The sequence below is a fragment of the Pantoea sp. GbtcB22 genome (assembly GCF_019091025.1).
GTDB classification, from domain to species: domain Bacteria; phylum Pseudomonadota; class Gammaproteobacteria; order Enterobacterales; family Enterobacteriaceae; genus Pantoea; species Pantoea leporis.
Genome location: NZ_JAGXKB010000006.1, coordinates 230,109 through 276,731 on the forward strand (window position 1 = coordinate 230,109; position 46,623 = coordinate 276,731).

43 protein-coding genes (1 of these 43 cut by a window edge) are annotated in these 46,623 nt (G+C 55.9%); 33 read left to right on the forward strand and 10 right to left on the reverse strand.

Annotated features, from left to right (window positions below; translation table 11 throughout):
• The 9 genes from KVT28_RS18745 to KVT28_RS18785 form a co-directional block, all read left to right on the forward strand.
• A protein-coding gene (locus tag KVT28_RS18745) for a class I adenylate cyclase (protein WP_101763758.1) crosses the window boundary here: on the forward strand, positions 1 to 2,089 show its 3' portion. Its footprint begins 473 nt before the window's first position; 2,089 of the gene's 2,562 nt are visible here — the last part of the coding sequence; the start codon falls outside the window, past its left edge; its stop codon occupies positions 2,087 to 2,089.
• Positions 2,090 to 2,223: 134 nt separating this feature from the next.
• A complete protein-coding gene (locus KVT28_RS18750) occupies positions 2,224 to 2,427 on the forward strand; it encodes a lipoprotein (RefSeq protein WP_101763757.1) in 204 nt (67 codons plus the stop codon).
• Positions 2,428 to 2,456: 29 nt separating this feature from the next.
• The gene (dapF, locus tag KVT28_RS18755) at positions 2,457 to 3,281 is read left to right on the forward strand and encodes a diaminopimelate epimerase (RefSeq protein WP_101763930.1); all 825 of its coding nucleotides are present in this window, start codon (positions 2,457 to 2,459) and stop codon (positions 3,279 to 3,281) included.
• Positions 3,278 to 3,982, forward strand: coding sequence for a DUF484 domain-containing protein (locus KVT28_RS18760; protein WP_101763756.1), 705 nt, complete (start codon positions 3,278 to 3,280; stop codon positions 3,980 to 3,982). Before dapF ends, KVT28_RS18760 begins: the two co-directional genes overlap by 4 nt.
• Positions 3,979 to 4,887 carry a tyrosine recombinase XerC gene (gene xerC / locus KVT28_RS18765; RefSeq protein ID WP_217549640.1) on the forward strand — a complete coding sequence of 303 codons (909 nt, stop codon included), beginning with the start codon at positions 3,979 to 3,981 and terminating at the stop codon, positions 4,885 to 4,887. Before KVT28_RS18760 ends, xerC begins: the two co-directional genes overlap by 4 nt.
• Entirely contained in the window at positions 4,887 to 5,603 is a 717-nt protein-coding gene (yigB, locus tag KVT28_RS18770) for a 5-amino-6-(5-phospho-D-ribitylamino)uracil phosphatase YigB (RefSeq protein WP_217549642.1), read from the forward strand. Before xerC ends, yigB begins: the two co-directional genes overlap by 1 nt.
• A gap of 76 nt (positions 5,604 to 5,679) precedes the next feature.
• Positions 5,680 to 7,842: a DNA helicase II gene (uvrD, locus tag KVT28_RS18775; protein ID WP_101763753.1), complete on the forward strand. Its 2,163-nt coding sequence runs from the start codon at positions 5,680 to 5,682 to the stop codon at positions 7,840 to 7,842.
• A 310-nt stretch (positions 7,843 to 8,152) separates the two neighbouring features.
• Positions 8,153 to 9,106 carry a magnesium/cobalt transporter CorA gene (corA, locus tag KVT28_RS18780; RefSeq protein ID WP_008105777.1) on the forward strand — a complete coding sequence of 318 codons (954 nt, stop codon included), beginning with the start codon at positions 8,153 to 8,155 and terminating at the stop codon, positions 9,104 to 9,106.
• Positions 9,107 to 9,251: 145 nt separating this feature from the next.
• Entirely contained in the window at positions 9,252 to 10,304 is a 1,053-nt protein-coding gene (locus tag KVT28_RS18785; RefSeq protein WP_217549644.1) for an AbrB family transcriptional regulator, read from the forward strand.
• Here the strand turns inward: KVT28_RS18785 and rarD are convergent.
• On the reverse strand, positions 10,275 to 11,174 hold the full coding sequence (rarD, locus tag KVT28_RS18790; protein WP_192236906.1) for an EamA family transporter RarD: 900 nt from the start codon (positions 11,172 to 11,174) through the stop codon (positions 10,275 to 10,277). The two genes, KVT28_RS18785 and rarD, sit on opposite strands and share 30 nt — an antisense overlap.
• A gap of 22 nt (positions 11,175 to 11,196) precedes the next feature.
• Positions 11,197 to 11,667 (reverse strand): thioesterase family protein, encoded by a 471-nt coding sequence (locus KVT28_RS18795; RefSeq protein WP_217549646.1) that lies wholly within the window; start codon positions 11,665 to 11,667, stop codon positions 11,197 to 11,199.
• A gap of 165 nt (positions 11,668 to 11,832) precedes the next feature.
• On the opposite strand from KVT28_RS18795, the gene pldA reads away from it, so the two are divergent.
• The 3 genes from pldA to rhtC are packed head-to-tail and all read left to right on the forward strand — an operon-like array spanning position 11,833 to position 15,197.
• Positions 11,833 to 12,711, forward strand: a complete 879-nt coding sequence (pldA, locus tag KVT28_RS18800; RefSeq protein ID WP_101763749.1) for a phospholipase A — start codon at positions 11,833 to 11,835, stop codon at positions 12,709 to 12,711.
• A gap of 23 nt (positions 12,712 to 12,734) precedes the next feature.
• Positions 12,735 to 14,561, forward strand: a complete 1,827-nt coding sequence (recQ, locus tag KVT28_RS18805; RefSeq protein WP_101763748.1) for an ATP-dependent DNA helicase RecQ — start codon at positions 12,735 to 12,737, stop codon at positions 14,559 to 14,561.
• A 12-nt stretch (positions 14,562 to 14,573) separates the two neighbouring features.
• Complete coding sequence (rhtC, locus tag KVT28_RS18810; RefSeq protein WP_110867926.1) at positions 14,574 to 15,197, forward strand: threonine export protein RhtC; 624 nt, start codon at positions 14,574 to 14,576, stop codon at positions 15,195 to 15,197.
• Positions 15,198 to 15,334: 137 nt separating this feature from the next.
• On the opposite strand, the gene rhtB is transcribed toward rhtC, so the two are convergent.
• Positions 15,335 to 15,958, reverse strand: coding sequence for a homoserine/homoserine lactone efflux protein (rhtB, locus tag KVT28_RS18815; RefSeq protein WP_217549648.1), 624 nt, complete (start codon positions 15,956 to 15,958; stop codon positions 15,335 to 15,337).
• Between the two features lie 104 nt (positions 15,959 to 16,062).
• Here rhtB and pldB point away from each other — a divergent pair, with 104 nt between their 5' ends.
• Positions 16,063 to 17,055, forward strand: coding sequence for a lysophospholipase L2 (pldB, locus tag KVT28_RS18820; RefSeq protein WP_101763745.1), 993 nt, complete (start codon positions 16,063 to 16,065; stop codon positions 17,053 to 17,055).
• Positions 17,056 to 17,092: 37 nt separating this feature from the next.
• Positions 17,093 to 17,893: a sugar/pyridoxal phosphate phosphatase YigL gene (gene yigL, locus KVT28_RS18825; RefSeq protein WP_101763744.1), complete on the forward strand. Its 801-nt coding sequence runs from the start codon at positions 17,093 to 17,095 to the stop codon at positions 17,891 to 17,893.
• Positions 17,894 to 17,926: 33 nt separating this feature from the next.
• On the opposite strand, the gene glpT is transcribed toward yigL, so the two are convergent.
• Positions 17,927 to 19,267, reverse strand: a complete 1,341-nt coding sequence (glpT, locus tag KVT28_RS18830) for a glycerol-3-phosphate transporter (protein ID WP_101763743.1) — start codon at positions 19,265 to 19,267, stop codon at positions 17,927 to 17,929.
• Positions 19,268 to 19,603: 336 nt separating this feature from the next.
• On the opposite strand from glpT, the gene KVT28_RS18835 reads away from it, so the two are divergent.
• The gene (locus KVT28_RS18835; RefSeq protein WP_101763742.1) at positions 19,604 to 20,467 is read left to right on the forward strand and encodes a carboxylate/amino acid/amine transporter; all 864 of its coding nucleotides are present in this window, start codon (positions 19,604 to 19,606) and stop codon (positions 20,465 to 20,467) included.
• Between the two features lie 133 nt (positions 20,468 to 20,600).
• Here KVT28_RS18835 and KVT28_RS18840 read toward each other — a convergent pair whose 3' ends face one another.
• Together KVT28_RS18840 and metR are read right to left on the reverse strand one after the other, a co-directional pair.
• A complete protein-coding gene (locus KVT28_RS18840) occupies positions 20,601 to 21,080 on the reverse strand; it encodes a DUF1456 family protein (RefSeq protein WP_101763741.1) in 480 nt (159 codons plus the stop codon).
• A gap of 93 nt (positions 21,081 to 21,173) precedes the next feature.
• On the reverse strand, positions 21,174 to 22,106 hold the full coding sequence (gene metR, locus KVT28_RS18845; protein WP_110867932.1) for an HTH-type transcriptional regulator MetR: 933 nt from the start codon (positions 22,104 to 22,106) through the stop codon (positions 21,174 to 21,176).
• Between the two features lie 135 nt (positions 22,107 to 22,241).
• On the opposite strand from metR, the gene metE reads away from it, so the two are divergent.
• A complete protein-coding gene (gene metE, locus KVT28_RS18850; protein WP_217549650.1) occupies positions 22,242 to 24,512 on the forward strand; it encodes a 5-methyltetrahydropteroyltriglutamate--homocysteine S-methyltransferase in 2,271 nt (756 codons plus the stop codon).
• A 38-nt stretch (positions 24,513 to 24,550) separates the two neighbouring features.
• On the opposite strand, the gene KVT28_RS18855 is transcribed toward metE, so the two are convergent.
• Complete coding sequence (locus KVT28_RS18855; protein WP_137384919.1) at positions 24,551 to 25,387, reverse strand: dienelactone hydrolase family protein; 837 nt, start codon at positions 25,385 to 25,387, stop codon at positions 24,551 to 24,553.
• Positions 25,388 to 25,688: 301 nt separating this feature from the next.
• Between KVT28_RS18855 and udp the strand changes: the two genes are divergently transcribed.
• The 10 genes from udp to tatD all read left to right on the forward strand — a co-directional run bounded on the left by udp (position 25,689) and on the right by tatD (position 35,137).
• Positions 25,689 to 26,450 (forward strand): uridine phosphorylase, encoded by a 762-nt coding sequence (udp, locus tag KVT28_RS18860; protein WP_008105797.1) that lies wholly within the window; start codon positions 25,689 to 25,691, stop codon positions 26,448 to 26,450.
• Between the two features lie 99 nt (positions 26,451 to 26,549).
• Entirely contained in the window at positions 26,550 to 27,821 is a 1,272-nt protein-coding gene (locus KVT28_RS18865; RefSeq protein ID WP_101763929.1) for a tetratricopeptide repeat protein, read from the forward strand.
• A gap of 201 nt (positions 27,822 to 28,022) precedes the next feature.
• Positions 28,023 to 29,534, forward strand: a complete 1,512-nt coding sequence (rmuC, locus tag KVT28_RS18870) for a DNA recombination protein RmuC (RefSeq protein ID WP_217549652.1) — start codon at positions 28,023 to 28,025, stop codon at positions 29,532 to 29,534.
• 75 nt (positions 29,535 to 29,609) lie between these two features.
• Positions 29,610 to 30,368 (forward strand): bifunctional demethylmenaquinone methyltransferase/2-methoxy-6-polyprenyl-1,4-benzoquinol methylase UbiE, encoded by a 759-nt coding sequence (gene ubiE / locus KVT28_RS18875; RefSeq protein WP_008105805.1) that lies wholly within the window; start codon positions 29,610 to 29,612, stop codon positions 30,366 to 30,368.
• A gap of 6 nt (positions 30,369 to 30,374) precedes the next feature.
• A complete protein-coding gene (locus KVT28_RS18880) occupies positions 30,375 to 30,980 on the forward strand; it encodes an SCP2 domain-containing protein (protein WP_101763735.1) in 606 nt (201 codons plus the stop codon).
• Positions 30,977 to 32,614: a ubiquinone biosynthesis regulatory protein kinase UbiB gene (ubiB, locus tag KVT28_RS18885; protein WP_101763734.1), complete on the forward strand. Its 1,638-nt coding sequence runs from the start codon at positions 30,977 to 30,979 to the stop codon at positions 32,612 to 32,614. The genes KVT28_RS18880 and ubiB overlap by 4 nt, the downstream gene beginning before the upstream one ends.
• Before the next feature lie 110 nt (positions 32,615 to 32,724).
• Positions 32,725 to 32,979: a Sec-independent protein translocase subunit TatA gene (tatA, locus tag KVT28_RS18890; protein ID WP_008105810.1), complete on the forward strand. Its 255-nt coding sequence runs from the start codon at positions 32,725 to 32,727 to the stop codon at positions 32,977 to 32,979.
• A gap of 2 nt (positions 32,980 to 32,981) precedes the next feature.
• Complete coding sequence (gene tatB / locus KVT28_RS18895; protein WP_217549654.1) at positions 32,982 to 33,509, forward strand: Sec-independent protein translocase protein TatB; 528 nt, start codon at positions 32,982 to 32,984, stop codon at positions 33,507 to 33,509.
• 2 nt (positions 33,510 to 33,511) lie between these two features.
• Positions 33,512 to 34,270, forward strand: a complete 759-nt coding sequence (gene tatC, locus KVT28_RS18900; protein WP_101763732.1) for a Sec-independent protein translocase subunit TatC — start codon at positions 33,512 to 33,514, stop codon at positions 34,268 to 34,270.
• An 84-nt stretch (positions 34,271 to 34,354) separates the two neighbouring features.
• Positions 34,355 to 35,137, forward strand: a complete 783-nt coding sequence (gene tatD, locus KVT28_RS18905) for a 3'-5' ssDNA/RNA exonuclease TatD (protein ID WP_137384920.1) — start codon at positions 34,355 to 34,357, stop codon at positions 35,135 to 35,137.
• Here tatD and rfaH read toward each other — a convergent pair.
• Positions 35,134 to 35,622: a transcription/translation regulatory transformer protein RfaH gene (gene rfaH / locus KVT28_RS18910; protein ID WP_101763730.1), complete on the reverse strand. Its 489-nt coding sequence runs from the start codon at positions 35,620 to 35,622 to the stop codon at positions 35,134 to 35,136. The genes tatD and rfaH overlap by 4 nt on opposite strands.
• 209 nt (positions 35,623 to 35,831) lie before the next feature.
• On the opposite strand from rfaH, the gene pepE reads away from it, so the two are divergent.
• From pepE to fre, 3 genes are all read left to right on the forward strand, one after another.
• Complete coding sequence (pepE, locus tag KVT28_RS18915; protein WP_210080991.1) at positions 35,832 to 36,563, forward strand: dipeptidase PepE; 732 nt, start codon at positions 35,832 to 35,834, stop codon at positions 36,561 to 36,563.
• Between the two features lie 73 nt (positions 36,564 to 36,636).
• Positions 36,637 to 38,121 (forward strand): 4-hydroxy-3-polyprenylbenzoate decarboxylase, encoded by a 1,485-nt coding sequence (gene ubiD / locus KVT28_RS18920; protein ID WP_101763728.1) that lies wholly within the window; start codon positions 36,637 to 36,639, stop codon positions 38,119 to 38,121.
• Positions 38,122 to 38,160: 39 nt separating this feature from the next.
• On the forward strand, positions 38,161 to 38,862 hold the full coding sequence (fre, locus tag KVT28_RS18925) for an NAD(P)H-flavin reductase (RefSeq protein ID WP_101763727.1): 702 nt from the start codon (positions 38,161 to 38,163) through the stop codon (positions 38,860 to 38,862).
• 117 nt (positions 38,863 to 38,979) lie between these two features.
• On the opposite strand, the gene fadA is transcribed toward fre, so the two are convergent.
• Together fadA and fadB are read right to left on the reverse strand one after the other, a co-directional pair.
• On the reverse strand, positions 38,980 to 40,143 hold the full coding sequence (gene fadA, locus KVT28_RS18930; protein WP_101763726.1) for an acetyl-CoA C-acyltransferase FadA: 1,164 nt from the start codon (positions 40,141 to 40,143) through the stop codon (positions 38,980 to 38,982).
• A 10-nt stretch (positions 40,144 to 40,153) separates the two neighbouring features.
• Positions 40,154 to 42,337, reverse strand: coding sequence for a fatty acid oxidation complex subunit alpha FadB (fadB, locus tag KVT28_RS18935; protein WP_217549656.1), 2,184 nt, complete (start codon positions 42,335 to 42,337; stop codon positions 40,154 to 40,156).
• 186 nt (positions 42,338 to 42,523) lie between these two features.
• Here fadB and pepQ point away from each other — a divergent pair, with 186 nt between their 5' ends.
• From pepQ to hemG, 4 genes are read left to right on the forward strand one after another with little or no spacing between them, the layout of a single operon-like run.
• Positions 42,524 to 43,855 carry a Xaa-Pro dipeptidase gene (gene pepQ / locus KVT28_RS18940; RefSeq protein WP_101763928.1) on the forward strand — a complete coding sequence of 444 codons (1,332 nt, stop codon included), beginning with the start codon at positions 42,524 to 42,526 and terminating at the stop codon, positions 43,853 to 43,855.
• On the forward strand, positions 43,855 to 44,472 hold the full coding sequence (locus KVT28_RS18945; RefSeq protein ID WP_217549658.1) for an IMPACT family protein: 618 nt from the start codon (positions 43,855 to 43,857) through the stop codon (positions 44,470 to 44,472). The genes pepQ and KVT28_RS18945 overlap by 1 nt, the downstream gene beginning before the upstream one ends.
• Before the next feature lie 27 nt (positions 44,473 to 44,499).
• Positions 44,500 to 45,951, forward strand: coding sequence for a Trk system potassium transporter TrkH (gene trkH / locus KVT28_RS18950; protein ID WP_101763723.1), 1,452 nt, complete (start codon positions 44,500 to 44,502; stop codon positions 45,949 to 45,951).
• A gap of 17 nt (positions 45,952 to 45,968) precedes the next feature.
• Positions 45,969 to 46,505 carry a menaquinone-dependent protoporphyrinogen IX dehydrogenase gene (gene hemG, locus KVT28_RS18955; protein ID WP_217549660.1) on the forward strand — a complete coding sequence of 179 codons (537 nt, stop codon included), beginning with the start codon at positions 45,969 to 45,971 and terminating at the stop codon, positions 46,503 to 46,505.
• The last annotated feature ends 118 nt before the right edge of the window (positions 46,506 to 46,623 follow it).

The following is a 46,623-nucleotide window of genomic DNA, read 5'->3' on the forward strand; positions in this document are numbered from 1 at the left end:
GAACCGTTTCCGCCATAACGAAAGCGGTAGCCTCGGCGGTGAAGACTGCGGTTCTACCCAACATATTTTGCTGCTGGATGAGTTCTACCGTACCGCCGTGCGTATGGCGGGTAAACGCATCCTATGGAATATGGTGCCTGGCGAAGAGGAGCACCATTACGACGATTACGTCATGTCGCTCTATTCACAAGGCGTACTGACGCCGAATGAGTGGCTGGATCTCGGCGGCCTTGGCACGCTGTCAGCGGAAGAGTATTTCGGTGCCAGCTTGTGGCAGCTGTATAAAAGTATCGACTCGCCGTATAAAGCGGTGCTGAAAACCCTGCTGCTGGAAGCCTACAGCTGGGAATATCCCGACACGCAGCTCTTGTCGATGGACATCAAGCAGCGGCTGCACGACGGCGAAATTGTCTCCTTCGGTCTCGATCCTTACTGCATGATGCTGGAGCGCGTGACGCGCTATCTCACCAGCGTTGATGACATGGCGCGCCTCGATTTAGTGCGTCGATGTTTCTATTTAAAAGTGTGTGAAAAGCTCTCGAGCGAAGATCACCATCATCAGCGCACCGGCTGGCGGCGCGAGATCTTATCGCAGCTGGTTAAAGAATGGGGCTGGGATGAAGAGAAGTTAGCGGTACTGGATAACCGCGCGCAGTGGAAAATCGAACGGGTACGCGAAGCGCACAACGAGCTGCTGGATGCGATGATGCAGAGCTATCGCAACCTGATTCGCTTTGCGCGTCGCAACAATTTAAGCGTCAGCGCCAGCCCGCAGGATATCGGCGTGCTGACGCGTAAACTGTATGCCGCGTTCGAGGCGCTGCCGGGTAAAGTCACTTTAGTGAACCCGCAGATTTCGCCCGATCTCTCGGAAGAGAATCTTACCTTTATTCATGTCCCGGCGGGCCGCGCTAATCGCGCCGGTTGGTATCTGTATAACCAATCGCCAGACATGAGTTCCATCATCAGCCATCAGCCGCTGGAATATAATCGCTATCTGAACAAGCTGGTGGCGTGGGCGTGGTTTAACGGTTTGCTGACCAGTAAAACGCGTCTGCATATGAAGGGCAACGATCTGTGCGATCTGCCGCGTCTGCAGGAACTGGTTAACGATGTGTCGAGCCACTTCCCGCTGCGCGTGCCAGCACCGACGCCGAAAGCGCTCTACAGCCCGTGCGAAATTCGTCACTTAGCGATTATCGTTAACCTGGAACACGATCCTACCTCCGCATTCCGCAATCAGGTGGTGCATTTTGATTTCCGTAAGCTGGATGTGTTCAGCTTCGGTCAGCAGCAGCAATGTTTGATTGGCAGCATCGATCTGCTCTATCGCAACTCGTGGAATGAAGTGCGTACGCTGCACTTCAATGGTGAGCAGGCGATGATTGAGGCGCTGAAAACAATTCTCGGCAAAATGCATCAGGATGCTGCGCCGCCGGATACGGTGGAAGTATTCTGCTACAGCCAGCATCTGCGCGGTTTAATTCGTACTCGCGTGCAGCAGCTGGTTTCGGAATGCATTGAGCTGCGTCTGTCGAGCACGCGTCAGGAACCGGGCCGCTTTAAAGCGTTACGCATGGCGGGCCAAACCTGGGGCTTGTTCTTCGAACGCATGAGCGTGTCGGTGCAGAAGCTGGAAAACGCCGTGGAATTTTATGGCGCGATTTCTAACAACAAGCTGCATGGCTTGTCGATTAAAGTAGAATCGAACCAGACGCCGCTGCCACCGGTGGTGAACGGCTACGCCAGCGAAGGCATTATTCAGTTCTTCTTTGAAGATACTAATGACGATCGCGGCTTCAACATCTATATCCTCGACGAAACCAATCGCGTTGAGGTTTATCACCATTGCGAAGGCAGTAAAGAGGAGCTGGTGCGCGACGTGAGTCGATTCTATTCCTCGTCGCATGACCGTTTTACTTACGGCTCCAGCTTTATCAACTTTAACCTGCCGCAGTTCTACCAGATTGTGAACACTGGCGAACGTTTCCAGGTGATTCCTTTCCGCAGCCAAACGCTGACGCAGCTCTGCGCCACCCAGCCTGACAACGACAACGGCGACTTCCAGCCGCGCTATCAAATGCATTGATCCCGCCCGCGTTCGCGCGGCGGGATGCGCTGTTACTCTGACCTGCCGCAGGAAATGCGGCTATTTCCTGTTGCTTTTACAACGTCAACTGCGATGATAAGCAACCATGGCTTTAGGACAGAAGAGCAGACAGAATGATACGAGTGATGAGTCAGCTGGGTATGGCGCTGGCACTGGTCAGCCTGGTAGGCTGTGGCCTAAAAGGACCGCTGTATTTCCCGCCGAAAGATCAGCCAAACAAGCCGAAACAGCAGGTCACCGCGCAGCAGCAAAAAGCGGCTCAGGATGCTGATGTCGGTGGTTTGGTCACCAGCAAGCCTGGTTCGCAGGCCAACTAAACTCTATGAGTAATCCGGCGGAGCAGAAAATGCAGTTCTCAAAAATGCACGGTCTCGGCAACGACTTTATGGTTGTGGATGCTGTGACGCAAAACGTCTTTTTTTCGCCGGAACTGATTCGCCGCCTGGCGGACAGAAATCAGGGGATCGGTTTTGATCAGCTACTGATCGTTGAACCGCCTTACGATCCGGATCTCGATTTCCATTACCGCATTTTCAACGCCGATGGCAGCGAAGTCGCGCAGTGCGGCAACGGTGCACGCTGCTTTGCCCGCTTTGTGCGTCTGAAAGGTTTGACCAATAAAAGCGACATTCGTGTCAGCACGCAAACCGGCCGCATGGTGCTCAGCGTTACCAATGATGAGCTGGTGCGCGTCAATATGGGTCAACCCAACTTCGAACCGCAAAGCGTGCCGCTCCGCGCGAATAAAGCAGAGAACCTTTATTTGCAGCGGGTGGCCGAGCAAACTGTGATGTTTGGTGCGGTATCGATGGGCAATCCGCACTGCGTGATTCAGGTAGAAAGCGTGAAAACCGCGCCGGTGGAAACGCTGGGCCCAGAGCTGGAAAGCCACGAGCGATTCCCGGAGCGCGTCAATGTCGGCTTTATGGAAGTGGTCAATCGTGAACACATCCGTCTGCGCGTGTATGAACGTGGCGCAGGCGAAACCCAGGCATGCGGCAGCGGCGCCTGCGCGGCGGTCGCCTGCGGTGTTCAGCAGGGCATTCTGGCGGAAAATGTCCGCGTCGATTTGCCGGGCGGCACGCTGCACATTGCCTGGAAAGGGGAAGGGCAACCGCTGTTTATGACCGGTCCAGCCACACACGTCTACGATGGGTTTATTCATCTATGAAAAATGTCGAAGAGCAAACCGAAAGCGAGGTTTTGCTGGACGATCAATCGGTAAGCGCATTTCTGCGTCAAAACCCCGATTTTTTTATTCGCAATGCGCGCCAGGTTGAACAGATGATGGTGCCGCATCCGGTACGCGGCAGTGTTTCGCTGGTGGAGTGGCATATGGCGCGGCAGCGCAACCACATCCAGCAGTTAGAAGAGGAGATCACGCTGCTAATGGAGCAGGCTACCGCCAACCATCAGCTGTTTGATCGCCTGCTGGCGCTACAAGGTCATCTCGCCGCCGCCGACAGCTTGCAAGAGATGCTAACGCGTCTGCACCGCTGGGCGCGCGAACTGGGTCTGGCCGGCGCACACGTACGCGTGTTCAATGACAAGTGGCACATCGGCGCACCCTCTGATTTCACCCAGCTCGGCTTGTCACGTCAGGCATTCGAACCGCTGCGCATTCAGCGCTTCGGCAATGAACATCACTATCTCGGCAGCCTGAACGGTCCGGAATTGCTACTGCTGTTGCCGCAGGCCAAAGCGATTGGCTCGGTAGCGATGTCGCTAATGGGCGAACGCGGCGAGCTGGGCATATTAATGTTCACCAGCCGCGATAATCAGCATTATCAGGCGGGCATGGGTACGCTGCTGCTGCAGCATCTGGCGCAAATGTTGCCGGATCTGCTGTCACGCTGGATTGAACGCGCATGAGTCACGTCAGTCCGCTGCTGCCGGCCGTGGATGACTTTCTGCGTTATCTCAAGGTCGAACGCCAGCTGAGTCCGCTGACGCAAAAGAATTACCAACGGCAATTGCAGGCGATTATAGCAATGGCCGATGAGATGAAGCTGACGAGCTGGTCGCAGCTGGAACCGGCGCAGGTGCGCAGCCTGGCGGCACGCAGCCGGCGGGGCGGTTTAGGCGCCAGCAGTCTGGCGCTGCGCATGTCGGCGCTGCGCAGTTTTCTCGACTGGCAAGTGCATCAGGGCATGCTGAGCGCCAATCCTGCCAAAGGCATCGCCACGCCGCGTAATGCGCGCCATCTGCCGAAAAACATGGATGTCGACGAAGTTAACCAACTGCTGGAGATCGATCTCAACGATCCGCTGGCGGTACGCGACCGCGCGATGCTGGAAACCATGTACGGCGGCGGTTTGCGTCTGTCTGAGCTGGTGAATATGGATTGTCGCCACATGGATTTGGAGGCAGGTGAAGTGCGGGTGCTGGGTAAAGGCAGCAAAGAGCGCCGCGTACCGATTGGCGGCACGGCGGTTACCTGGATTCAGCACTGGTTACCGCTGCGTGCTAGCTTTGCGCCGCAGGATGATGCGGTGTTTGTCTCCAGCCGCGGCAGCCGGATTTCGACGCGCAACGTGCAGAAGCGTTTTGCCGAATGGGGCATCAAGCAAGGCGTTGCCAGCCATATTCATCCGCATAAACTGCGCCACTCTTTTGCCACGCATTTGCTGGAATCGAGCGGCGATCTGCGCGCGGTACAGGAACTGCTCGGTCACGCCAATCTGGCGACCACGCAAATCTACACCCATCTGGATTTCCAGCATCTGGCGACGGTTTACGATGCGGCCCATCCGCGTGCCAAACGAGGAAAGTCTTAATGAAGTTTTATCGTCCGCTCGGCCCGATCAAAGCAATCACCTTTGATCTCGACGACACGCTGTATGACAACCATCCCGTCATTCGCAAAACCACTGCCGAATCGCACGCTGCGCTGCAGGCGTATCATCCGGCGCTGCGAGAATTCACCCCGGCGGATTATCAGACGCTGCGCAATGAGTTGCTGGCGCGCGAGCCGGAAATTTATCACGATGTGTCTGAATGGCGTCGTCGCTCGGTGGAGCTGGCGCTGCTCAATGTCGGCTTATCCAAAGCGGAAGCCACCGCCGGTGCCAGCGACGTGATGAGCGTCTTCCATCAGTGGCGTAGTGAAGTTGATATGCCTGAAGAGACGCATCAAACGCTGACGTGGCTGGGCGAGCGTGTGCCGCTGGTGGCGATCACCAACGGCAATGCCTGTCCTGAAAAGCTCGGTATTAATCATCACTTCCAGTTCGCGCTGCGTGCCGGTCCGCACGGTCGCGCCAAGCCGTGGCAGGATATGTATCATCTGGCCGCTGAGCGTTTGAACATCGCACCGCAGCACATTCTGCACGTCGGCGACGATCTCACCACTGATGTGGCCGGTTCGCTGCGTGCCGGCATGCAAGCCTGCTGGATCAATTTGCGTGAAGGCAATCTGATGAAGATTGACGATGCGCGTTTGCTGCCGCATGTTGAAATTGATCGGTTGGCATCTCTGACCTCGCTGCTATAATCCACACATGTAAATATATACAGCTCTATCCGCAGCAGTGTGGATTTGAGTTCATTTTCTTTCGCGAACGGTGCTTATGGACGTTTCTGATCTGCTTGACGGCTTGAATGACAAACAGCGCGAGGCGGTCGCCGCACCGCGCAGCAACCTGCTGGTGCTGGCCGGAGCAGGCAGTGGCAAAACCCGTGTGCTGGTGCATCGCATCGCCTGGCTGCTGTCGGTAGAGAACTGCTCGCCGTATTCAATTATGGCGGTGACCTTTACCAACAAAGCGGCGGCGGAAATGCGCCATCGTATCGATCAGCTGATCGGCACCAGCCAGGGCGGCATGTGGATTGGTACTTTCCACGGCCTGGCGCACCGTTTACTGCGCGCGCATCACCTTGATGCCGGCTTGCCGCAGGATTTCCAGATCCTCGACAGCGACGATCAGCTGCGTCTGCTGAAGCGCCTGATCAAAGCGATGAACCTTGATGAGAAACAGTGGCCTGCGCGTCAGGGCATGTGGTACATCAACGGCAAAAAAGATGAAGGCCTGAGGCCAAAACACATCGAAAGCTACGGCAATCCGGTTGAGCAAACCTGGCTGCGCATCTATCAGGCGTATCAGGAAGCCTGCGATCGCGCCGGATTAGTGGATTTCGCCGAGCTGCTGCTGCGCGCCCACGAACTCTGGCTTAACAAGCCGCATATCCTGAACCATTACCGTGAGCGTTTCAGCAACGTGCTGGTGGATGAGTTCCAGGATACCAACAATATTCAGTACGCATGGATTCGCATGCTGGCGGGTGATAGCGGCCGCGTGATTATTGTTGGCGATGACGATCAGTCGATTTACGGCTGGCGCGGTGCGCAGGTGGAGAACATCCAGCGCTTCCTGCAGGATTTTCCCGGCGCGGAAACCATTCGCCTGGAGCAGAACTATCGCTCGACCAACAACATTCTGAAAGCGGCGAACACGCTGATCGCCAACAACAATGGCCGCCTCGGTAAAGAGCTGTGGACCGACGGCAGCGATGGCGAAAAGATCTCACTCTACTGCGCATTCAACGAGCTGGATGAAGCGCGCTTTGTGGTCAATCGCATCAAAAGCTGGCACGAGAACGGCAATGCGCTGCAGGATTGCGCCATTCTCTACCGCAGCAACGCCCAATCGCGCGTGCTGGAAGAGGCGCTGCTGCAAGGCAGCATGCCGTATCGCATTTATGGCGGCATGCGCTTCTTCGAGCGTCAGGAGATTAAAGATGCGCTGGCCTATCTGCGTTTAATGGCCAATCGCAATGACGATGCAGCCTTTGAGCGTGTGGTGAACACGCCGGTGCGCGGCGTCGGCGATCGTACCCTCGATGTGGTGCGCCAGACCGCGCGCGATCAGCAACTCACCTTGTGGCAGGCTACGCGCGAGCTGTTGCAGAACAAAGCCTTAGCCGGACGCGCCGCGTCGGCGTTACAACGCTTCTGCGAGTTGGTCGATTCACTGGCCAGCGAAACCGCCGAGATGCCGCTGCATGTGCAAACCGATCGCGTAATTAAAGACTCCGGTTTATGGGTGATGTACGAGCAGGAGAAGGGCGAGAAAGGCCAGGCGCGTATAGAAAACCTTGAGGAACTGGTCACGGCAACGCGCCAGTTCAGCTATCAGGACGAAGACGAAGATTTGATGCCGCTGCAGGCGTTCTTGTCACATGCGGCGCTGGAAGCGGGTGAAGGTCAGGCCGACAAATGGCAGGATGCGGTGCAGCTGATGACCATGCACTCGGCGAAAGGGCTGGAGTTCAGCCAGGTATTTATCGTTGGCATGGAAGAGGGCATGTTCCCGAGCCAGATGTCGCTGGATGAAGGCGGTCGTCTGGAAGAGGAGCGCCGTCTGGCTTACGTTGGCGTGACGCGTGCCATGGTCAAGCTGACGCTCACCTATGCCGAAAGCCGTCGTCTTTATGGTAAGGAAGTGTATCACCGTCCATCACGCTTCATCGGCGAGCTACCGGAAGAGTGCGTGGAAGAGGTGCGTTTGCGCGCCAGCGTCAGCCGTCCGGTGAGCCATCAGCGCATGGGCACGCCCATCGCGCAAAATGACAGCGGCTTCACGCTCGGCCAGCGCGTGCGCCATGCCAAGTTCGGCGAGGGCACCATCATCAACCTCGAAGGCAGCGGTGAACACAGCCGTTTGCAAGTGGCGTTTCAGGGCCAGGGCATCAAGTGGCTGGTGGCGGCTTACGCCCGTCTGGAAACGGTGTAGCGCGGTTGCGCTACCTTGACGACTTTTTCGTCTCAGCGTAACATGCGCGCACTATTATCATGAGAGGACAATGCCTTGGACGCGCCCAGTCGATGCTGGCTCAATCACCTGTTTAACAGGAACTCCTAAGGTTACCTCTTTTAGCTGGTAGCCTTAGCGGTTAACAGCGACCTCCCTTTTTTACTCTCGTCGCGTGAGTTAGCACTGATTTACCCTTGAAGCGAAAGTTTCCGTGTTCAGGCTTCGCCGTGCCCGTAATTTACAGTGGTCACCGCCTTGTCCCATTCCGAAAAAATGGGGAGTTATTGCTATGCTGAGCGCATTTAAACTCGATCGTAATCGCCTGACGCGCATCGAGCTGGAAGAAGATAACGACAAACTCAACACGTCTGTTTGGGTCGATCTGATCGAACCTGACGACAGCGAACGCGATCGCGTGCAATGCGAGCTCGGCCAGAGCCTGGCGACGCGTCCGGAGCTGGAAGACATCGAAGCCTCGGCGCGTTTCTTCGAAGACGAAGACGGCCTGCACATTCACTCCTTCTTCTTCTTTGAAGATGCCGAAGACCACGCTGGCAACTCCACCGTGGCATTCACCATCCGCGAAGATCGCCTGTATACGCTGCGCGAACGCGAACTGCCAGCTTTCCGTCTCTATCGCATGCGTGCGCGCAATCAGATGCTGACCGATGGCAACGCCTATGAGCTGCTGCTGGATCTGTTTGAGACCAAAATCGAACAGCTGGCGGATGAGATCGAGAACATCTATAGCGCGCTGGAGAAACTCAGCCGCGTGATCATGGAAGGCCAGCAGGGCGAAGAGTACGATCAGGCGCTGTCACGTCTGGCGGAGCTGGAAGATATCGGCTGGAAAGTGCGGTTATGTCTGATGGATACCCAGCGTGCCCTCAACTTCCTGGTGCGCAAAGCGCGTCTGCCGGGCAACCAGCTGGAGCAGGCGCGTGAAATCCTGCGCGATATCGAATCGCTGTTGCCGCATAACGAATCGCTGTTCCAGAAGGTCAATTTCCTGATGCAGGCGGCAATGGGCTTTATCAACATCGAGCAGAACCGCATCATCAAGATCTTCTCAGTGGTTTCGGTGGTATTCCTGCCGCCCACGCTGGTGGCATCCAGCTACGGCATGAACTTCGAGTTTATGCCGGAGCTGAAATGGAGCTTTGGTTATCCGGGCGCGATTAGCCTGATGATTCTCGCTGGCCTGGCGCCGTACCTCTATTTCAAACGCAAGAACTGGTTGTAACCGTTCTTAAGTCCAGGTCGTCATGAATGACGCCCCTACAAAACCGCTCATGACAAATGTAGGGGCGCCATTTATGGCGACCTGGTAGATAAACTTAAATTTTCTGCGTAACCTGTTGGCTCTGCTCACTATCTGATTCTCTCCTATGGCGCGCTTCTCACTGCGACTTCAGTGGACACTGCTGCTGATTGCTTCGTTAGTGCTGGGGATTATCCTCCAGCTGTTCAATCTTCCTGCGGCCTTGCTGCTTGGCCCGATGATCGTCGGCACCTTTATGGGCTTGTCCGGCGCGACTGTTCGCATCGATAAACGTTTCTTCGTGCTGGCACAAGCGGTGCTTGGTTGCATGATTGGCCAGAGCTTATCGCCGGGCATTCTCACACCGCTGATCCAGGATTGGCCGGTGGTGTTGGCGGTGTTGGTGCTGACGTTGGCGGCCAGCGGCCTGTCCGGTTTTCTTCTGGTACGTTTCAGTAGTTTGCCCGGCCCAACCGGCGCATGGGGATCGTCGCCCGGCGGCGCTTCGGCGATGGTGGCGATGGCCGGTGATTTCGGGGCGGATGTGCGGCTGGTGGCGTTTATGCAGTATCTGCGCGTGCTGTTTGTCGCCACCGCTGCGGCGGTGGTGGCGCGCATTGGCCTCGGCACCCACGGCGGTGCAACTGAACTGGTGTGGTTTCCCGCGCTGCACAGCAGCTTTCTGCTGACGCTGCTGGTGATGGTCGCCGGTGCGTGGCTCGGCCAGAAGCTACGAATTCCTTCTGGTGCCTTGCTGCTACCCGCGCTGATCGGTGCGGTATTGCACGGCACTGATGTGGCGACTTTGCAGGTTCCGGAATGGCTGCTGGCGCTGGCCTATGCACTGATTGGCTGGAGCGTGGGATTGCGTTTCACCCGGCCGATTTTCAAACTTGCGCTGCGAACGCTGCCGCAAATGTTGCTGTCGATTTTTGGTTTGATGCTGCTGTGCGGTGGATTAGCCTGGATGCTAACGCGCGTGCTACACGTTGATCTGATGACCGCCTATCTGGCAACCAGCCCGGGCGGGCTGGATACCGTGGCGATTATTGCGGCCGGCACGCGCGTCGATATGGCTTTTGTCATGGCGCTGCAGACGCTGCGTCTGTTCACCATTCTGCTTACCGGTCCGGCGCTGGCGCGTTTTATTTCACGCTACGCGCATGCGCGCCCGAGCTGAGAACGCAACCGCATCAATAATGAACACGGCGAGCGCCAGCCAGATAAAGCCGAAGGTCACCATTTTATCCGGCGTCAGGCGCTCGCCGTAGAACAGCACCGCCAGCAGGAACATCAGCGTCGGACCCAGATACTGGAAGAAACCGACGGTCGATAAGCGCAGACGCGCGCAGGCGGCAGCAAAAAACATCAGCGGAATGGTGGTGATAATGCCCGCCGCGACCAGCTTGAGATTGAGGCTCATGGCGTTGGCGCTGAGATGGCTGGTGGCGCTATCGGCAAAACCAAACAGGTAAATCGCCGCCAGCGGGAATAGCCACAGCGTTTCGATCAACATGCCACTTTGCGCATCGACCTGAATTTTTTTGCGCACCAAACCGTACAAAGCAAAACTCAACGCCAGGCCAAGGCCGATAATCGGCAGCGATCCAAACTGCCACAGCTGCACCAGCACGCCGGTGGTCGCCAGCAGTACCGCCAGCCACTGCAAGCGGCGGAAGCGTTCGCGCAGGAACAGCATGCCAAACACCACATTAATCAGCGGGTTGATAAAGTAGCCGAGGCTGGCTTCCAGCATGTGCTGATTGTTCACTGCCCAGATAAACAGCAGCCAGTTGCCGCCAATGGTGATGGCGGTCAGCGCCAGCAGCAGCACCTTTTTCGGCTGAGCCAGTACGCTACGTACCTGCGCCCAGCTGCGCGTCAATGTGATCAACAACAGCATAAACAGTGCGGACCAAATCACGCGATGCGTCATGATCTCGGTAGCGGGCACCTCTTTGACCAGTTTGAAGTAGGCGGGGGCAATGCCCCAAATGAAGTAAGCGCCGAGCGCATAGCCAATACCCTGGCGAGTTTGTTGCGAATCCATCATGTCATTCCAAAAATACTGATTAGCCAATCATGTAGGTGGCGGTAGCGGTGGCGATGTAATCGCCTTGCTGGTTATGTAACTCCACGCGCGCCACAGCGACTTTGTTGCCGCCGCGCAGCAGGCTGCTGGTGGCGACAAAGCGCTCGCCACGGCCAGGGCGCAGATAATCCACGCGCATATCGATGGTGCCCATGCGCGACAGGCGCTGACGCAGCTCTTCCTCGGTAATGCTCTCCTGAAGCGTCAGCGCATAGCTGACACACACCAGCCCGGCCGCGACATCGAGCACTGAAGCGATCACGCCGCCGTGCAGAATCTGCTGCGCTGCGTTGCCGACCAGCATGGTTTTATTGGCGAAGCCGAGTTCGGCGTAATCCGCTTCCAGTCGATCCAGCTCTAATCCGAGCGCCTGATTGAAGGGCATGTGATAAACAAAGATTTCGCCAATCAGACGACGCGCTTCCTGCTGTGTCAGCAACGGGGATGACATAATGCCTGCCTTAAAATGTTAACGAGTTGTGTATATTATGCCGCGTTCGAGCCGCTTTCCAGTTTCGGAAATCGGCGCTGATCAACCGCAGGTTTTGCGTGTAGAATGGCCTGCTTTTTGAACCGTCACTTGACGATTACGACACGCAGTTCTCTGGAGAATTCTATGCGTAAGCATTACGCCTTGCTGGCCGCGGCGCTGATCCTTCCTGGCCTGGCGCAGGCTGAAGAAGCCACGATAAAAGAGGTTCATGATGCACCGGCAGTGAAGGGCAGCATTATCGCTAACCTGCTGGAGAAACACGATAACCCGTTCGTGCTTTATCCTTACGAAAATAACTATCTGCTCTACACCTACACCAGCGACATGAACAAAGAGGCGATCTCTTCGTACAACTGGGCAGACAAAGCTAAAAATGATGAAGTAAAATTCCAGCTCAGCCTGGCGTTTCCGCTGTGGCGCGGCATTTTAGGCGATAACTCGGTGCTGGCGGCGTCCTATACTCAGCGCTCGTGGTGGCAGCTCTCGAACCGTGGTGCGTCATCACCGTTCCGTGAAACCGATTATGAGCCACAAATTTTCCTCGGCTGGGCCACCGATTACACCTTCGCAGGCTGGACCTTACGCGATGTGGAAACCGGCTTAGTGCATCAGTCGAACGGCCGCAGCGAGCCGACCTCACGCAGCTGGAACCGCGTTTACGCGCGCTTCATGGCGCAGAACGGCAATCTGCTCGCAGAGATCAAACCCTGGTATCGTCTGCCTGAAAGTGAAAGCAATGACGATAACCCGGACATCACCAAATACATGGGTTACTACCGCGCCAAGCTCGGCTACATGATGGGCGAGAACATTTTCAGCGTGGAAGGTAACTACAACTGGAACAGCGGCTTTGGCGGTGCAACCTTCGCCTGGAGCTACCCGATCTCTGAACACGTGCGCTTTTACACGCAGGTCTTCAGCGGTTATGGTGAATCATTGATCGACTATAACCATCGCCAGACGCGCTTTGGCGTGGGCGTGACGCTCAACGATCTGTTCTAACCCGCAACAAAGACAGGATTACCGTGGCAACATCGGCAGTGCTTAATCAGGAAATGCTGGCGCAGCAGGTATTACAAGATACCTTCGGCTATCAGCAGTTCCGCCCAGGTCAGCAAAACATCATCGAAACCGCCCTGTCAGGACGCGATTGTCTGGTGGTGATGCCGACTGGCGGCGGCAAATCGCTGTGCTATCAAATCCCGGCGCTGGTGCGCGAAGGGCTGACGCTGGTGGTTTCACCGCTGATTTCACTGATGAAAGATCAGGTCGATCAGCTGCTGGCCAACGGCGTGGCTGCAGCGTGCCTCAACTCGACGCAGACGCGTGAGCAGCAGCAGCAGGTGTTTGCGGATTGTCGTACCGGCAAGCTCAAGCTGCTATATATCGCGCCTGAACGTCTGATGATGGACAATTTCCTCGACAGCCTGCACCAGTGGAATCCGGTGATGCTGGCGGTGGATGAAGCGCACTGTATTTCGCAGTGGGGCCACGATTTCCGTCCGGAATATGGCTCGATCGGCCAGCTGCGTCAGCACTTCCCTGATTTGCCGGTCATGGCATTGACCGCCACCGCCGATGAAACCACGCGTAACGATATCGTCCATCTGTTGCAGATGGACGATCCGCTGATTCAAATCAGTAGCTTTGACCGCCCCAATATTCGCTATACGCTGGTGGAGAAATTCAAGCCCACTGAGCAACTTCTGCGTTATGTGCAGGATCAGCGCGGCAAAAGCGGCATCATTTACTGTAACAGCCGCGCCAAAGTGGAAGACACCGCCGCGCGCCTGCAAAGCCGTGGTTTGAGCGTTGGCGCGTATCACGCCGGCATTGATAGCGCGCAGCGTGCCAGCGTGCAGGAAGCCTTCCAGCGTGACGATCTGCAAATTGTGGTCGCTACCGTGGCGTTCGGGATGGGCATTAACAAACCCAACGTGCGCTTTGTGGTGCACTTCGATATTCCGCGCAACATCGAATCCTATTATCAGGAAACCGGCCGCGCCGGGCGTGATGGCCTGCCTGCCGAAGCGATGATGCTTTACGATCCGGCCGACATGGCGTGGTTGCGTAAATGTCTGGAAGAGAAAGTGCCTGGCCCGTTGCAGGATATTGAACGCCACAAACTCAACGCGATGGGCGCATTTGCTGAAGCGCAAACCTGTCGTCGTCTGGTATTGCTGAACTATTTCGGCGAAGGTCGCCAGCAACAATGCGATAACTGCGATATCTGCCTCGATCCGCCGCGTCGCTACGACGGTTTGCTGGAGGCGCAAAAGGCGCTGTCGAGCATCTATCGTACCGGCCAACGCTTTGGAATGGGCTATATTGTTGAAGTTTTGCGCGGCGCCAGCAATCAGCGCATTCGCGACAACGGCCACGACAAACTGCCGGTGTACGGCCTGGGCCGCGAGCACAGCCACGAACACTGGATCAGCGTGCTGCGTCAGCTGATTCACCTCGGGATGGTAACGCAAAACATCGCTATGCATTCGGCGCTGCAACTCACCGAAGCGGCGCGTCCGGTATTACGTGCGGAAGTGCCGCTGATGCTGGCGGTGCCGCGTATCGTGACGGTGAAAACGCGCGGCAGCAGTTCGCCGAAAGTGCACAGCGGCAATTATGATCGCCAGCTGTTTGCCAAGCTGCGTAAGCTGCGCAAAGCAATTGCTGATGAAGAGAATATTCCGCCGTACGTGGTGTTTAACGATGCCACGCTGATTGAAATGGCAGAACAAATGCCGATTAGCGCGTCAGAAATGCTCAGCGTGAACGGCGTCGGTCATCGCAAACTGGAGCGTTTTGGTAAGCCGTTCCTGGTGATGATCAAAGAACATGTTGATGAAGGTTAAAGGAAAAAACTCATGCTGATGTTATTCGCCACCGTCGCGCTGGTGCATCTGGTTGCGCTGATGAGTCCCGGCCCGGACTTCTTCTTTGTGTCGCAAACGGCGGCGAGCCGCTCGCGCAAAGAGGCGATGATGGGCGTTCTGGGCATTACGCTGGGCATTGTGATCTGGGCTGGAGTGGCGCTGATGGGCCTGCATCTGATCCTGGAAAAAATGGCCTGGCTGCATGAAATCATTATGGTCGGCGGCGGATTGTATCTGCTGTGGATGGGCTGGCAGCTGATGCGCTCAGCGCGTCAACGTCACAAGCAGCCACAATCGGAAGCGCCAGTGGTTGAGCTGCCGAAAAAGGGCATGAGCTTCCTGAAAGGTTTCCTGACTAACCTGTCGAACCCAAAAGCGATCATCTACTTCGGTAGCGTATTCTCATTGTTTGTTGGCAACGACGTTGGCGCGATGGAGCGCTGGGGGTTGTTCCTGCTGATTATCGGAGAGACGTTCGCGTGGTTTACGCTGGTGGCGGCGATTTTCGCCATGCCGTGGATGCGTGATAAGTATCAGCGAATGGCGAAGTGGGTGGATGGTATGGCGGGCGTGTTGTTCGCCGGTTTTGGCATTCACCTCATCATTTCACGTTAAGCCTGGTTTACTTGCCATTTCGGTACCGGGCAGTGCTCGCCCTCCTCACGTACGACGTGTACGCTCCGGGGGCTGCGCGCTGGCCGGCACCGAACTGGCTGCGCCACCGACGGCTTTGAAGTGGGTGCGATTTTCTTTTACGCCATTCTGCGTGCGCTGGCTAGCAGCGCGCCTACTACCATAAACAATCCACCAAAGGTGCGGTTCAGCAGCTTCATCTGCTTCGGTCCTTTAATCCAGCCGGCGATACGCGTTGCCAGCGTGGCGTAACCAATCATTACGATGATATCGACCACAATGGTGGTCACGCCCAGCACCAGATATTGCATGAGCTGCGGCTGGTGCGGCTGAATAAACTGCGGGAACAGCGCAGCGAGAAACACGATGCTTTTCGGGTTGGTGAGGTTCACCAACACGGCACGCTTAAACAGGCGGCGACGCGGCATCGCTTTGGCAACGGCGTCGAGGTCGATGCCACCCGCCGAGCGCCACTGCTGAATGCCCAGCCATACCAGATAGGCTGCGCCGGCCCACTTCAGGACTTCAAACGCCAGAATCGATTGGGAAAACAGCGCACCTAAACCGGCGCCGACCAGCACAATATGAATGGCCAGACCCAGCTGCAAGCCGGTAATCGATGCCGCTGCGCCGCGATAGCCGTGACTGATGCCGGTGCTCATGGTGTTGATCGCGCCGGAACCGGGTGAAAGGCTAAGGATGGTTGTGGTCAGCAGATAGGTTAACCACCATTCAATGGTCATGTGTGACATTCCCTGAAGTTAGCGAAGTGTGACACAATACGACAGAAAATCGCCGCACGCTACGCAGCACAGGCGCGCAAATCACGTTTTTTTCAGGGGGACGGATGCAGCAGCATAAACAGAGTTGGCTCGGACGTGAGCGAGGCTTTTCGGCCTTTGCCACCGGTCCGCTGCTCGACTTCTGGCGTCGCCGTGAAGAGTGTGAATTCACTGGCGTCGGCAACCTCAAGATTCGCTACGTCCGTTTCACCTCACCGCAACATCGTCGTGTCATTCTGGTCGTGCCTGGCCGCATTGAGAGCTACATCAAGTATCCCGAACTGGCTTACGACCTGTTCATGTGCGGCTACGATGTGGTGATTCTCGACCATCGCGGTCAGGGACGCTCTGAACGTCTGCTGGAAGATTCGCATCGCGGCCATGTGGTGGAATTTGGCGACTACGTTGACGATCTGGAAACGCTGTATCTGAAAGAGATCGTGAGTCCACATTATCAGCAGCGCTACGTGCTGGCCCACTCGATGGGCGGCGCGATTTTAGCGCTGTTTCTGGCGCGTCAGCCGCAGGCGTTTCATGCTGCGGTGTTCTCCGCGCCGATGTTTGGCATTGTGCTGCCGCTGCCCGACTGGATGGCGCACCGCATTCTGGACTGGACCGAGAAACTTCCGGCGCTGCGTGAAGGTTACGCGCTGGGCACCGGGCGCTGGCGCGCCAATCCGTTTGGCATCAACCGCCTGACGCATAGCCGCGAACGCTATCGCCGTAACCTGCGTTTTTACGCCGACGATCCGGCAATTCGCGTCGGTGGCCCCACTTATCACTGGGTGCGCGAAGGCGTGCAGGCCGGGCGGGACATCTTCAATCAGGTAGCGAACATCACCACGCCGACCTTGCTGCTGCAGGCCAGTGAAGATGATGTGGTGGATAACCGCTCACAAAATCTATTTTGTACGGCGATGGCCGCAGCAGGACATCCCTGCGCGGGCAACGCGCCGTATGTGATCAAAGGAGCGCGTCATGAGATCTTGTTTGAAACAGACGCGATGCGTGCCGAAGCGCTAAACGCGGTGGTCGATTTCTTTGAACGCCACGCTTAATCAATTTTACTTTCCGATATCAACACCCGAGGTTTACATGTATCACATCGTCGCATCCGACCTGGATGGCACGCTGCTCTCTCCGGACCATCGCCTGACGCCGTTCGCGCGCACCACGCTGCAGGAACTGGTGGCGCGTGATATCCACTTTGTCTTTGCCACCGGCCGTCACTATATCGACGTCGGACAGATGCGCGATAAGCTCGGCATTCCGGCTTACATGATCACGTCTAATGGCGCACGCGTGCACAACGCCGCAGGTGAACTGGTGTTCAGCCACAATCTTGACGCCGACATCGCCAGCGATCTGTATGGCCTGCAATATCATGACGAGCATATCCTGACGCACGTCTATCGCGACGATGAGTGGTTCATGAGCCGTCATCGTCCGGATGAGCAGGACTATTTCCGTGAATCGGTGTTTAACTATCAGGTTTACCAACCTGGCATGCTGCCGACTGATGGCATCAGCAAAGTGTTCTTCACCTGCGAAGATCCGGAGCGTTTAATTCCCATGGAGCAGGCGATTGAAGCGCGCTGGGGCGATCGCGTAAATGTCAGCTTCTCGCTGCCAACGTGTCTGGAAGTGATGGCGGGCGGCGTTTCCAAAGGCCACGCGCTGGAAGCTGTAGCGAAACAGCTCGGCCACTCGCTGAAAGCGTGCATCGCCTTCGGCGACGGCATGAATGATGTGGAGATGCTCAGCATGTCGGGCAAAGGCTGCATCATGCGCAATGCGCAGCAGCGTTTGAAAGATACCTTGCCGACGCTGGAAGTGATTGGCAGCAACGCGGATGACGCCGTGCCGCACACGCTGCGTAAACTGTTCCTCGCCTAGAAAAAAGGGCCGGTCATCACCGGCCCTTTTTCGTTATGACAACTGTTTCTTGTGCTTGTGCTCACTGACCATGGTGAGCAGCAGCAGAATCACTGCCAGCACCGATCCGCCAATCATCACAATGAATCCGCCGTCCCAGCCGAAATAATCCACGGTGTAACCGACAATCGCACTCGCCGCAACCGATCCGCCGAGATAGCCAAACAGCCCGGTAAAGCCCGCTGCCGTTCCGGCCGCTTTTTTCGGTGCCAGTTCCAGCGCGTGCAAGCCAATCAGCATCACAGGACCGTAAATCAGGAAGCCGATCACAATCATGCACAGCATGTCGATGCCTGGATTGCCTGGAGGATTCAGCCAGTACACCACGGTGGCGATGGTCACCAGCGTCATAAAGAACACGCCGGTTGCGCCACGGTTGCCGCGGAACACTTTGTCCGACATCCAGCCGCACAACAGCGTGCCGGGAATACCGGCATATTCGTAAAAGAAGTAGGCCCACGAGGATTTATCCAGCGTGAAGTGCTTCACCTCTTTCAGGTAGGTCGGCGACCAGTCGAGAATGCCGTAACGTAGCAGGTACACAAACACGTTCGCCAGTGCGATGTACCACAGTAGCTTGTTGGGCAGAATGTACTGCATGAAAATCTGCTTCGCCGTCAGCTCCTGCTCGTGATCCTCGTTGTAATCCGGCGGATAATCATTTTTCCACGCTTCAATCGGCGGTAAACCGCAAGATTGTGGTGTGTCACGCATCAAGGCGAAGGCAATAATCGCGATGAGGATGGCGCCAAACGCCGGCATATACAGCGCGGCTTTCCAGTCGTTAAACCACGCCATGCCGAGCAGGAACAGCAACGGAGGAATACCGCCGCCGACGTTATGCGCGCAGTTCCATACCGACACAATTCCGCCGCGCTCTTTCTGCGACCACCAGTGCACCATGGTGCGCCCGCACGGCGGCCAGCCCATGCCCTGGAACCAGCCGCACAGGAACAGCAGTACAAACATCACCATGATGCTGGAGGTGGCCCACGGCACGAACCCCATCACCAACATTACCGCTGCGGCAAGGATCAATCCGGCGGGCAAAAACACGCGCGGATTCGAGCGGTCTGAGACCGAGCCCATAATGAATTTCGAGAAGCCGTAAGCGATGGAAATGCCCGATAGCGCAAAGCCGAGATCCCCGCGCGAGAAGCCTTGTTCCACCAGATAAGGCATTGCCAGCGCAAAGTTTTTACGCACCAAATAGTAGGCGGCATAGCCAAAAAATATTCCCAGGAAAATCTGCCAGCGCAGACGACGATAAAGCGGATCAACACGATCATCGGCCACTTGTGGGCGATGCGGTGCAGGTTTGAAAATACTCAACATGAGTGTGGCCCTCCAGGGCGCGATATAGTTATGAGTTCCCAGCAGGTTGGGGCAAAAACAGGCAGTAAAAATGGCAAAGCGAAGTTTCCATTTCGCGCAAAGGATAGTGATGGTCACGCGCAGTTACTGTGACATGTGACACATATGTTACAGTTTTATGACAATTGAGAGCGAAAAAAACCAGGAAATGTTGTATTTCGCGCATTTTTAGCCGGTCGTAAAAATGAGGTTCGAAAATTATTCGTCGTTATTTTATCCACTTGTAAACCAGATAGTTCACCCCGATTTCGACAGTTTGTTTACACTAGCGCCACTGTTCATTTTGAGATCGTTACCGTGCCGTTACTGATCGTTACCACCATTCTGTGGGCCTTTTCCTTCAGTTTGATCGGGGAATACCTCGCAGGTCAGGTGGATTCCTGGTTCTCTGTTTTGATGCGTCTGGCGCTCGCCGCCATCGTTTTCCTGCCGTTCCTGCGCTGGCGCGGTTACCGTGCTTCCACCATCCTGCTGTATATGCTGGTGGGCATGCTGCAGCTTGGCATCATGTATTTATTAAGCTTTGAGGCTTATCTGTATCTCAGCGTGACCGAGTTCCTGCTGTTCACCGTGATGACGCCGCTGTATGTCACGCTGATCTACGATTTGCTCAGCCGACGTCCGCTGCGTATCGGCTATGCCTTCAGCGCGCTACTGGCGGTAATCGGTGCGGCGATTATTCGTTACGACAAAGTCAGCGACCATTTCTGGTTCGGCTTGCTGCTGGTACAGGCGGCAAACATCTGCTTCGCCATCGGCATGGTGGGCTACAAACGCCTGCAGGAAACTCGCCCGATGCCGCAGCACACCGCATTTTCGTGGTTCTATCTGGGCGCGGTGATGATCGCGGTGATCGCCTGGAGCTTGTGGGGCAATCCGAACAAACTGCCGACCACGTCGCTGCAGTGGGGCATTCTGGTGTGGCTAGGCGTGGCGGCTTCAGGTTTGGGCTACTTCATGTGGAACTACGGCGCTACGCAGGTGGATGCTGGCACGCTGGGTATTATGAACAACATGCATGTGCCAGCGGGCTTGCTGGTGAATCTGGCGATCTGGCAGGAGAAACCGCATTGGCCAAGTTTTCTCGCCGGTGCCGCCGTGATTTTCGCATCCCTTTATGTGCACAAACGCTGGGTATTAGGTAAGAAAAGCAACGCATAGGCTAAAAGGGAAGGGATAGCGCGGCAGTGGAGCAAAGCATCCGAGCCATGGATGGCGAGGCTGATCCACAAGGAAGTGGTTTCCCTTTGCGATCTGCTGCGCTATCCCTGACCCGGCTCGAACAAAGAAGCGATTAACCCTTCTTAGCCGGCCCCGGACGATGAATCATCGTCAACCCTTTCAGGAAATTACGCAGAATCTGATCGCCGCATTCGCGGAAATTCTTATGATCTGGGTTGCGGAAAATCGCGCCAACTTCAGCCTGTGAGATCTTAAAGTTCGCTTTCAGCAGCACATCCGGAATATCGGTGGTCTTCAGCTCAAAGGCGATACGCAATTTCTTCATGAAAATGTTGTTATTCATGCGGCGCTCAATCGAAGGCGCGGGCGCATCTTCACTCTTACCGCGACGGTAAAAAATCAGACCGTTAAGGAAATATCCCATCAATACATCTGGCAGCTTGCGAAACGCGGCATCGTCATCTTTCTTCATCCACGCCTGCACGTCTTCCAGCGGCACTTCACTTCCCGCCAGGGCAAAAATCTCCACCACTTTGCTATCGCTCAAATCCAGCATATAGCGCACGCTGCGCAGAACATCGTTACTCATCATGGTGAAACTCTCTTGGTCGCGGGTTGAGGCGGCGCATTATAGAGCAGGCGGGGCAGGGATAACAGCGCGGGCGACCTTCGCCGCCCAACAACATCAGGATGAGGTGATTTGCAGTGAGCCGGGACGCGCGGCATCGCGCACGAAGGGCAGATGTTCACAGGCGTGCTGACGGGCAAACCGCACAAAGGCTTCCATTACCGGCTGACGCTGCTCGCCTTCGCGTACGGCGGCATACAAGCGGCTCCACAAACCATTGCCTAAGGTTTTGGTCACCACCAACCCCTGCTGCTCAAAATTCTCTACCACCCAATGTGGCAGCGCGGCGATGCCCATACGCGCCGACACCATCTGAATCAGCAGCAGCGTGTTATCCACGCTCTTCAAGGCTGGACTGACGCCCGCAGGCTGCAGGAAATGGCGCCACACATCTAAACGCTGACGCTGCACCGGATAGATCATCAGCACTTCATCGGCCATATCTTCCGGAGCAATGTGCTCAAGCTGCGCCAAAGGATGATCCGGCGCCATCACCAAACGCACTTCAAAATCGAACATCGGTGAATAAAACAATCCACTGCGCGGCAAAATATCGGAGGTCAACACCACATCCAGCTCGCCCTGTTGCAACGCGGGTTGCGGATCAAAGGTCACGCCGGATTTGAAATCCATCACCACCTGCGGCCAGCTCTGGCGGAAATTATTTAGCGCGGGCGTCAGCCACTGAATACAGCTGTGACACTCAATGGCGATACGTAACGTGGCCTGATGCGGCTCATGACACGCCTGCAAAGCCTGCTGAATCTGCGGTAAAACCTGCTCAGCCAACTGCAGCAAAATCTCTCCCTGCGGCGTAAAACGCAGCGGCTGGCTTTTACGCACAAACAGGCGAAAACCCAGCCGCTGCTCCAGATCGCTGAACTGGTGGGATAACGCCGATTGCGTCTGATGAAGCTGGGAGGCGGCGGCAGCTAACGAGCCGGTGTTCCGTAACGCCTGCAGCGTCCGCAGGTGTTTGAGTTCGATCATGAGAATCCTTCACATCGAGATTGAACAAATTGCGCTTGAGGAACATACAGTACCCGCAGATTATGGCGGTGTAAACATCTGGACGGCTAAACATCTCTGCCCCCTATTCAGTTAAGAATATCTGGAGAACAGAAAATGACCATTCTGAACCACACTCTCGGTTTCCCTCGCGTTGGATTGCGTCGTGAATTGAAAAAAGCACAGGAAAGCTATTGGGCAGGTAAAAGCTCACAGGAAGAGCTACTGGCGGTGGGGCGCGAACTGCGCGCCCGTCACTGGCAACAGCAGAAAGAGGCGGGCGTGGATCTGCTGCCAGTCGGCGATTTCGCCTGGTACGATCACGTGCTCACCACCAGCCTGCTGCTGGGTAACGTGCCAGCTCGTCACCAAAATCAGGATGGCTCGGTCGATCTCGACACGCTGTTCCGCCTTGGCCGTGGCCGCGCACCAAGCGGTGAACCGGCGGCAGCGGCGGAAATGACCAAATGGTTCAACACCAATTATCACTACATGGTGCCGGAATTCACTCAAGGGCAGCAGTTCAAACTGACCTGGACTCAGTTGCTGGATGAGGTTGATGAAGCGCTGGCGCTCGGGCACAAGATTAAACCGGTGCTGCTGGGTCCGGTTACCTATTTGTGGCTGGGTAAAGTGAAAGGTACGCCGTTCGACCGCCTGTCACTGCTTAAAGACATTCTGCCGGTTTACCAACAGGTGCTGGCTGAACTGAAAAAACGCGGCATCGAATGGGTACAAATCGATGAGCCAGCACTGGCGCTGGAACTGCCGCAAGCGTGGCGCGATGCCTTCAAACCGGCTTACGACGCGCTGCAGGGCGAAAGCAAATTGCTGCTCACCACCTATTTCGACAGCATCGGTCAGAATCTCGACGTGATCAAAGCGCTGCCGGTGCAAGGTCTGCATGTTGACCTGGTCCACGGCAAAGACGACATCCAACAGGTGAACCAGCAGATTCCCGCGGATTGGCTGCTCTCCGTCGGCGTAATCAATGGCCGTAACGTCTGGCGTGCCGATCTCAGCAGCTGGTTTGCACGTCTGCAGCCGCTGGTGGGGCAGCGTCAACAATTGTGGATTGGATCATCCTGCTCGCTGCTGCACAGCCCAATCGACTTAAGCGTGGAAACGCGCCTCGATGAGGAAGTGAAAAGCTGGTTCGCCTTTGCTCTGCAGAAGTGCGCTGAGCTTGCACTGCTGAGTCATGCGCTGAACAACAACGATGCCGCTTCGCTGGTTGAGTGGAGCGCACCGATTCGTGCGCGTGCCAACTCCACGCGCGTTCACAATGCCGCAGTCGGCGAGCGTCTGGCGAAAATTCAGGCCAAAGACGTTGAACGTGCCAGCAGCTATACCGAGCGTGCCAAAGCGCAGCGTCACCGCTTTAACCTGCCAGCGTGGCCGACCACCACCATAGGTTCATTCCCGCAAACCACCGAAATTCGCGGCCTGCGCCTCGACTTTAAAAAAGGCAACATTGATGGTGGAAACTATCGCACTGGCATCGCCGAACACATCAAACAGGCGATTGTGGAGCAGGAACGTTTGGGCCTCGACGTGCTGGTGCATGGCGAAGCAGAACGTAACGACATGGTGGAATACTTCGGCGAAAACCTCGACGGCTTCGTATTCACCCAAAACGGCTGGGTACAGAGCTACGGCTCACGCTGCGTTAAACCACCGATCATCATCGGCGACGTAAGCCGTCCGCAAGCCATCACCGTTGAGTGGGCGAAGTACGCGCAGTCGCTGACCGACAAACCGGTGAAAGGCATGCTGACCGGTCCAGTGACGATTCTCTGCTGGTCGTTCCCGCGTGAAGATGTAAGCCGTGAAACCATCGCTAAACAGATTGCGCTGGCGCTGCGTGACGAAGTGGAAGATCTGGAAAAAGCCGGTATTGGCATTATTCAGATTGATGAACCGGCACTGCGCGAAGGCCTGCCGCTGCATCAGTCCGATTGGGCGGCGTACCTGACCTGGGCGGTGGATGCGTTCCGGCTCAATGCCGCCGTGGCGCAGAATGAAACCCAGATCCATACCCACATGTGTTACTGCGAGTTCAATGACATCATGGACTCGATTGCCGCGCTGGATGCGGACGTTATCACCATCGAAACCTCACGTTCCGATATGGATCTGCTGGATACCTTTAAGGAGTTCGACTATCCCAACGAAATCGGTCCGGGCGTGTATGACATTCACTCACCAAACGTGCCGAGCGTGGAGTGGATGGAAGAGTTGCTGCGTAAAGCGGCGCAGAGCATCCCGGCAGAGCGTCTGTGGGTTAACCCGGATTGTGGCCTAAAAACGCGTGGCTGGACGGAAACCCGTCAGGCGCTGGCGAACATGGTAAAAGCTGCGCAAAACCTGCGAGGTGAAACGGCTTAGTCGCTGTAAATGAGATTGGGGCGCAAATGCGCCCCCTATTACGCGTTTGGCGCCACGCCATACTGCGCGAACCACGCCAGCATGCGTTGCCAGCCATCTTTGGCGGAATCGGCGTGATAACTGGCACGATAATCCGCATTGAAAGCATGTCCTGCATCCGGATACACCACGATTTCCGCCTTGGCATTGGCGGCATGCAGCGCCTGACGCATCTTATCAATGCTCTCCAGCGGGATGCTCTCATCCTGACCACCGTAAAGGCCCAGCACCGGTGCATTGAGATCCACCGCGATATCGATCGGATGCTTCTGCTGCTTCAGCGTCTTCTCACCGTCTAAGCGTCCATACCACGCCACCGCTGCACGCACCTGCGGATTGTGCGCGGCAAACAGCCAGCTAATACGTCCGCCCCAGCAGAAACCGGTAATCGCCAGGCGACGGATATCACCATCGTGGCGCGTGGCCCAGTTGGCCACATGATCGAGATCGGACAACACTTGCGAATCCGGAACTTTACTCACCAGCTCTTTAAACAGCGTGGGAATGTCGTGGTAATCGTTGGGATCGCCCTCGCGGAAATAGAGTTCCGGAGCGATGGCCAGATAACCTTCCAGCGCCAGACGGCGGCAGACATCGCGGATATGCTCGTGCACCCCGAAAATCTCCTGCACTACCAACACCACCGGCAAGGTGCCTTGATACTCTTTTGGTCGGGCGTAATAGGCAGGCAGGTTTTCGCCCTGGCTCGCAACTGAGGTCTCGCCAGCATGAATCGCGTCGCTGCCGGTAATAATGGTGCTGCTTGCGGTGGGCTGAACGGCCGGTGCAAAGCCGCCGGGTGCCGTTTTTTGTGCCATATTGTCTTCGGTTTTCATTGTTCTCTCCGTGCTAGCAAATGCGCAATCACGTAACTATAGCCTGGCGAAGTGAAGCAAGGCTGGCGTAGGGTACAGAGGGATTTTTTCACGTGTGCTGCTTCTCTATTAACATTGCCACCAACACTTACACAGCACCGCTTGTAGCAATTCAGAATTGCACAGCGTGAATGTGTGATTTATGTCACATAATGTTTTTCTGATAATGTAAGTTTCATTATCGATGGTGAATTGAGTCACATATTTATGCCGCCTGCTCACGTAGAGTGGCGCGCTCATCCCCAATTATCAGGAGTCTGTTATGGCCCAGTCTGACGTTTTCCACCTTGGCATTACTAAAGCTGATTTGAAAGGAGCCACGTTGGCCATCGTGCCTGGCGATCCTGAGCGCGTAAAGAAAATCGCCGCGTTGATGGACAATCCACAGCATCTGGCTTCACACCGTGAATTCACTACCTATCTGGCTGAAGTGGATGGCAAACCGGTTGTGGTGTGCTCCACTGGTATCGGCGGACCTTCTACCTCAATTGCGGTTGAAGAGCTGGCGCAACTGGGTGTGCGCACCTTCCTGCGCGTTGGCACCACCGGCGCTATCCAGCCGCATATTAATGTGGGCGATGTGCTGGTCACTACCGCTTCGGTACGCCTCGACGGTGCCAGCCTGCACTTTGCGCCGATGGAGTTCCCGGCCGTGGCTGATTTCACCTGCACCACCGCGCTGGTGGCAGCGGCAGAAGCGTGCGGCGCGAAAACCCACATTGGTATTACCGCCTCATCTGACACCTTCTATCCAGGCCAGGAACGCTACGACACTTTCTCCGGTCGCGTGGTGAATCGCTTCCAGGGCTCAATGGAAGAGTGGCAGCAAATGGGCGTCCTCAACTATGAGATGGAATCCGCTACACTGTTAACCATGTGCGCCAGTCAGGGACTGCGTGCCGGCATGGTGGCTGGCGTCATCGTGAACCGTACGCAAAAAGAGATCCCGGATGCCGCGACCATGAAGCAGACCGAAAGTGATGCGGTGAAAATTGTGGTTGAAGCCGCGCGTCGCTTAATTTAGTGCGCCAGTCAGGGATGAATTCGAGACCAGGCTTATAAGGAATCCCGCTATTTCCTGATTAGAATGCGCGCAATTTCAGCAGCTACTGAGAAATTTCTTATGCGCAAAATGGTTTCTGTCTCACGTCCCAATTTCATGAATAATCCCGCTACTGCACAATCACGCGTTGAAGGTGCAGCAGCGAGATTTCGCCAGGCGATGGCGGCGAATAATTATCCTCTTGCGCGTCAATGCTGTGAAGAAGTGCTGCGCGTCTTGCCCCATCATATGCAGGTGCTCAGCGACTACGCGCTCACCCTGATGCGCGTTGGCGAATACAAAAAATCTTATAAAATTTACCAGAAGATCTACCAGGCTCCGGCCGCGCAGCGTGCACAGGCATCGGAAACCTGGCTGGATGGATTAACCGAAGTGTGCGGCTGGTTGAATAAAGAAGATGAAGCGGCACGTTACGGCCTCGAATCGCTGCAAAAATCTGATGTGACTTTCAGTAAAGGGGCGAAAGTCGCCTTCCCTTCTGAGACACCACCGCCGATCAACCGCAGTAATCCGGCAGAAAATATCATCTCCTTTAGCCTGTATGGCAGTCAGCCACGCTACTGCGAAACCTTGATTAAAAACATCGAAGTGGCGCGCGAGCTTTATCCCGACTGGATCTGCCGCATCTATCTCGACGACAGCGTGCCGCAGCACGTCTGGCAGCGCCTGACGCAGCCAAACACCCAACTGGTGGATATGTCGCATGAGAAAACTATCTTCCCAACGCTGTGGCGTTTCCTGGTGATGGACGATGACAGCGTCAAACGCTACATCGTGCGTGATGCGGATTCGTTGCTGTCCGAGCGCGAAGTCGTGGCGGTAGAAGCCTGGCTGACTTCACCTTACTGGTTCCATCATATGCGCGATTACTTCTCGCATACCGAGCTGCTGCTGGCGGGCATGTGGGGCGGCTGCCACGGCGTGTTCCACAACGTTGAGCAGCAGATGCGTGACTTTATCGCGCAATATGAAGGCAGCGAACGATTTACCGATCAGTACTTCCTCAAAGTGGCGCTGTGGCCGACGGTACGTGAGAGCATCTTGAATCATGACGATATTTTCCGCTTCCATCATGCACAACCGTGGCCGGCGCATCAGCCGATTCGCTGGCAAACCGACAGCTTCCACGTCGGTAGTAACGCCGGTTTTGCCAGCATGGCGGGCCAGGTCGAAAACGCTGAGAACGGCTGGCAGCAGGTTGAGATCACCTACGACGGGAAAAGCTGGACCTATCCGGCCAAAATCCAGGGTGAAACCGAATGGGTGTTGCCGATGCCCTTCTTCCTGATTGATGCGTGGAAAGCGGGCGATCTCACCGTAAAAGCCCTCTAATTAGAGAACGTTTTCCCTAAATAATTCGAGTCGCAGGAAGGCGGCAAGCGGCGAATCCCCGGGAGCTTACATCAGTAAGTGACTGGGGTGAGAACGTGCAGCCAACGCATCTGCGGCTTGAAGTATGAAGGGAAAAAAATCTGGACATTCATACAGTAGAGCTCTACCTTTTCCCTCAGCAAGTCGATCCGCGGGGGGATTATGGATCAGCAACTTATCATTAGCGGCGCGCTGGCGCTGGCCGGTTTGGGCATTGGCTGGATCCTTGCTCAACTGCGCGCCGGCCATCAGCACGCCAGCTTCACCACCGAGCGTCGCCTGCTGGAAGAGGCGCAGCAGCGTCAGCAGCAGCAGCTCGAACAGTTACAGCAGCAAATCCAACAACGCGAACAGGAGATGCGCCAGCTACACGGTGCACTGAGCGGTGCGCAGGAACGTTTGCAGCAGCTTGATTACTGGCGCGGCGAAAGTGAACAACTCAGCCGTGAACTGCGAAATCAGCTTGAAGTGAACAGCGCGCAGGAAGCCGAACTGCGCGAAGTGACCATTCGTCTTGAAGAGACGCGCTACGGTGCAGAAGAGAAGCAGCGACTACTGACCAACAGCGAACAGCGCCTCAGCGCGCAGTTTGAAAATCTCGCCAATCGCATCTTCGAAAACAGCGGGCGGCGCGTCGATGAACAAAACCGTCAAAGCCTGAATAGTCTGATTGGTCCGCTGCGCGAACAGCTGGACGGTTTCCGCCGTCAGGTCACCGACAGCTTTGGCCTGGAAGCGCGTGAACGTCACACGCTGACCCACGAAATTCGCCAGCTACAGCAACTCAACGCACAGATGGCGCAGGAAGCGGTCAATCTTACTAAAGCGCTAAAAGGCGACAATAAAATTCAGGGAAACTGGGGCGAAGTGGTATTGGCCCGCGTGCTGGAAGCATCGGGCCTGCGTGAAGGCTACGAATACCAAACGCAGGTTAGCGTGCAGCTGGAACAGCAGGGCAGGATGCAACCGGATGTGATCGTGCGTTTGCCGCAGGGTAAAGATGTGGTGATTGACGCCAAAATGACGCTGGTGGCCTACGAACGCTACTTCAATGCCGACGATGAAGCCACGCGTGAGCAGGCGATTCAGGAACACATTAGTGCCATGCGCGGACACATTCGCCTGCTGAGCCGTAAAGATTACCAACAATTGCCCGGTTTACGCTCTCTGGATTATGTGTTGATGTTTATCCCGGTGGAACCGGCGTTTCTGCTGGCGATTGATCGTCAGCCCGAGCTGATTAGCGAAGCGTTACAGCAGAACATTATGCTGGTTAGTCCCACCACTTTGCTGGTGGCGCTGCGTACTATCAATAATCTCTGGCGTTATGAGCATCAAAGCCGCAACGCACAGCGCATCGCCGACCGGGCAACGCGGCTGTACGACAAAATGCGGCTGTTTGTCGATGACATGAGTGGCATCGGGCACAATCTCGACAAAGCGCAGCAAAGTTATCATCAGGCGATGAAAAAGCTGTCTGAAGGGCGCGGCAATCTGATCGCACAAAGTGAAGCGTTCCGTTCGCTTGGCGTGGAGATCAAACGTCCGATTAATCCGCAACTGGCTGAACAAGCGCAGCCGGAAGAAGCGGATGAAGATTGGGCAGACGATCGCACCGAGGATGAAAACGTTGCAGAACCAACAACAGACTCGCTGCGCCGCATCAACGAATAGCACGGTGGTCGCGTGCTCGTGTAGCGCGACTCTGATACACTTCGGCAAGAATTGTTTGTGGAACAGGTAAAACCGATGGCAGATGAATCACAGCAGGAAACTACCCATTTTGGCTTCCAGACCGTCGCGAAAAGCGAAAAGGCCGATAAAGTTGCGGACGTGTTTCACTCCGTCGCGGCAAAATATGACCTGATGAACGATTTGATGTCGTTTGGCATCCATCGTGTCTGGAAGCGTTTTACCATTGACAGCAGCGGCGTGCGCCGCGGTCAGCGCGTGTTGGATCTGGCGGGTGGTACCGGCGATCTCACGGCAAAATTCTCACGTCTGGTGGGCGAAACCGGCCAGGTTGTGCTGGCAGACATCAACAGCTCGATGCTGAAGATGGGCCGCGAAAAGCTGCGTAATCTCGGCGTGTCGGGCAATGTCAGCTATGTGCAGGCGAATGCCGAAGCGCTGCCGTTCCCGGATAACTACTTCGATTGCATCACCATCTCATTCGGCTTGCGTAACGTGACCGAAAAAGAGAAAGCGCTGGCATCAATGTTCCGCGTGCTGAAGCCAGGCGGACGTCTGCTGGTGCTGGAGTTCTCGAAGCCGTTGCTGGAGCCGCTCAGCAAAGCCTACGATACCTATTCATTCCACATTCTGCCGCGTATTGGTCAGCTGGTGGCGCAAGACGCTGAAAGCTATCGCTATCTGGCGGAGTCGATTCGTATGCATCCCGATCAGGAAACCCTGAAAGCGATGATGAACGATGCGGGCTTTGAAAATACCACCTACTTCAACATGACTGGCGGTATTGTCGCGCTGCATCGCGGATTTAAATTCTAATCCATCATGACTTTAACTCCTCTCATCACCGGCGGTCTTGAGACCGCCCTGAACCGTGTTCTCTATCGCGATCGCAGCCTGAAAGCCGCACGCCAGCGTTTGGCTGGTAAGGTATTGATGCTGCATCTGCAAGAGCTCGATTTTCCTTTGGTGCTGGTGTTTAGCGAATCGCAACTCGATGTGCTGAGTGATTGGCAAGACAACAGCGACTGCACGGTGAGTTTGCGTGTCAGTACTTTGCCGAAACTGCGCGATCGCCAGCAGCTCACCAGCCTGATTCGTAGCGGTGAACTGGAGGTGAACGGCGATTTGCAGGTGGTACAGCAATTCTCCGCGCTGATGGATCTCGCCGAGCTGGATCCGGCGGAATATCTTGCACCGTGGATTGGCGATATCGCTGCGCAAGGCGTAAGCCAGGCCGCACAGCAGGCGCTGAAATTCGTGCAGCAGCAGTTCATCCGCCGCCAGGATTATCTTGGTCAGGTGCTGACAGAAGAGTGGCGCGTTGCGCCGGGCGCACTGGAACTGGCATGGTTTTGCGAGGAAGTGGAAGCGACAGAACGTTCGCTCAATGCGTTTGAAACGCGTTTGGCACAGCTGGAGGCGAAATGACGCTGGGAGAAATTCGGCGCTTATACTTCATCATCAAGATCTTTCTGACTTACGGCCTTGATGAACTGATTCCCCGCATGCGCTTCACGCTGCTTTTACGCTTGTGGCGGCGTTGCATCTTCTGGATCCCTAACCAACATAAAGACGCTTCCGCCGGCGTGCGCATCCGTTTAGCGATGGAGCAGTTGGGGCCGGTTTGGATCAAATTCGGTCAAATGCTCTCGACGCGTCGCGATCTGTTCCCACCAGCGATTGCCGATGAACTGGCGGTGCTGCAGGACCGCGTTGCGCCATTTGATGGCGTGAAAGCCAAACAGCAGATTGAAAAGTCGATTGGCGGCCCGGTGGAAACCTGGTTTGAAGACTTCGATATCAAACCGCTGGCCTCGGCTTCTATCGCGCAGGTGCATACCGCGACGCTGAAATCCAATGGCCGCGCGGTGGTAATTAAAGTGATTCGTCCCGACATCCTGCCGGTGATCAGAGCCGATATGCGACTGATTTACCGTCTGGCGCGGTGGGTGCCGCGTTTGTTGCCGGATGGTCGTCGTCTGCGTCCGGTAGAAGTGGTGCGCGATTACGAAAAGACCTTAATTGATGAGCTGAATCTGCTGCGTGAAGCGGCGAATGCCATCCAGCTGCGTCGTAACTTTGACCAAAGCCGCATGCTGTATGTGCCGGAAGTGTTTTCTGATTATTGCAGCGAATCGATGATGGTGATGGAGCGCATTTACGGCATTCCGATCTCAGATATCGCCACGCTGGAGCAGCACGGCGTTAACATGAAACTGCTGGCCGAGCGCGGTGTGCAGGTATTCTTCACTCAGGTGTTCCGCGACAGCTTCTTCCATGCCGATATGCATCCTGGCAATATCTTCGTCAGCTACGATCACCCGGAAGATCCGCAATATATCGGCATCGACTGCGGTATCGTCGGTTCGCTGAACAAAGAAGATAAGCGCTATCTGGCCGAGAACTTCATCGCCTTCTTTAACCGCGATTACCGCAAAGTGGCCGAGCTGCATGTGGATTCTGGCTGGGTACCGGCCGATACAAACGTCGAAGACTTTGAGTTTGCCATTCGTACCGTATGTGAGCCGATTTTCGAAAAGCCGCTGGCTGAGATTTCGTTTGGCCACGTGCTGCTGAACCTGTTCAACACCGCGCGTCGCTTTAATATGGAAGTGCAGCCGCAGCTGGTGCTGTTGCAGAAGACGCTGCTGTATATCGAAGGGATTGGCCGCCAGCTCTATCCGCAGCTTGACCTGTGGAAAACGGCTAAGCCGTTCCTTGAAGATTGGATCAAAGATCAGATTGGTATCCCGGCGATTTTGCGGGCGGTGAAAGAGAAAGCGCCGTACTGGGCGGAAAAACTGCCGGAGTTGCCGGAGCTATTTTACGACAGCATGCGCCAGCACAAATTATTGAAGCACAGCGTCGATAAACTCGTCACCGATTTAAACGTACAGCGAACACGCAATCATCAGGCGCGCTATCTGTTTGGTGTAGGCGCTACACTGTTATTAAGTGGCACCGCCGTGCTGTTAAGTCGACCGGATTGGGATTTCTTCCCGGCGCTATTAATGGCCGCTGGCATCGTCACCTGGCTTATTGGCTGGCGCAAGACAAACTGATTGTCTGCCTAGTGCAAATCGCGTAATGTCGCAAGCTAAAGCCCGAAATCATACGGGCTTTCTGTGCGTTACAGTCAACAGTTTTTCACAGAATATTAGAGGCATATCTCATGGGCGGTATCAGTATTTGGCAATTGTTAATCATTGCCGTCATTGTTGTTCTTCTGTTCGGTACCAACAAACTTCGTAACCTGGGTTCGGATTTAGGATCTTCCATTCGTGGCTTCAAAAAAGCTATGGGCGATGAAGACGATAAAAAGGATCAACCGAAAGAGCAGGACGCTGACTTCAACGCCAAAACTCTGGCAGACAAACAGCAAACCACGGCGACTAAAGACGACGCCCGGAACGACAAGCAGGTATAACTGTGTTCGACATTGGTTTTAGTGAACTGGTATTAGTGTTCGTGATCGGGCTGATTGTGCTTGGCCCGCAGCGGTTACCGGTTGCGGTGAAAACCGTCGTCGGCTGGATCAGAGCCATTCGCTCGCTGGCCGCGAATGTACAAAACGAACTGGCGCAAGAGTTGAAACTGCAGGAATTGCAGGACAGCCTGAAAAAGGTGGAAGAAGCGGGCCGTGGCACGTTGTCACCCGAGCTGAAAGAGTCGATGGAAGAACTGCGTAAAACCGCCGACTCCATGAAGCGTTCGGTGCAGCAGAGTATCGATCTCGAAAAAGAGGAAGATGAAGCCAACACTATTCATCAGACTTCGCCAGCCGCCGTGCAGCCCGTGACTTCACCTGCGGTCACGCCCGCAGCAGCAGAACATCAAACCAGTGCGCCTGCACAGACTCCGCAGCCTACTGACGAAACCTCTGCCGCAGAAACCCCTCCCGTCGCCAGTGCTCCTGAAAGCACCGCGAAGACTTCTCTCGTAAAAGATGAACGATAAACATGGCCGTTGAAGATACCCAACCGCTCATTAGCCATTTGATTGAGCTGCGCAAGCGTTTGTTGAATTGCATCATCGCTGTTTTAGTCATCTTTCTGTGTCTGGTCTATTTCGCGAATGATATTTACCATCTGGTCGCGTCGCCGCTGATCAGCCAGATGCCAGCCGGGGCGAGCATGATCGCTACCGACGTCGCATCGCCATTCTTCACGCCGATCAAGCTGACCATCATCGTTTCGGTGTTTCTGGCCGTGCCGGTGATTTTGTATCAGGTGTGGGCCTTTGTGGCGCCCGCGCTCTATCGCCACGAACGCAAACTGGTGATGCCGCTGCTGTTCTCCAGTACGCTGCTGTTTTACGTCGGCGTGGCGTTTGCTTACTTCATCGTGTTCCCGCTGGCGTTTGGCTTCTTCGCCAAAACCGCGCCGCAAGGCGTGACCATCGCAACGGATATCACCAACTACCTCGACTTCGTCATGACGATTTTCATGGCCTTCGGCGTGGCGTTTGAGGTGCCGATTGCAATTGTGCTGCTGTGCTGGACCGGCATAACTTCACCAGAAGATCTGAAAAAGAAACGTCCTTATATGTTGGTTGGCGCGTTCGTGGTTGGGATGTTGCTCACACCGCCGGATGTTTTCTCGCAAACTTTGCTCGCTATTCCGATGTACTGCCTGTTTGAAGTCGGCGTATTCTTCTCCCGCTACTATGTGGGTAAAGGACGTCAGTCTTCGGATGAGGAACACAACACCGAATCCTGATGTCCTTAATGCAGGGCATCCCGCAGCGCGCGGGAAGATGAATCTAAACCGCCCCGTTGGGCGGTTTTTTATTGGGGAGAAGACATGTTTGATATCGGTGTAAACCTGACCAGCACGCAATTCGCAAAAGATCGCGAGCAGGTGGTAAAACGTGCGCGCGAAGCAGGCGTCACCGGCCTGTTAATTACCGGCACCAACGCGCTGGAGAGCCAGCAGGCGCGGCAGCTGGCGGCATTGCACGCGGGCTATTGCTGGTCAACCGCCGGCGTCCATCCGCACCATGCCAGTGAATGGTCGGCGGAAACCGCGAATACCTTGCGTCGCCTGGCGGAAAGTGAGCAGGTGGTCGCGATTGGCGAATGTGGCCTGGATTTCAATCGCAATCTTTCGGCCCACGATCAGCAGGAATACGCTTTCGATGCGCAGCTGGCGTTGGCTGCTGAGCTACAGCTACCGGTGTTTTTGCATTGCCGTGAAGCGCACGATCGTTTTGTTGCAGTACTTGAGCCGTGGCTACCGAAGCTGGTTGGTGCAGTCGTGCACTGCTTTACCGGTACGCGTGACGAGCTGCAAGCGTGTCTGGCGCTGGGATTGTCGGTGGGCATTACCGGTTGGGTGTGCGACGAGCGTCGCGGTATGGAACTGCGTGAATTGCTGCCGCTGATTCCGGCTGAGCGCCTGTTACTGGAAACCGACGCACCGTATTTACTGCCGCGCGATATGCATCCGCGTCCCACTTCGCGCCGCAATGAGCCATGCTTCCTGCCGCATATTGTGCAGCAGGTGGCGAACTGGCGTGGCGAGGAGGCGGAAGCGCTGGGCGCGCAGGTTAATCTCAACGCGCGTCAGCTGTTTAAACTCGCTTAGAGTTTACGGAACTGTTTGTTATCCACGCTGCGCATCACCTGTTTGTTCAGCATGTTGAGCAGCAGAACGGAGCGCGTTTCGCCATCCGGCTCGGCAAAAATGGCGCGCAGCCCTTCGAACGTGCCATCGGTGATGATCACTTCATCACCGCTTTGTGGGGTTTCCGCATCAAGCACGATCTGCGGCACGTCGGTTTGCAGCGCTTCGATCACATCATTTGATACGGTGGCCGGCATGGTGCCAAAGCGCACGAAGTGGCTGACGCCACGCGTGCTGCTGATGGTGGTGGTGTGAATCGCTTCGGGATCGAATTCGATAAACAGATAGTTGGGAAACAGCGGCTCACTCACGGTGGTGCGTTTACCGCGCACAATCTTCTCCAGAGCGATCATCGGGCTGAGGCAATTCACCTCTTGCCGCTCAAGATGCTCTTTCGCGCGCAACAGTTGTCCACGTTTGCAATAGAGTAAGTACCAGGATTCCATAACCGCTCCCAAATAATGGACGCTAAGAATATCAAATCAGTTGTCAGAGTTATAGCGCATCGGCGGGTGGAAACCGGGCGCTGAAAACAATTTCACTACGATTTATCCGATTGATGCGGCTTATTTACGCTTTCTTGCAAGAAAATTGACGGCCGGCGACCATCTGTATCAGACTCCCTCCCCATCTTTCGATTGAAAAGGAGTGGCTGATGGAACTGTTCCTGTTGAGTAACGGTAAAGTGGCTGACGATGCGCCGCTGTTAAGTTACGCCCACCCGCAGCTGCATGCGATGATCGCCCAGCGCGGCATCACTTCGGCGGTGCTGGTACCGTACGCGATTATTCGTGGCGATCACGCGCAGCGCGCGCAGGAGTTATCCGCGTCGTTAGGCATTGACGTGCGCACCGTGCACGAGTTTGCATCGCCCGTTGCGGCGATTGAACAAGCTGAGCTGATTCTGGTGAGCGGCGGAAATACCTGGTTCCTCAATCAAATGCTGCACGAGCACGGCTTGATCGTCGCTATCCAACGCGCGGTGCGCGAGCGTGATGTGCCGTACGTCGGCTGGAGCGCCGGTTGCAATGTGGCAACGCCTTCCATTCGCACCACCAATGATATGCCGGTGCGCAGCAGCGTAGTGTTGCCCGCGCTGGGTTTGTTCCCGGTGCAGATCAATCCGCATTATCTTGATGCGCACGTCAGCGGCCATATGGGCGAAACGCGTGACGAACGACTGGCCGAGTTCTGTGCCGTTAACCCGCATGAATCGGTGATTGCGCTGCGTGAAGCCAGCTTCCTGCACGTGAGCGAAAATCGCCTGCGTTACTACAGCGCACGCGGTGAAGACTTCAAAGTGTTCCGTCACGGCGAGCCGATTACTGCTTATCACGATGTATTGGCGATTCAGTCGCTGGTGCCGTTTTCCTGTCAGCCTGCCTGACGCAAAACCTCAACATGTCAGCGTAAAACGCCTCTATAATGGCGTTTCACTCTGGCCGGAAAGCTAAAGCCGCATGAAATATCAGGATTTACGAGACTTCCTCGCATTGCTGGAACAGCGTGGCGAGTTAAAGCGCATCACTCAGGAGATCGATCCTGAGTTAGAGATGACGGAAATTGCCGACCGCACGCTGCGCGCTGGCGGCCCAGCGCTGCTGTTCGAAAACCCGAAAGGGTACGACATGCCGGTGCTGTGTAATCTGTTTGGCACACCCAAACGCGTGGCGATGGGCATGGGCCAGGAAGAGGTCAGTGCGCTGCGTGAAGTGGGCAAGCTGCTGGCGTTCCTGAAAGAGCCGGAGCCGCCAAAAGGCTTCCGCGATCTGTTCGATAAGATGCCGCAGTTCAAGCAAGTGCTGAACATGCCAACCAAGCGCCTGCGCAATGCGCCGTGCCAGGAAGAGATTTTCAGCGGCGATGACGTCGATCTGTCGCGCATTCCGGTGATGAAATGCTGGCCGGGCGATGCTGCGCCGCTAATTACGTGGGGATTAACCGTCACGCGCGGCCCGCATAAAGAGCGACAAAATCTGGGTATCTATCGTCAGCAGGTGATCGGCAAGAACCGCGTGATTATGCGCTGGCTGTCGCATCGCGGCGGCGCGCTGGATTTCCAGGAGTGGTGTAAAGCGCATCCGGGCGAACGTTTCCCGGTGTCGGTGGCGCTGGGCGCCGATCCTGCCACCATTCTCGGCGCGGTAACGCCGGTGCCGGATACACTCTCCGAATACGCCTTTGCCGGCTTGCTGCGCGGTAACAAAACCGAAGTGGTGAAGTGCGTTTCGAACGAACTCGAAGTGCCGGCCAGCGCGGAAATCGTGCTGGAAGGTTATATCGAGCCGGGCGATGTCGCGCCGGAAGGTCCGTACGGCGACCACACAGGCTACTACAATGAAGTAGATAGCTTCCCGGTGTTTACCGTGACGCATGTAACGCAACGTCGCAACCCGATTTATCATTCAACCTACACCGGACGTCCACCGGATGAACCGGCGGTGCTGGGCGTGGCGCTCAATGAAGTGCTGGTGCCGATTCTGATCAAGCAGTTCCCGGAGATCGTTGATTTCTATCTGCCACCGGAGGGCTGCTCTTATCGCCTCGCGGTAGTAACGATCAAGAAACAGTACGCGGGTCACGCCAAGCGCGTGATGTTCGGCGTGTGGTCGTTCCTGCGTCAGTTCATGTACACCAAGTTCGTGATTGTGTGCGATGACGACGTCAACGCGCGTGACTGGAATGATGTGATTTGGGCGATTACCACCCGCATGGATCCGGCGCGCGATACGGTGCTGGTTGAGAACACGCCCATCGATTATCTCGACTTCGCCTCGCCGGTTTCCGGCTTAGGCTCGAAGATGGGACTTGATGCGACCAATAAGTGGCCGGGTGAAACCACGCGCGAGTGGGGCACGCCGATTGTGAAAGATCCGGCGGTGACCGCGCGCATTGACGCCATTTGGGATGAGTTAGCTATCTTTGCCGAGCCGCCGCAGCGCTAACGGCGGCAGACCAATTAGACCCGAAGAAAAAGGGAACGCATGACAACGTTAAGCTGCAAAGTGACTTCGGTTGAAGCGATTACGGACACGGTTTACCGCGTTCGTTTAATTCCGGCGGCGGATTTTAACTTCCGCGCCGGACAGTATTTGATGGTGGTGATGGATGAGCGCGATAAGCGCCCGTTTTCGCTGGCTTCTACGCCAATGGAAAAGGACATCATTGAACTGCACATCGGCGCGTCGGATCTCAATCTCTACGCGATGGCGGTGATGGACCGCATCAAGAACGATCGCCAGATTACGGTTGATATGCCGCACGGAGATGCCTGGCTGCGTGAAGATAGCGAGCGTCCGATCATTCTGATCGCGGGCGGTACCGGCTTCTCCTATGCGCGTTCTATTCTGCTGACCGCGCTGGCACAGCAACCCGATCGCGAGATTGCGATTTACTGGGGCGGCCGTGAGCTGATGCATCTGTACGATCTGGATGAGCTGAATGCGCTGGCGGTGAAGCATCCGAACCTGAAAGTGATCCCGGTGGTTGAACAACCGGCGGATGACTGGACCGGACGCAGCGGCACGGTGCTGACGGCGGTGATGCAGGATTTCGCGTCGCTCAGCGAGCACGATATCTATATTGCCGGTCGTTTTGAGATGGCGAAGATTGCGCGTGAGCGTTTCTGCGCCGAGCGCGGTGCGCTGGAAGCGCAGATGTTTGGCGATGCGTTTGCCTTTATTTGAGGTCAACAGAACGCGATAAATCGCGCCGCTACGAGAATGTGCACGGATTCGTCGCGGCGCAATGTATTGCGTAAAAAAACCGCCCGAAAGGGCGGTAACACGTGCAACATTAACGTATTAAACCCGTTCGAACACCGTGGCGATGCCCTGGCCTAAACCAATGCACATGGTCGCCAGACCAAATTGCACATCGCGACGTTCCATCAGATTCAGCAGCGTAGTACTGATACGCGCACCGGAACATCCCAGCGGATGACCGAGCGCAATCGCGCCGCCGTTCAAATTCACTTTCTCATCCAGCTGTTCCAACAAGCCCATGTCTTTAATGCATGGCAGCGCCTGTGCGGCAAAAGCCTCGTTGAACTCGAACAGGTCGATATCCTGCACGCTCAATCCGGCGCGCTTAAGCGCCAGCTTGCTGGCGGGAACCGGACCGTAACCCATAATCGACGGATCGCAGCCAACCACCGCCATGCTGCGAATGCGCGCGCGCGCTGTCAGACCGAGTTCGCGTGCGCGGCTTTCACTCATGATCAACATCGCGGCTGCGCCGTCGGAAAGCGCGGATGAGCTGCCTGCGGTCACGGTGCCGTTGACCGGATCGAATGCCGGGCGCAGCGCAGCCAATCCTTCGAGGCTGGTCTCTTCGCGGATCACTTCGTCGCTCTCAAAGCGCTTCAACACGCCGTCGGCGTCGTGGCCGTAGGTCGCCACAATTTCACGCTTGAAGTCGCCGCGCTGGGTTGCTGCCCAGGCGCGCTGGTGCGAACGCAGCGCAAAAGCATCCTGCTGCTCACGCGTAATGTGATGCATGCGCGCCAGCATCTCGGCGGTTAAACCCATCATGCCCGCCGCCTTCGCCACCGTGCGACCCAGGCCCGGATGGAAATCCACGCCGTGGCTCATCGGCACGTGGCCCATATGTTCTACACCGCCAATCAGGCAGCTGTGCGCATCGCCAACCATAATCGCGCGTGCCGCGTCGTGCAGCGCCTGCATCGACGAACCGCACAGGCGGTTGACGGTGCTGGCAGGTACGCGATGCGGGATCTCCGCCAGCAGCGCGGCGTTACGTGCAATGTTGAAGCCTTGCTCCAGCGTCTGCTGCACGCAGCCCCAGATAATGTCGTCCAGCGTGGCGGGATCAACCGCCGGGTTGCGGCTCAGCAGCTCGCGCATCAAATGCGCCGAGAGATCTTCCGCCCGTACCTGACGAAACGCGCCGCCTTTGGAGCGGCCCATCGGCGTGCGGACCGCATCAACAATTACCACTTTTTCCATTTTCATTACCTCAGGCACTTTGCAGCGCCGCTTCGTCAATCGGTTGCACCGCGGGATACCAGCTCTGATGCTGATGGGCTTTTTGCAACAGCAGCTCCGGCAGCGCGTACAGCGGGCCGAGCGCGGTATAACGTTTGGCCTGATCGACCACGTTGCTGTTGCCCAGCGTATCCATGTAGCGGAACGCGCCGCCACGGAACGGCGGGAAGCCTAAACCGTACACCAGCGCCATATCAGCTTCGGCCGGTGAAGCGATGATCTTCTCTTCGAGGCAGCGCACCACTTCGTTGAGCATCGGCAGCATCATGCGGTTGGCGATCTCGTCATCGCTGAACACGCGCTTCGGCTGGCAAATCGGTTCCAGCAGCGCATCGACAGCCGCATCGGCTCTCTTCTGCGCTTTGCCTTTTTTATCCTGCTCCCAGCGGTAAAAGCCCTGACCGTTTTTCTGGCCGTAACGTTTGGCGTCAAACAGCACGTCGATCGCGTCGCGATAATCTTTCTGCATGCGAGACGGGAAACCTTGCGCCATCACCTGCTGAGCGTGATGCGCGGTATCAATGCCGACCACATCCAGCAGCCACGCGGGGCCCATCGGCCAGCCGAACTGTTTTTCCATCACTTTATCGATCTGACGGAAATCCGCGCCGTCGCGCAGCAGCAGGCTGAAGGCGGCGAAGTAGGGGAACAGCACGCGATTCACAAAGAAGCCGGGACAATCATTCACCACAATCGGCGTCTTGCCCATTTTGCTCGCCCAGGCCACCACTTTGCTGAGGGTCGCTTCTGAGGTTTTCTCACCGCGAATCACTTCAACCAGCGGCATACGCGGCACCGGATTGAAGAAGTGCATGCCGCAGAAGTTTTCCGGACGTTTCAGGGCTTGCGCCAGCTGGCTAATCGGAATGGTTGAGGTGTTGGAGGCGAGAATGGCGTCCTCGCGCAGATGCTGTTCGGTCTCTGCCAGCACTTTGGCTTTGATCTGCGGATTCTCTACTACCGCTTCTACCACCACGTCGGTGCGTTCGAATCCGGCGTAATCCAGCGTGGGCTGAATGGTGGTGAGTACGCTCGCCAGTTTCGCGCCGTCAATTTTGCCGCGCTCCAGCTGTTTGTTCAGCAGCTTGCTGGCTTCGGTCATGCCCAGCGTTAATGCCTGCGGATTGATATCTTTCATCATCACCGGCACACCTTTCCATGCCGATTGATAAGCAATGCCGCCGCCCATAATGCCTGCGCCTAATACTGCCGCTTGCTGCGGCGCACCGGCTGCACTGCTGTGCTTTTTCGCCAGGCCTTTGACGTACTGATCGTTCAGGAAGATACCGACCAGCGCGCGCGCCACGTCGCTTTGCGCCAGCGGCACAAACGCGGCGGTTTCCAGCTTCAGCGCATCATCACGTCCGAGGCTGGCGGCAGCTTCAATGGTTTTGATGGCGGTGATCGGTGCCGGATAGTGTTTGCCCGCGGTTTGCAGCACCATGCTTTTGGCGATGGTGAAGCTCATGGCGGCTTCAATCGGGCTGAGTTTCAGCGGTGCCAGCTTCGGCGCGCGGCGTGTCTGCCAGTTGCCCTGCACGATGGCGTCCTGCAATACGGTCAGCGCAGCGGCACGTAGTTTGTCGCTGCTGACTACCGCATCCACCAAACCGAGTTTCAGGGCGCTGCTGCCATCAACATCTTTACCGGCAGCGATAATCTCCATCGCGCTATCGGCGCCAAGCAGGCGTGGCAAGCGCACGCTGCCGCCAAAGCCCGGCATAATGCCCAGTTTGGTTTCCGGCAGGCCGATGTGTGCGGTCGGCGTGGCAATGCGGAAGTCGGTCGCCAGTATGCATTCACAGCCGCCGCCCAGCGCATAGCCGTCGATGGCGGCCACGGTGGGCACTGGCAAATCCTCTAAACGATTGAAGATGCTGTTGGCAAACGCTAGCCACTGGCTCAGCTTCTCTTCTGGCGCATCAAACAGCGACAGGAATTCTGTGATGTCGGCACCAACGATAAATGCCGGTTTGGCCGACGAGAGCAACAGGCCGCGCAGCGCGGGTTGCTGTTCCAATACGCTTAATGCCTCGCCCAACGAGGCAACGGTTTTGGTATCGAGTTTGTTCACCGAACCGGGCGCATCGAAAACTAGCTCGGCGATGCCGTCGTCAAGCCAGTGAACTGAAAGGGTATCGCCTTGGTAGAGCATGTCCGTCTCCTGAAACCGCGAAAGTTGATCTGGTCATACCAGATGAGTTGGAGTGTGAGTGTGATGTTAATTATTTGCAAACCAGAGTTTGATTATTTGATACAACGATCACAGCGCGCGCAGCACGGCATCACTAACACGGCTGTGCTACACTGCGGCCACTTTCGCGACATCGGAGACAAGTCCATGGATTCACTGAAAACCCTGTATCACGCGCACATCAATACGCTGCAGCAGCGAGCGCAGCAGGTGCTGGCTCGCTTTAAGCTTGATGCCATGCTGATTCATTCCGGCGAACTGTTGACCGTTTTTCTCGACGATCACGACTATCCGTTTAAGGTGAATCCCCAGTTCAAAGCGTGGGTGCCGGTGACGCAGGTGCCAAACTGCTGGTTATGGATTGATGGCGTGAATAAACCCAAGCTGTGGTTCTATTCGCCGGTTGATTACTGGCACAACGTTGAGCCGCTGCCAAACAGCTTCTGGACTAACGACGTGGAGGTGATTGGCCTGAAGAGTGCCGATGAGATCGCGCAGCTGCTGCCAGCACAGCGCGAGAAAGTGGCCTATATCGGTCCGGTGCCGTCACGCGCTTCCCAGCTCGGTATTAACAGCGAGCAGGTGAACCCGAAAGGCGTGATCGATTTCCTGCATTATCATCGCAGTATCAAAACCGACTATGAACTGGCGTGTATGCGCGAAGCGCAGAAGCTGGCGGTGGCGGGCCATCGCGCTGCCAAAGAGGCGTTCTTCTCTGGCATGAGCGAGTTCGATATCAATATCGCCTATCTGACCGCAACCGGCCATCGCGATACCGATGTGCCATATGGCAACATCATCGCGCTCAATGAACATGCCGCGGTGCTGCACTACACCAAACTGGATCATCAGCCGCCGGCCAAACGCCACAGCTTCCTGATTGACGCCGGTGCGGAATACCTCGGTTACGCCGCTGACCTGACGCGCAGCTACGCGGCGCAGAGCAAATCGCGCTATGCCGACATGGTTGCGGCGATGAACAAGGAAGAGCTGGCGCTGATCGCCACCTTGAAAGCCGGCGTGCGCTATACCGATTATCATCTGCAGATGCATCAGCGCATTGCGCGTCTGCTGCTGAAGTTCGAGTTGGTGAAAGGCCTGACTGAAGAGACGCTGGTGGCGGAAGATTTAACCGGTCCGTTTATGCCGCACGGCCTTGGACATCCGCTCGGCTTGCAGGTGCACGATGTGGCTGGCTTCATGCAGGATGACAACGGTACGCATCTGGCGGCACCGTCGCAATATCCGTATTTGCGTTGTACGCGCGTGCTGGAACCTGGCATGGTGCTGACTATCGAACCGGGCTTCTATATTATCGATTCGCTGCTGACGAAGCTGCGCGGCGGCAAGTTCAGCCAATACTTTGACTGGGCGGCAATTGATGCACTGAAACCTTACGGCGGTATTCGTATTGAGGATAACGTGGTGGTTCACGCTAATCGCATTGAAAACATGACGCGCGACTTGCACCTTGCCTGATGGATGCTTACGACATTCCCGCTCAGGCCGTAAGTCTCAGCGAGGAAACCATCAAGAAAAGCCGCTTCATCACCTTGCTGGCGCACACGGCCGGCGTGGAAGCGGCGCGCGCGTTTGTGCAGCAGGTGAAGCAGGAACATCCCTCCGCGCGGCATCACTGCTGGGCGTGGGTGGCGGGTGCGCCGGATGATTCGCAGCAGCTGGGTTTCTCCGATGATGGCGAACCTTCTGGCACCGCGGGCAAACCGATGCTGGCCCAACTGATGGGTAGCGGTGTCGGTGAGATCACCGCGGTGGTGGTGCGTTATTATGGCGGCATCATGCTGGGCACCGGCGGACTGGTAAAAGCTTATGGCGGCGGCGTGCAGCAAGGGCTGAAGCAACTGGCGCGTCAGCGTAAAGTGCCGATGGAATCTTTTACTCTGCAGTGCGATTACGCCCAACTCAGCGACATCGAACGCTTGCTGCAACGTTTTGACGGCATTATAGAAGAGAGCCATTATCAGGATCGTATTGCGCTGCGTTTAGCGTTGCCGCATGCGCAGATTGATGGCTTTCGCCAAAACCTCTCTGATTACAGCCGGGGCGCGCTGACGCTCATCCCGCTGACAAACTAAAAGCTTCTGTTTAAAGGAAACGGCTGAATGCATTTTCGCGCCATTACCCGCATCGTGGGCCTGCTGGTGATTCTGTTCTCGGTGACCATGATTTTACCGGGCCTCGTCGCCTTGATTTACCGTGATGGTGCCGGGCGCGCGTTCAGTCAGACCTTTATGATGGCGATCGTTATCGGTTCACTGCTGTGGTGGCCAAACCGCAAGCAGAAAACCGAACTCAAGCCGCGCGAAGGCTTCCTTATCGTGGTGCTGTTCTGGACCGTGTTGGGCAGCGTCGGTGCGATGCCGTTTATCTTCGCCGAGCAGCCGCATCTCTCAATCACTGATGCCTTCTTTGAGTCCTTCTCTGGCCTCACTACCACCGGCGCCACCACGCTGGTGGGACTGGATACGTTGCCTAAAGCGATTTTGTTCTATCGTCAGATGCTGCAGTGGCTCGGCGGGATGGGGATCATTGTGCTGGCGGTGGCGATTCTGCCCATTCTGGGCGTGGGTGGCATGCAGCTCTATCGCGCCGAAATGCCGGGACCGTTGAAAGATAACAAGATGCGCCCGCGTATCGCGGAAACAGCTAAAACGCTGTGGCTGATCTACGTATTGCTCACCGTGGCGTGCGCGGTGGCGCTGTGGCTGGCGGGCATGCCGATGTTTGATGCTATCGGCCATAGCTTCTCGACGATCGCGATTGGCGGGTTCTCAACCCATGATGCCAGCATCGGCTACTTTAATAGCCCAACTATCAACACCATTGTCGCGGTATTTCTGCTGATCTCGGGCTGTAACTATGGCCTGCACTTCTCTTTATTAAGTGGTCGCAACCTGAAAGTGTACTGGCGCGATCCCGAATTCCGCATGTTTATTGGCGTACAACTGACCTTAGTGCTGATCTGTACCATAGTGTTGTGGTTTCACAATGTGTACGCCAGCGGCTGGCAAACGCTGAATCAGGCGTTTTTCCAGGTGGTATCAATGGCGACCACGGCCGGTTTTACCACCGACAGTATTGCGCGCTGGCCGCTGTTCCTGCCGGTGCTGCTACTGTGCTCGGCTTTTATCGGCGGCATGGCGGGTTCAACCGGCGGCGGTTTGAAGGTGATTCGCATTCTTCTGCTGTTCAAACAGGGTTCGCGTGAACTGAAGCGATTGGTGCACCCGAATGCGGTTTACACCATCAAGTTGGGTAATCGCGCGCTGCCGGAACGTATCCTCGAAGCGGTGTGGGGTTTCTTCTCAGCTTATGCGCTGGTGTTCCTGCTCAGCATGTTGGCGATCATCGCCACTGGCGTGGATGACTTCTCGGCTTTTGCTGCCGTGGCCGCGACCCTGAATAACCTCGGGCCCGGTTTGGGTGTGGTAGCAGACAACTTCACTTCAATGAATGATGTCGCGAAGTGGATTTTGATTTTAACCATGCTGTTTGGACGCCTTGAAGTGTTCACGCTGCTGGTGCTGTTCACGCCGACCTTTTGGCGCGAATAATAAAATAGGATTGAGTAATGAAAGCGTTGATTCTGTATTCCAGCCGCGATGGGCAAACCCGTGACATTGCCGCGCGCATTGCACAGACGTTAGTGCCGCATCAACTGTGTGACGTGATCGATTTACTGCAGGCGCAGCAGATTGATTGGTTGCAGTATGATCGCGTGCTGATTGGTGCTTCGATCCGCTATGGCCATTTCAATCCGGCGTTGCTGAAATTTGTCACCCAGCACAGAGCACAGCTGCAGCAGCGGGTGAGCGGCTTCTTTAGTGTCAACCTGACGGCGCGTAAAGCAGATAAGTGTACGCCAGAGACCAATGCGTATACGCGCAAGTTCCTGGAGCAGTCACCGTGGCAACCCGATTGCTGTGCGGTTTTCGCTGGGGCGTTGCGTTATCCGCGTTATCGCTGGTTTGATCGCGTCATGATTCAATTCATTATGCGTATGACCGGCGGGGAAACCGATACATCGAAAGAAGTGGAGTACACCGATTGGAATAAAGTGGCGCTTTTTGCCCAGGGTTTTGCGCAGTTACCAGGCAAATCGTTGTGAAATACAGCGTTGTGGCGAAATTTAGGTCGAACAGTAATTTATTTGCAATTAACCCTTGTCAGCTCCGAATAACTCCCTATAATGCGCCACCACTGAGACGGCAAAGCGGCAACGCAGA

Coding starts and splice junctions, on each gene's coding strand:
- KVT28_RS18750 (WP_101763757.1), top strand. CDS start 2,224: ATGATACGAGTGATGAGTCAGCTGGGTATGGCGCTGGCACTGGTCAGC.
- dapF (WP_101763930.1), top strand. CDS start 2,457: ATGCAGTTCTCAAAAATGCACGGTCTCGGCAACGACTTTATGGTTGTG.
- KVT28_RS18760 (WP_101763756.1), top strand. CDS start 3,278: ATGAAAAATGTCGAAGAGCAAACCGAAAGCGAGGTTTTGCTGGACGAT.
- xerC (WP_217549640.1), top strand. CDS start 3,979: ATGAGTCACGTCAGTCCGCTGCTGCCGGCCGTGGATGACTTTCTGCGT.
- yigB (WP_217549642.1), top strand. CDS start 4,887: ATGAAGTTTTATCGTCCGCTCGGCCCGATCAAAGCAATCACCTTTGAT.
- uvrD (WP_101763753.1), top strand. CDS start 5,680: ATGGACGTTTCTGATCTGCTTGACGGCTTGAATGACAAACAGCGCGAG.
- corA (WP_008105777.1), top strand. CDS start 8,153: ATGCTGAGCGCATTTAAACTCGATCGTAATCGCCTGACGCGCATCGAG.
- KVT28_RS18785 (WP_217549644.1), top strand. CDS start 9,252: ATGGCGCGCTTCTCACTGCGACTTCAGTGGACACTGCTGCTGATTGCT.
- rarD (WP_192236906.1), bottom strand. CDS start 11,174: ATGGATTCGCAACAAACTCGCCAGGGTATTGGCTATGCGCTCGGCGCT.
- KVT28_RS18795 (WP_217549646.1), bottom strand. CDS start 11,667: ATGTCATCCCCGTTGCTGACACAGCAGGAAGCGCGTCGTCTGATTGGC.
- pldA (WP_101763749.1), top strand. CDS start 11,833: ATGCGTAAGCATTACGCCTTGCTGGCCGCGGCGCTGATCCTTCCTGGC.
- rhtC (WP_110867926.1), top strand. CDS start 14,574: ATGCTGATGTTATTCGCCACCGTCGCGCTGGTGCATCTGGTTGCGCTG.
- rhtB (WP_217549648.1), bottom strand. CDS start 15,958: ATGACCATTGAATGGTGGTTAACCTATCTGCTGACCACAACCATCCTT.
- pldB (WP_101763745.1), top strand. CDS start 16,063: ATGCAGCAGCATAAACAGAGTTGGCTCGGACGTGAGCGAGGCTTTTCG.
- yigL (WP_101763744.1), top strand. CDS start 17,093: ATGTATCACATCGTCGCATCCGACCTGGATGGCACGCTGCTCTCTCCG.
- glpT (WP_101763743.1), bottom strand. CDS start 19,267: ATGTTGAGTATTTTCAAACCTGCACCGCATCGCCCACAAGTGGCCGAT.
- KVT28_RS18840 (WP_101763741.1), bottom strand. CDS start 21,080: ATGATGAGTAACGATGTTCTGCGCAGCGTGCGCTATATGCTGGATTTG.
- metR (WP_110867932.1), bottom strand. CDS start 22,106: ATGATCGAACTCAAACACCTGCGGACGCTGCAGGCGTTACGGAACACC.
- metE (WP_217549650.1), top strand. CDS start 22,242: ATGACCATTCTGAACCACACTCTCGGTTTCCCTCGCGTTGGATTGCGT.
- KVT28_RS18855 (WP_137384919.1), bottom strand. CDS start 25,387: ATGAAAACCGAAGACAATATGGCACAAAAAACGGCACCCGGCGGCTTT.
- udp (WP_008105797.1), top strand. CDS start 25,689: ATGGCCCAGTCTGACGTTTTCCACCTTGGCATTACTAAAGCTGATTTG.
- KVT28_RS18865 (WP_101763929.1), top strand. CDS start 26,550: ATGCGCAAAATGGTTTCTGTCTCACGTCCCAATTTCATGAATAATCCC.
- rmuC (WP_217549652.1), top strand. CDS start 28,023: ATGGATCAGCAACTTATCATTAGCGGCGCGCTGGCGCTGGCCGGTTTG.
- ubiE (WP_008105805.1), top strand. CDS start 29,610: ATGGCAGATGAATCACAGCAGGAAACTACCCATTTTGGCTTCCAGACC.
- KVT28_RS18880 (WP_101763735.1), top strand. CDS start 30,375: ATGACTTTAACTCCTCTCATCACCGGCGGTCTTGAGACCGCCCTGAAC.
- ubiB (WP_101763734.1), top strand. CDS start 30,977: ATGACGCTGGGAGAAATTCGGCGCTTATACTTCATCATCAAGATCTTT.
- tatA (WP_008105810.1), top strand. CDS start 32,725: ATGGGCGGTATCAGTATTTGGCAATTGTTAATCATTGCCGTCATTGTT.
- tatC (WP_101763732.1), top strand. CDS start 33,512: ATGGCCGTTGAAGATACCCAACCGCTCATTAGCCATTTGATTGAGCTG.
- tatD (WP_137384920.1), top strand. CDS start 34,355: ATGTTTGATATCGGTGTAAACCTGACCAGCACGCAATTCGCAAAAGAT.
- rfaH (WP_101763730.1), bottom strand. CDS start 35,622: ATGGAATCCTGGTACTTACTCTATTGCAAACGTGGACAACTGTTGCGC.
- pepE (WP_210080991.1), top strand. CDS start 35,832: ATGGAACTGTTCCTGTTGAGTAACGGTAAAGTGGCTGACGATGCGCCG.
- ubiD (WP_101763728.1), top strand. CDS start 36,637: ATGAAATATCAGGATTTACGAGACTTCCTCGCATTGCTGGAACAGCGT.
- fre (WP_101763727.1), top strand. CDS start 38,161: ATGACAACGTTAAGCTGCAAAGTGACTTCGGTTGAAGCGATTACGGAC.
- fadA (WP_101763726.1), bottom strand. CDS start 40,143: ATGGAAAAAGTGGTAATTGTTGATGCGGTCCGCACGCCGATGGGCCGC.
- fadB (WP_217549656.1), bottom strand. CDS start 42,337: ATGCTCTACCAAGGCGATACCCTTTCAGTTCACTGGCTTGACGACGGC.
- pepQ (WP_101763928.1), top strand. CDS start 42,524: ATGGATTCACTGAAAACCCTGTATCACGCGCACATCAATACGCTGCAG.
- KVT28_RS18945 (WP_217549658.1), top strand. CDS start 43,855: ATGGATGCTTACGACATTCCCGCTCAGGCCGTAAGTCTCAGCGAGGAA.
- trkH (WP_101763723.1), top strand. CDS start 44,500: ATGCATTTTCGCGCCATTACCCGCATCGTGGGCCTGCTGGTGATTCTG.
- hemG (WP_217549660.1), top strand. CDS start 45,969: ATGAAAGCGTTGATTCTGTATTCCAGCCGCGATGGGCAAACCCGTGAC.